50 protein-coding genes, 1 tRNA gene, 1 riboswitch and 2 other annotated features (1 of these 54 running past the window's edge) are annotated in these 57671 nt (G+C 45.1%); of the genes, 6 read left to right on the top strand and 45 right to left on the bottom strand.

Annotated features, from left to right (window positions below; all coding sequences use genetic code 11):
• The first annotated feature begins 89 nt into the window (after positions 1-89).
• The 3 genes from M4I42_RS04155 to M4I42_RS04165 are packed head-to-tail and all read left to right on the top strand — an operon-like array spanning position 90 to position 2882.
• Positions 90-698, top strand: coding sequence for a type IV pilus modification PilV family protein (locus M4I42_RS04155; RefSeq protein ID WP_268850985.1), 609 nt, complete (start codon positions 90-92; stop codon positions 696-698).
• Complete coding sequence (locus M4I42_RS04160) at positions 682-1254, top strand: PilW family protein (RefSeq protein ID WP_268850986.1); 573 nt, start codon at positions 682-684, stop codon at positions 1252-1254. Before M4I42_RS04155 ends, M4I42_RS04160 begins: the two co-directional genes overlap by 17 nt.
• A gap of 14 nt (positions 1255-1268) precedes the next feature.
• On the top strand, positions 1269-2882 hold the full coding sequence (locus M4I42_RS04165; RefSeq protein ID WP_268850987.1) for a hypothetical protein: 1614 nt from the start codon (positions 1269-1271) through the stop codon (positions 2880-2882).
• 30 nt (positions 2883-2912) lie between these two features.
• Here M4I42_RS04165 and M4I42_RS04170 read toward each other — a convergent pair whose 3' ends face one another.
• The 3 genes from M4I42_RS04170 to M4I42_RS04180 form a co-directional block, all read right to left on the bottom strand.
• Positions 2913-5627: a VWA domain-containing protein gene (locus tag M4I42_RS04170; protein WP_328284585.1), complete on the bottom strand. Its 2715-nt coding sequence runs from the start codon at positions 5625-5627 to the stop codon at positions 2913-2915.
• Between the two features lie 245 nt (positions 5628-5872).
• Positions 5873-7168, bottom strand: a complete 1296-nt coding sequence (locus M4I42_RS04175; RefSeq protein ID WP_268850988.1) for a bifunctional folylpolyglutamate synthase/dihydrofolate synthase — start codon at positions 7166-7168, stop codon at positions 5873-5875.
• A 61-nt stretch (positions 7169-7229) separates the two neighbouring features.
• Positions 7230-9866: a valine--tRNA ligase gene (locus tag M4I42_RS04180; RefSeq protein ID WP_268850989.1), complete on the bottom strand. Its 2637-nt coding sequence runs from the start codon at positions 9864-9866 to the stop codon at positions 7230-7232.
• 38 nt (positions 9867-9904) lie between these two features.
• Positions 9905-10136 (bottom strand) — a binding site (T-box leader).
• A 141-nt stretch (positions 10137-10277) separates the two neighbouring features.
• On the opposite strand from M4I42_RS04180, the gene M4I42_RS04185 reads away from it, so the two are divergent.
• Positions 10278-10466: a hypothetical protein gene (locus M4I42_RS04185; protein ID WP_268850990.1), complete on the top strand. Its 189-nt coding sequence runs from the start codon at positions 10278-10280 to the stop codon at positions 10464-10466.
• Here M4I42_RS04185 and ysxE read toward each other — a convergent pair.
• The 8 genes from ysxE to hemA form a co-directional block, all read right to left on the bottom strand.
• Positions 10416-11453 (bottom strand): spore coat protein YsxE, encoded by a 1038-nt coding sequence (gene ysxE, locus M4I42_RS04190; protein WP_268850991.1) that lies wholly within the window; start codon positions 11451-11453, stop codon positions 10416-10418. The two genes, M4I42_RS04185 and ysxE, sit on opposite strands and share 51 nt — an antisense overlap.
• A 45-nt stretch (positions 11454-11498) precedes the next feature.
• Entirely contained in the window at positions 11499-12515 is a 1017-nt protein-coding gene (gene spoVID / locus M4I42_RS04195) for a stage VI sporulation protein D (protein ID WP_268850992.1), read from the bottom strand.
• A gap of 122 nt (positions 12516-12637) precedes the next feature.
• Complete coding sequence (gene hemL, locus M4I42_RS04200; protein ID WP_268850993.1) at positions 12638-13924, bottom strand: glutamate-1-semialdehyde 2,1-aminomutase; 1287 nt, start codon at positions 13922-13924, stop codon at positions 12638-12640.
• A 10-nt stretch (positions 13925-13934) separates the two neighbouring features.
• Positions 13935-14912, bottom strand: coding sequence for a porphobilinogen synthase (gene hemB / locus M4I42_RS04205; RefSeq protein WP_268850994.1), 978 nt, complete (start codon positions 14910-14912; stop codon positions 13935-13937).
• Positions 14909-15685 carry a uroporphyrinogen-III synthase gene (locus M4I42_RS04210; protein WP_268850995.1) on the bottom strand — a complete coding sequence of 259 codons (777 nt, stop codon included), beginning with the start codon at positions 15683-15685 and terminating at the stop codon, positions 14909-14911. Before M4I42_RS04210 ends, hemB begins: the two co-directional genes overlap by 4 nt.
• Complete coding sequence (gene hemC, locus M4I42_RS04215) at positions 15685-16617, bottom strand: hydroxymethylbilane synthase (RefSeq protein WP_268850996.1); 933 nt, start codon at positions 16615-16617, stop codon at positions 15685-15687. The genes M4I42_RS04210 and hemC overlap by 1 nt, the downstream gene beginning before the upstream one ends.
• Before the next feature lie 14 nt (positions 16618-16631).
• Positions 16632-17465, bottom strand: coding sequence for a cytochrome C assembly family protein (locus M4I42_RS04220; protein WP_268850997.1), 834 nt, complete (start codon positions 17463-17465; stop codon positions 16632-16634).
• Between the two features lie 16 nt (positions 17466-17481).
• A complete protein-coding gene (gene hemA, locus M4I42_RS04225) occupies positions 17482-18813 on the bottom strand; it encodes a glutamyl-tRNA reductase (protein WP_268850998.1) in 1332 nt (443 codons plus the stop codon).
• A gap of 405 nt (positions 18814-19218) precedes the next feature.
• Here hemA and M4I42_RS04230 point away from each other — a divergent pair, with 405 nt between their 5' ends.
• Entirely contained in the window at positions 19219-19704 is a 486-nt protein-coding gene (locus M4I42_RS04230; protein ID WP_268850999.1) for a LiaI-LiaF-like domain-containing protein, read from the top strand.
• Positions 19705-19748: 44 nt separating this feature from the next.
• Here the strand turns inward: M4I42_RS04230 and yihA are convergent, their stop codons facing one another.
• From yihA to M4I42_RS04360, 26 genes are all read right to left on the bottom strand, one after another.
• Positions 19749-20330 (bottom strand): ribosome biogenesis GTP-binding protein YihA/YsxC, encoded by a 582-nt coding sequence (gene yihA / locus M4I42_RS04235; RefSeq protein ID WP_268851000.1) that lies wholly within the window; start codon positions 20328-20330, stop codon positions 19749-19751.
• Positions 20327-22651, bottom strand: coding sequence for an endopeptidase La (lon, locus tag M4I42_RS04240; protein ID WP_268851001.1), 2325 nt, complete (start codon positions 22649-22651; stop codon positions 20327-20329). The genes yihA and lon overlap by 4 nt, the downstream gene beginning before the upstream one ends.
• A gap of 169 nt (positions 22652-22820) precedes the next feature.
• Positions 22821-24482, bottom strand: coding sequence for an ATP-dependent protease LonB (gene lonB, locus M4I42_RS04245; protein ID WP_268851002.1), 1662 nt, complete (start codon positions 24480-24482; stop codon positions 22821-22823).
• Positions 24483-24857: 375 nt separating this feature from the next.
• Positions 24858-26123 carry an ATP-dependent protease ATP-binding subunit ClpX gene (clpX, locus tag M4I42_RS04250; RefSeq protein ID WP_268851003.1) on the bottom strand — a complete coding sequence of 422 codons (1266 nt, stop codon included), beginning with the start codon at positions 26121-26123 and terminating at the stop codon, positions 24858-24860.
• Positions 26124-26349: 226 nt separating this feature from the next.
• A complete protein-coding gene (gene tig, locus M4I42_RS04255; RefSeq protein WP_268851004.1) occupies positions 26350-27636 on the bottom strand; it encodes a trigger factor in 1287 nt (428 codons plus the stop codon).
• 151 nt (positions 27637-27787) lie between these two features.
• The gene (locus M4I42_RS04260) at positions 27788-28762 is read right to left on the bottom strand and encodes a tetratricopeptide repeat protein (RefSeq protein WP_268851005.1); all 975 of its coding nucleotides are present in this window, start codon (positions 28760-28762) and stop codon (positions 27788-27790) included.
• Positions 28763-28802: 40 nt separating this feature from the next.
• Positions 28803-29396, bottom strand: a complete 594-nt coding sequence (leuD, locus tag M4I42_RS04265; protein WP_268851006.1) for a 3-isopropylmalate dehydratase small subunit — start codon at positions 29394-29396, stop codon at positions 28803-28805.
• Positions 29397-29408: 12 nt separating this feature from the next.
• Entirely contained in the window at positions 29409-30824 is a 1416-nt protein-coding gene (gene leuC, locus M4I42_RS04270; protein ID WP_268851007.1) for a 3-isopropylmalate dehydratase large subunit, read from the bottom strand.
• A gap of 71 nt (positions 30825-30895) precedes the next feature.
• A complete protein-coding gene (leuB, locus tag M4I42_RS04275; protein ID WP_268851008.1) occupies positions 30896-32011 on the bottom strand; it encodes a 3-isopropylmalate dehydrogenase in 1116 nt (371 codons plus the stop codon).
• A 166-nt stretch (positions 32012-32177) separates the two neighbouring features.
• Positions 32178-33737 (bottom strand): 2-isopropylmalate synthase, encoded by a 1560-nt coding sequence (locus M4I42_RS04280; protein ID WP_268851009.1) that lies wholly within the window; start codon positions 33735-33737, stop codon positions 32178-32180.
• Entirely contained in the window at positions 33724-34749 is a 1026-nt protein-coding gene (gene ilvC, locus M4I42_RS04285) for a ketol-acid reductoisomerase (RefSeq protein WP_268851010.1), read from the bottom strand. The genes M4I42_RS04280 and ilvC overlap by 14 nt, the downstream gene beginning before the upstream one ends.
• A gap of 16 nt (positions 34750-34765) precedes the next feature.
• Positions 34766-35284: an acetolactate synthase small subunit gene (gene ilvN, locus M4I42_RS04290; protein ID WP_268851011.1), complete on the bottom strand. Its 519-nt coding sequence runs from the start codon at positions 35282-35284 to the stop codon at positions 34766-34768.
• Positions 35263-36996, bottom strand: coding sequence for an acetolactate synthase large subunit (gene ilvB / locus M4I42_RS04295; protein ID WP_268851012.1), 1734 nt, complete (start codon positions 36994-36996; stop codon positions 35263-35265). Before ilvB ends, ilvN begins: the two co-directional genes overlap by 22 nt.
• 74 nt (positions 36997-37070) lie before the next feature.
• Positions 37071-37326, bottom strand: a binding site (T-box leader).
• Positions 37327-37349: 23 nt separating this feature from the next.
• Positions 37350-38249 carry a branched-chain-amino-acid transaminase gene (gene ilvE / locus M4I42_RS04300; protein WP_268851013.1) on the bottom strand — a complete coding sequence of 300 codons (900 nt, stop codon included), beginning with the start codon at positions 38247-38249 and terminating at the stop codon, positions 37350-37352.
• 329 nt (positions 38250-38578) lie between these two features.
• Positions 38579-38652 (bottom strand) — tRNA-Arg (locus tag M4I42_RS04305).
• A gap of 103 nt (positions 38653-38755) precedes the next feature.
• Positions 38756-39268, bottom strand: a complete 513-nt coding sequence (locus tag M4I42_RS04310; RefSeq protein ID WP_268851014.1) for a metallophosphoesterase family protein — start codon at positions 39266-39268, stop codon at positions 38756-38758.
• 2 nt (positions 39269-39270) lie between these two features.
• Complete coding sequence (locus M4I42_RS04315; RefSeq protein WP_268851015.1) at positions 39271-39873, bottom strand: XTP/dITP diphosphatase; 603 nt, start codon at positions 39871-39873, stop codon at positions 39271-39273.
• A complete protein-coding gene (gene rph / locus M4I42_RS04320) occupies positions 39870-40637 on the bottom strand; it encodes a ribonuclease PH (protein WP_268851016.1) in 768 nt (255 codons plus the stop codon). The genes M4I42_RS04315 and rph overlap by 4 nt, the downstream gene beginning before the upstream one ends.
• Before the next feature lie 82 nt (positions 40638-40719).
• Positions 40720-41796: a GerMN domain-containing protein gene (locus M4I42_RS04325; protein WP_268851017.1), complete on the bottom strand. Its 1077-nt coding sequence runs from the start codon at positions 41794-41796 to the stop codon at positions 40720-40722.
• Positions 41797-41894: 98 nt separating this feature from the next.
• The gene (gene racE / locus M4I42_RS04330; RefSeq protein ID WP_268851018.1) at positions 41895-42689 is read right to left on the bottom strand and encodes a glutamate racemase; all 795 of its coding nucleotides are present in this window, start codon (positions 42687-42689) and stop codon (positions 41895-41897) included.
• A gap of 9 nt (positions 42690-42698) precedes the next feature.
• Positions 42699-43142 (bottom strand): MarR family winged helix-turn-helix transcriptional regulator, encoded by a 444-nt coding sequence (locus M4I42_RS04335; RefSeq protein WP_268851019.1) that lies wholly within the window; start codon positions 43140-43142, stop codon positions 42699-42701.
• Between the two features lie 230 nt (positions 43143-43372).
• Positions 43373-43597, bottom strand: a complete 225-nt coding sequence (gene gerE / locus M4I42_RS04340) for a spore germination transcription factor GerE (protein WP_183253495.1) — start codon at positions 43595-43597, stop codon at positions 43373-43375.
• A gap of 129 nt (positions 43598-43726) precedes the next feature.
• On the bottom strand, positions 43727-44194 hold the full coding sequence (locus M4I42_RS04345; protein WP_268851020.1) for an acyl-CoA thioesterase: 468 nt from the start codon (positions 44192-44194) through the stop codon (positions 43727-43729).
• Between the two features lie 56 nt (positions 44195-44250).
• Complete coding sequence (sdhB, locus tag M4I42_RS04350) at positions 44251-45012, bottom strand: succinate dehydrogenase iron-sulfur subunit (protein WP_268851021.1); 762 nt, start codon at positions 45010-45012, stop codon at positions 44251-44253.
• Complete coding sequence (gene sdhA / locus M4I42_RS04355) at positions 45009-46769, bottom strand: succinate dehydrogenase flavoprotein subunit (RefSeq protein WP_268851022.1); 1761 nt, start codon at positions 46767-46769, stop codon at positions 45009-45011. The genes sdhB and sdhA overlap by 4 nt, the downstream gene beginning before the upstream one ends.
• A gap of 35 nt (positions 46770-46804) precedes the next feature.
• The gene (locus M4I42_RS04360; protein WP_268851023.1) at positions 46805-47413 is read right to left on the bottom strand and encodes a succinate dehydrogenase cytochrome b558 subunit; all 609 of its coding nucleotides are present in this window, start codon (positions 47411-47413) and stop codon (positions 46805-46807) included.
• Positions 47414-47683: 270 nt separating this feature from the next.
• Between M4I42_RS04360 and M4I42_RS04365 the strand changes: the two genes are divergently transcribed.
• Positions 47684-48139: a YslB family protein gene (locus tag M4I42_RS04365; protein WP_268851024.1), complete on the top strand. Its 456-nt coding sequence runs from the start codon at positions 47684-47686 to the stop codon at positions 48137-48139.
• Positions 48140-48187: 48 nt separating this feature from the next.
• On the opposite strand, the gene M4I42_RS04370 is transcribed toward M4I42_RS04365, so the two are convergent.
• The 8 genes from M4I42_RS04370 to M4I42_RS04405 form a co-directional block, all read right to left on the bottom strand.
• Positions 48188-49408, bottom strand: a complete 1221-nt coding sequence (locus tag M4I42_RS04370; RefSeq protein ID WP_268851025.1) for an aspartate kinase — start codon at positions 49406-49408, stop codon at positions 48188-48190.
• 120 nt (positions 49409-49528) lie between these two features.
• A riboswitch (Lysine riboswitch) is annotated at positions 49529-49707 on the bottom strand.
• 109 nt (positions 49708-49816) lie between these two features.
• Complete coding sequence (uvrC, locus tag M4I42_RS04375; RefSeq protein WP_268851026.1) at positions 49817-51598, bottom strand: excinuclease ABC subunit UvrC; 1782 nt, start codon at positions 51596-51598, stop codon at positions 49817-49819.
• 17 nt (positions 51599-51615) lie between these two features.
• Positions 51616-53055, bottom strand: a complete 1440-nt coding sequence (locus tag M4I42_RS04380; protein ID WP_268851027.1) for a nucleoporin-interacting protein — start codon at positions 53053-53055, stop codon at positions 51616-51618.
• 50 nt (positions 53056-53105) lie between these two features.
• On the bottom strand, positions 53106-54038 hold the full coding sequence (locus M4I42_RS04385; protein ID WP_268851028.1) for an FTR1 family iron permease: 933 nt from the start codon (positions 54036-54038) through the stop codon (positions 53106-53108).
• Between the two features lie 23 nt (positions 54039-54061).
• On the bottom strand, positions 54062-54820 hold the full coding sequence (locus M4I42_RS04390; RefSeq protein WP_268851029.1) for a hypothetical protein: 759 nt from the start codon (positions 54818-54820) through the stop codon (positions 54062-54064).
• A gap of 89 nt (positions 54821-54909) precedes the next feature.
• Entirely contained in the window at positions 54910-55683 is a 774-nt protein-coding gene (locus tag M4I42_RS04395; protein ID WP_268851030.1) for a glycosyltransferase family 2 protein, read from the bottom strand.
• Complete coding sequence (locus tag M4I42_RS04400; protein ID WP_268851031.1) at positions 55643-57139, bottom strand: alkaline phosphatase family protein; 1497 nt, start codon at positions 57137-57139, stop codon at positions 55643-55645. The genes M4I42_RS04395 and M4I42_RS04400 overlap by 41 nt, the downstream gene beginning before the upstream one ends.
• 37 nt (positions 57140-57176) lie before the next feature.
• Positions 57177-57671, bottom strand: partial view of an NAD-dependent epimerase/dehydratase family protein gene (locus tag M4I42_RS04405; RefSeq protein WP_268851032.1) — the 3' portion only. It continues 450 nt past the right edge of the window; 495 of the gene's 945 nt are visible here — the last part of the coding sequence; its start codon lies beyond the right edge, outside the window — the gene reads right to left on this strand; its stop codon occupies positions 57177-57179.

The raw sequence follows: 57671 nt of genomic DNA on the forward strand, positions 1-57671 counted from the left end.
ATATAAGACAATTTTCGTAAAAATAAAACAATACTCGACTCTAACATATTGTATAATAAAGTTACATATTTTGAAAGAAGGTATGTAAAATGGAGAAAAAGAAATTTACTGTACTCCACCCTTCACGAGGCTTTACGCTAATTGAAGTGCTAGCGTCGATTGTTATTTTGTCGACCGTCGCGGCCGGAATTTTTCTTTTTTTTACAAATGCGATGAAATATACGACATATAACCAAGGGAAAACGGTGGCGGTCAATGTGGCGCGCGGAGTGTTGGCGTATATGGAACGGCTTGATTTTACAGCGCTACAACAATACGCCCAAACAGACATGGCAACGACAAACAAGCCATATACAGAAATTAATGCGTCCAACTGTCGCTCTTCGTTGTTTGAAAGCGAACAAGTATGCCAAGCGATTCTTCGTCCGACCATTAACAACGTCGTATACGACGAAACACGGCTTCATGTGTTTGTCGTTCCTTATAACGATGTCGTCCAATGGGACAACTTCATTCAATCGCCGCCAGCGGAACTCCCCGCGTCGCTAAAAAAGAAACTAACAGAGGAAACAATTGCAAATTCCGATGTAAACTTACAAAAATATTTACTGAAAGTATACGTCATCGTGCGCTGGGGAGACGACAACGACAAAGCAGCGTGGCTAGAAGGAGTGATCGCTAATGAAGCGATTCGTTAACAATGAAAAAGGATTGACCTTATTAGAGTTGCTTGCGACGGTGACGATTTCGTTTCTTATCATCGGGGTGATGTACAACGTGTTTATGAGCGGGATAAAAACGTATCAGCGCATCGGCATCGAAAATGAGCTGCGCAGTGAGGCGGACTATATGATGACGATTGTCTTCAACCGCTTATATGAGTTCGCACCAGATGGGATCGATACAACCACGAAGACCAATACGCAGCTCGTCTTTGTGAACAATAAACAAAAAACGATTGATACGAGGGTAGGGCTTGTCGAAGAGCAAGAAACAAAAACAAAAACAAAATCGTTTTCGCTCGCATTACAAAACGATCAGCTTCTAATTGATGGGCAACCGATTAGTTCGGATCGCCTGCGAATTATTTCGAATCAATCGAAACTCTCGTATACGTGCGTACGCCAAGAAGGGAACATATGCCGGAGCGGTGTGGTGACGATGGTGCTGGCTGTTGAAGACAGTACTCACGATTCGCCAAGTAGCCCGCTTTATATTCGACCGTTTACGTTAAAAACGGAATTTGGGTTTTAAAGGAAGTGCAAAAGATGAACGAAAAAGGGTATAGCCTTGTGTTAACATTGCTCATTATCACGATTTTTTTCATGCTTGGTTTGACGATTTTATCCGTCAGCCTCTATCAAGCAAAATTTACGCAAACACGTGTTGAAGACGTGACGTCGCTACACGAAGCGACGAAAGCAATTGAAGAAACGATTGCCGAAATGAAGGTAAAAGTAGAAAATTTAGAACTATCCACCCCGCTTCAGTTAGACACCGATCTCGGCAATAGTGAAACAGGGTTTATAAAGCAACTAATTGATCGGTATGGGGTAAATATTCAAGACGTCACATTAGACAACAATATTGACCGAACGAAGCTGTTTACGCGCGTCTATCTCCTTTCCAAACCGTACGGAACAAAAACTGTTTCGCGGAAAATTATTATTACAAACACGCCTAGTTTTTTGAAATATGCGGTTGGGTCAACGGAAGACGTCGTGTTAAACGGCGGAATGTATATTGATGGGAATATATATGCCGGGAAAAATTTTTATGTTACAAATGTTGCTAATTATATTGATAACTCACAAAAGTATACGGTACAGACATCTTTCCCGACAACAAGTGACAAAAGTGTGCTCTTTGTTAATGAAAACCGCTATTCTTGTGAGCAGAAAAATGGGGCTAACGCTTGTTATAATGTTGCTAATAGCCGGTTTGAACGTATTTTGCCTAATTATTCTAACGACGTACAATTCCAAACGAAAGGTCCTTCTGTTCAAAAAGAACAAAGCGAATTTATTGATGTTGATTTTGACTGGACATTTAAAGACAAGCTGTTGAACGCTGCCGGCATTGAAACGTTTAGTCAAGCGTATGAGAATAATATCAACCTAACTATCAATGAACTTCTTAACAGCCTTAAAGGACAGTTCGCTACGTTCGATCATGTCCCAACAGTCGACGAAACCACAGATATCGGTAACGAACCGATTTTACTCGATTCGGATAAAATTTCTTCTTTTTTTATTGATCACGGTGAACTCGATTTACAAAATAACTGGCTAATTGTTAACGGTGATTTATATTTAGGGAACAGTATTAATATTCCGGTAAAAATACGTGGAAATATTCTTGTCCTTGGTAATTTAATGATTAGTGGAAACGTGCAGCTTGATTCCACCATTTATGCGCTGCAGCGAACATTTATTTATAACGCCAACATTTCCGGTTGGAACGACAAAGAAGTCGTGCTATTGTCAAAAGGACCTTTAGAAATTGCAAGAATTAACGAATTCGATAACAATTTCCCGTTTGTTGATACCCCAAACCTTAAAGGCTATTTCTATACAGATAGCAATGCTGTCCTTTATGCGGTTGGCTCTTATATCAATATTAAAGGTGGTTTGTTTGCGCGCGGAAACGTCAACGAAGCAGTTCCAGATGGGGATACGTCAGGATTAGTCATTAACAGCTATCGGGGCCCCGCTAATAAACAAAATAATGCTATTTCGCTTTCCCCTCCACCGTCATTGGATGAGAAAGAGCAAGCTCGTTTTGTCATTCAGCATGATAAGTCAGTTTTTATTGACCGAGGATTGGGGCTGCCGTTTGTGAAAAAACTTGACCTTATTGTCGATGAACTTACGGTAAAATAAAACGGCATCGGGACAACCCCATGCCGTTTTTTACCATCGATTTTTCCCACCGCTATCGTTACTGTTTCCTCCCGGACCAGTTGATTTTTCTTGAACAATGACAACCATGGTGGCGGTGATGTCTTGACCGAGAGCATTTTTCTCATCAGCTACTGCGGTTATCGTTGCATATCCAGCATCTTTTGCTTGAAGGACCCACTTTCCTTGTTTAAAGATGACATCTACGTACTCTGGCGCGCTTGATTGAATCATGCGGATGTTTTTGTTTGTCGCATTGTTCGGGATGAATTCAATTTTTGGATCGAGCGTGATTTCATCGCCGGCTGTTACATATAAAACTTGCTGAGCAAACCGGATTGCTTCTAACGGAACAATTGGGTTAACAACAGTAATTCTCGCGGTCGCGGAAACGTTGCTGCCGTCCAACGCTTTTACGGTAATATCGACAACTCCCGAACCTTTCGCCGTCACTTTTCCTTGATCAACCGTCGCGATGGTTGGATCGCTTGAAATCCACTGCAACGATTTATTTGTGGCATCGCTCGGCGCAATCGTGACAGAAATTGTCTGCGTATCTCCGATATTCATTTTCGATTGGTATGCTAGGTCAATCGATGTAATTAGCTTGTTATACGTAACCAAAACGGTCGCCATGCCACTGCCTTTCGTAAAACCGCCTGACGCTTTCACCGAAACAACGGACGTTCCATCGACCGTAATCGGAATTTCGTACGGAGGGGTTAGCGTTTGCCAGTTGACGTTTTGTTTCGGATTAGTAATTTGATATTGATACGATACTCCTTCTCCCGCGACTAACCCGACAACGCGTACTTTTACCGGCTCTGTTACCGTTGCCCCATTCGCAATTTCCCGTCCATCGTTCGTAAAAATTTTTACCTGTGGCGTTAAATTCAACTCTACGGATTGACCGTCTTTATAAGTGACAACGATGATGAGATCATTGCTATTTGACTTAAACGTTAACGATTGAATCGGCAACATAAGTAAACCGTAATTGTTCGGATGCTTCGTTGTCGCAAGCAAATTCGTCGTTGCGGCAAGCGTCTGCCATTTCGAAACAAGTCCGCGGCTGTCTCCTTCATAATAGATGTCCGGGAACTCTAACAACCTTACTTTCATGTTGATCGACTGTGAGGCAACCGGCAATGTGGAAGTGCGCGCACCGTATTTGCTGTCTGTAAACGAAATGGTCGCTTGCGGCAGCTGCACCCCTTCCATCGCCCAATTTGCTTGCAGTTTCAAACTTGCTGTAAGCGTCGTGCTATTTAATTTCGTATAATCAATCGTTGTATTCGGAAAAGCAATTTCAACATAAGTGACGCCGTTATTGCTATAAACCGTAACGTTTGCGGAAGGGACAACTGTCACCCCGTCCGGAAGCGGCTGAATAAGTTTAATGTTGCTTAAATTGCCCGTCACACCGCTTCCGACATATCCAGTCGGAGTTAACGTGTATTGGGCATTGAATTGGTTCGAGTCACCGTTCGTATTGCCGTATTTAATTAAATCTCCAATATCACGAGAAACTCCTTGCAGTTTTACGCTTCCTGTAAACGACGGCGGCACTTCATCTTTCACCACTACCGTCACCGTTTTCGTCACCGTCGGCTGCAACACACCGTATACGTCGCGATAAGACATTTCTGCACTTAACGTATACGTTCCTTTCGCTTTAAACAAAACAGGAACGGAAATATTAACTGGCGATGGAGCAGATTGCCCGACTTTATAGCCAATGTTAAATGTGATGTAAGCATTGGCTTTCGCTTCGTCAAGCCAAACATTCTCAGTTTCTACAATCTGCACATTGCCACCAAACGATTGAAGCGGAATCCGAATCGTGCCGCTTAACATTGGATCGGTTGCGAGCTTCGAAAATTGTTGAAAAATTTCTGTTAAATTTTGCGTCGTTCCTTGCTTTGCAAATCCACCTGTCATTGACGACAGTTGGCTTAAGTAATTCATATCGACATCATCGTTGCTTCCGAAACCGACAGAGTAAAGGGTGATATTGTTCATGCCGAGATTTTTAGCAACGTTTAGCCCGTAATTTCGGATTTTTGTATCGACAGAGCTATAAGAAAAAGTAAGTCCACTTTTTCCTATATACCGACCATCTGCATAATCATTCCCACTCCCATATAAAAGCCGTTCATATCCTTGATTATCAATAAACCGCATCGCAGTTGTCGCGCCATCGCTATAAAGTTCATATCTGAGCGAAACATTCCCAGTAATAGTTTTCCCTGTATATCTATAATTTTTTACTTCTTTATACGTCATCTGCTCAACAACGTTCGCAAATGTCGGCACTCCGTCTGTTAAAAAGATAATATATTTTTTTCGCGTCGGATCGTTAAAAAGCGATTGCGCTGTTTGCAACGCTTGTGTATAGTTCGTTCCTCCACCAGCAACAAGGCTATTCGACGTTTGTAAAATTTTATCTAAATGCTGCGCAACGTCATATGTTCCGGTTGGAAACGGCACGACCTTATTGTATTGGACGTCGCTTGAAAAAGGAATAAGAGCAAAACGATCGCTCGGATTCGCATTCGCTTTAAAATAGCTAACTGCAGAACTCAGCGCTTGTTTGGCGCTTTGGAACTTCATCGGGTTCGTTCCTAGCTCATCCATCGACCCTGAAACGTCAAAAACGAATACGACATCAATCGGTGAACGAATGACACTATCAATTTTCCCTTGAGGAATTAACGTAACATCCAACCGCCCTTGAGCATCCCCATTTGTAGGTTTAGCATACTCAGTTTGTGAAGGTGTAACAGTAAAATCTAGAGAGGCATTACCCAAAGTCGCTGCGAAAACTGGATGTACATAAACAAAAAGGAAGCTAAAGAAAACAATCATAAAACTAAAGTATAGAGATTTGTGTTTTATTTGCGACACATTTCCTCCCCCCTTCCAATGTCCTATTTTCTTCTATTATATCAGCAATTCTCCTTATGGAGGTATTAATTTTTCAAAAATTTCCGCACATCTGAAATGAAGTAAAGCGAGCCGGTGATTAAGAAAAGGTCGCGATCGTTTTGGCTGTTTTTCGCGTCGGTCAGCCATTGCTTCCAGTCGTCACAGCACGCTTTTCTCGGATGTTCACATAGTTCTTCTAGCTGCTTGGCAGTCGCCGCGCGCGGGAAATCGAACGACGTAAACGTGATTGTTTTCGCGATACGAGCAAGCTGTGGAATCATTTTATCAAGTGGCTTATCGGCTAATGCCGCAACAAGCAAATGAACGTCGCGGTCCGGATAGTGCGTTTTGACCGTTTCGACTAAACTTTCGACGCCTGCTTCGTTATGCGCCCCGTCAATAATCATCGTCGGTTTGTTCGACAACGTTTCAAACCGTCCGAGCCATTGCGCCTTTGCAAGCCCATTTCTTAACGCCTCTTCTTCAATAATCAATGAGTAATATACCCGTAAATAATCGGCTGCCATCACCGCTAATGCCGCATTTTTTATTTGGTGCGCGCCGAGCATCGAAATCGTCAAGTCCGGATAGTTTGCAAACATTGTCTGAACAGAAAACTGTTCGCCATGTTCAAATGAAACGATGTCGCTCGCAACAAAATCGTTGCCTAATACGTACGTTTTGGCTTTCTGTTGCGCTGCTTTTTCTTGAATAACATAAAGCGCTTCTTCTTGCTCGATTCCAGTAATGACCGGAACGCCGGATTTAATAATTCCTGCCTTTTCAAACGCGATTTTTTCTATCGTTTCCCCTAATATATTCATATGATCGTAGCTGACGTTTGTAATCACCGATAAAAGCGGATAAATGACGTTCGTTGAGTCCAACCGTCCACCAAGCCCCGCTTCAATAATGACGATATCTTGCACGTTCATTTTTCCGAAATAGTAAAACATCATCGCCGTAATGACTTCAAATTCCGTCGGCGCTCCGAGCTCGGTTTGCTCCAATTCGTCAGCAAGCGGCTTAACCACTTGGACAAGCTGCACAATCTCCTCATCAGAAATCGGCACGCCGTTCACGCTAATGCGCTCATTAAATTGCTCCACATACGGTGAGGTGAATGTCCCAACGGAATATCCCGCCTCCTGTAAAATATGACGCAAAAAGCAAACAGTCGACCCTTTGCCGTTCGTTCCGGCGACGTGAACGGCCTTTACCCGACGCTCTGGATGCCCTAGTCGTTCAAGCATCCATTCCATTCGCTTTAAGCCTGGTTTGACCCCTAACTTTAACCGTCCATGAATCCAGTTGACCGCTTCTGTATATGTACTCACCATGAAAATTTCCTCCCTTCAAAAATGAAGACGAACCGAAAACCGATTCGTCTTCATCATAAAGCTATTGTTTTAATTGTGCAAGACGAGCGCGCACTGTTTCGCGTTTTTCCAAGTAGTCTTGTTCTTTTTTCCGTTCTTCTTCGATCACGTGCGCTGGGGCTTTCGCTAAAAAGCCTTCGTTGCTTAATTTCTTTTGGACGCGCTCGACTTCTTGGTCAAGCTTTTGCAATTCTTTTTCGAGGCGTTTCACTTCTTCTTCAATGTTGATGAGCCCTTCAAGCGGCAAACTTAGTTCCGCACCTGTGACAACCGCGGTCATCGCTTTTTCGACCGCCGGAATTGTCGTATCGATAATTAGTTCGCTCGGGTTGCAGAAGCGCTCAATATACGCTCGGTTCGTTGCTAACGTCGCTTTGACGCGTTCGTCTTTCGCTTTAATATAAAGCGTAATCGGCTTGCTTAGCGGCGTATTGACTTCCGCACGAACGTTGCGCACCGCGCGAATAATATCGACCAACAACCGCATCGCTTCTGCCGCTTCTTCATTCGAAAGCTCTGGACGAACTTCCGGCCATTTCGCAACCGTAATCGATTCGCCCTCATGCGGCAAGTGCTGCCAAATTTCTTCCGTTACAAATGGCATAAATGGATGAAGAAGGCGCATCGTTTGGTCGAGCACGTACGCCAGTACTGACCGCGTCGTCTTTTTCGCTTGCTCATCATCGCCATATAACGGCAGTTTCGCCATTTCAATGTACCAGTCGCATAAGTCGTCCCAAATAAAGTTATAAAGCGCACGGCCGACTTCACCAAACTCGTATTTTTCCGCCAATTTCGTGACCGTTTCAATCGTTTCGTTTAAGCGCGTCAAAATCCAATGGTTAGCAACTGATTTTTCTCCATTTAAATCGATGTCTTCGTACGTAAATCCTTCCATGTTCATGAGCGCAAACCGTGAAGCGTTCCAAATTTTATTGACAAAGTTCCACGTCGCTTCTACTTTTTCCGTGCTGAAACGTAAATCTTGCCCCGGCGAGCTGCCTGTTGCTAAAAAGTAGCGAAGCGAGTCGGCGCCGTACTGGTCAATGACATCCATCGGGTCCACGCCGTTGCCAAGCGATTTACTCATTTTCCGCCCTTGCGCATCACGCACTAAGCCGTGAATGAGTACATCTTTAAATGGACGTTTCCCCGTAAACTCGAGCGCTTGGAAAATCATGCGCGATACCCAGAAGAAAATAATATCATAGCCGGTCACAAGCACGTCTGTTGGGTAATAGCGCTTATAATCCGCTGAGTCTTCGTTCGGCCAGCCCATTGTCGAAAATGGCCAAAGTGCGGAGCTAAACCACGTATCTAAGACGTCCGGGTCTTGTTCCCAGTTTTCGATATCTGCTGGCGGCTCGTGAGCGACGTACACTTCGCCTGTTTCTTTATGATACCACGCTGGAATGCGATGCCCCCACCAAAGCTGACGGGAAATGCACCAGTCGCGGATGTTTTCCATCCAGTGTAAATATGTTTTTTCAAAACGTTCTGGAACAAAGTTCACTTTTCCTTCTGTTTTTTGCAGTTCAATCGCTGCTTCTGCTAATGGCTTCATTTTAACGAACCATTGCGTCGAAAGGTACGGTTCCACGACAGCGCCGCTTCGTTCGCTATGACCGACCGAATGCATATGCTCTTCAATTTTGAACAATACCCCTTGTTCTTGTAAATCTTTAACGATTTGCTTGCGGCATTCGAAGCGGTCAAGCCCCTTATACTGCATCGCATTGTCGTTCATTGTGCCGTCTTCGTTCATGACAAGAATGCGCGGCAAGTTATGGCGGTTGCCGATTTCAAAGTCGTTCGGGTCGTGCGCTGGCGTAATTTTTACTGCCCCTGAACCAAATTCCATATCGACGTATTCGTCACCGATAATCGGAATTTCCCGGCCAGTAATCGGTAAAATAACCGTTTTGCCGATGAGATGTTTATAGCGCTCATCTTCCGGATGCACCGCAACTGCAGTATCGCCAAGCATCGTTTCTGGACGGGTCGTCGCGACCTCAATGTAGCCAGAACCATCGGCAAGCGGATAGCGCATATGGTAAAGCGCTCCTTGTACATCTTTGTAAATGACTTCAATATCAGAAAGCGCTGTTTTGGTGACTGGATCCCAGTTAATAATGTACTCGCCGCGGTAAATGAGCCCTTTTTTGTAAAGGGAGACGAATACTTCGCGCACCGCTTTCGATAGCCCTTCATCCAACGTAAAGCGCTCGCGCGTATAATCGAGGCCAAGCCCTAATTTCGCCCATTGTGAGCGAATATGGCCGGCGTACTCTTCTTTCCATTTCCACGTTTCTTCGACAAATTTTTCGCGGCCTAAATCGTAGCGGGAAAGCCCTTGATGGCGCAATTTCTCTTCTACTTTTGCCTGCGTCGCAATGCCGGCATGGTCCATCCCTGGAAGCCATAAGACGTCATAGCCTTGCATCCGCTTCATACGTGTAATAATATCCTGCAGCGTCGTATCCCACGCATGACCTAAGTGCAATTTCCCCGTCACGTTTGGCGGCGGAATGACGATTGTAAACGGCTGCTTTCCTTCTTCGCCCGTCGCTTCAAAAAATTTGCCGTCAAGCCACCACTGATAGCGGTTCGTTTCAACAGCTTTGTGGTCGTATTTTGTCGACATCGTTAGCTTTTCCATGTTATCCCTCCTTACAAAATAAAAAACTCCTTTCATCCGAAAAGGACGAAAGGAGACTCTCTCGCGGTACCACCTTTTTTCTTAAGCAGGACATACTCCTGCCTAAGCACTTCATCGCATAACGGCTTTCGACCGGCTTCTTCTACTTTAGGTTCAAAGAAGCAGCTCAAGGGCGACCTTCCAACGCGTACAATCCTAGGAAATCTCGCAGCAAATGATTCCCCTCTCTGCAGGCGTTCGCGCTGTACTCTTCCCTGTCTTCGCTTTTTGCCTTATTCATTATACATACTACCGAAAAATGAAGGACATCGTCAATCATCTTTTCCAAGTTTTTAATGGTTTATGCACGTTTTTGCTTTTTGGTGACAAAAAAGATGTCGTTTCATACTGTATAAAAAGGAGGGATAATACGTGAAACGATTTAATCCATACTCATGGCCGCCATGGCTTCGTCAACTTCGCGCCATTTGTGCGCAAGTTATTATTCCCATTACTGTTTTTCAAGCGATTCGCACGATTTTGTTGCCGACGACGTTCGACGTTCTTTTATTAGCCATTCTCGTTGGATTGGCTGTCGCTTTCCACCTCGAGTGGATTTAATGTCGTCATCCGCATAAGGAGTTGTTCCGTTCGCTTCATTATCCAGTAAGCTCGCTGCAGCTCGGAAACAGCGCGGTATTCTGTCTGTTCTTTTTTCCGTTTCTCCGCATAATCAGAAACGACTCGGTATAAATACGTCGGAGAAGCAACGTGGCTAGAGAAAAAAGCAAGCTCTTCTTCACGAAGGGAAAGTTTTTTTTCATATTCTCGAAAGCCGTCGACCCACGTATCGTCTACCGACGGCGTTCGTACATATTCATCTAAAGCAGCCGCTACATCGACAAGCGGAAATGCCCATTTTGCCCGCTCCCAGCTAAAAAACTGCCCTCCTTGTTCGCGCGGGACGTAATGCGAAAAACGAGCGTTTCCATGTACGAACGCAACGCGCCATTTTTTCGTTTCTTTCATTTTTTCGTACCACGTTTCCAACTGCGTTTCTGCAAACCAATACGCTTGCATCGTTTCGTGGAAATACGTGCAAAATTGCAGTTGAAACGGGGACATATACCATTCATGTTCGCATTGTTCCGCATAAGATTGTAAAAAGGAGCGTTCTTCTTCCCAAGCCGCTTTTTTTGTTTCATAATAGTTTTTAAGCTCTGTTTCGTCCACGTTGATTTCTTGCAACGTTTTCTGATGCAGCGTGGCAAGATCGCGGAAAAAAGATATCATCGCTTCTGTTGCCCGCTGCCCTGACGGCAGTGAAATCCACGGCATGACATAATAATAGTAACCGCCTTCGGCTACAAACAACGTGCCGCGCTTCGACCAGTAAATCGGAATCATTTGCGGTCGATAAAAAAAAGCGGCTTGCTCAATGGCGTGGAGTTGCTGAACGTCACTAATTTTTTTTAAGGCAAACGTTCCTTCAGCTGTATGCACTTTTTTGACCTTGCCGTAGTCGTCGATGCGCAATACGCGTAAAGGGTAATGCGCCAATACCGCCATATTAAGGTCGTGCAAATAAATCCCCCCTTCGTTCGCCATTAAAAAAATCTCCCACTTTAGTTTCGGTAAAGTGGGAGAGGTTGCTTATGCACGGTGGCTAGCTGGGATAGGAATATATAATAGTTGCCCTTCTTGCAACTCGGCTTCGTGTTCGAGATGATTCGCCCGCAATAGTTGTTGGATCGAAATGTCGTACCGTTTTGCAATCTTGTCCATTGAATCGCCTTGCTGGACGATGCAAATTTTTACTCTTGAAAAATCTTCTCCTTGTTCTTTCGAAAACAACTTTGTTAAATAAAGCGCGTTTTCTTTGCGCGGCTTCGCATTTTCTTCCACCGGTTCGGCCTCTTGTTTTGGTGCTGTTCCGATCGATACTTTCGCTTCGTTTTCGTGCATTGCTTCTGGCTCTTTAGCGAGAAACGGTTCACTATTTTCGTTTCGCTCGTCGGTAGCTACTGCTGGCGCAACCGGCGCTTGCTCGTCATCTTCGCTTCGTTTCATCCATTCAGTCTCATTCAGAACAATATCTTGTTCCACAAGCCCCTCCTCGCTTTGCTCTGCCGTTGCTTGCACATGTTCGCTCGCTTCGGCTAACATTTCTTGTTCGTACCATTCTTTGCGAGCGACTGCTTCAAACGGCTCAAACCATGACGGCTCGCTCTCCGTTTCTGCTTCCCCTTCCTCCAAAATTCCGCTAATCGAAATATCGGCTACAAGGGAAAGCCGACCGTCGCTACCTAAATCGTAATCAAACGATTCGACCGTGACATACACCTCTTCTAAACTAAAAATCCGGCTTTTCGGAATCGTGATGTCGACAGGGAAGCGATGAAACAGCTCACTCACCCCATCTTCGCGCGTCGTAATCCGTTGGACGAATCGGCGTGTGCTAAAATCGTAAAGATCTGCCTCCTCCCCATCTTCATCCGCCATGCGATATTCCCCGCTTAATTCTAACGCCCCGCGAATCGTAATATAATGCTCGTATTCATCAACGGAAATGACCGGATCTAACGAAACCGAAAGAAACTCTCCCACTTCCTGTCCCCTTTTAAACCAAATCGACTCTTCGAGTGAAAAACGTAAATATGATTGCTCCAAACAAGCCTCCTCCTTCCGCCCTTTTCGGCCAAACTTTTCAATGGCATTATCAATGTATGAGCGGCGGAAACAGAATATGAATAAAAAATGACCATGCGCACATTGCACATGGCCATCATTCATTATCCCTTTAGTTTCGCAAACGCTTTTTCTGCTGCTTCGATCGTTTTTTCGATGTCTTCATCCGTATGCTCCGTTGATAAAAACATTCCTTCAAACTGGGATGGCGGCAAGAAGATGCCTTGTTCCGCCATTTCGCGGTAATAGGCCGCAAACATCTCTACATCAGATGTTTTCGCTTTTTCGTAGTTAATGACTGCTTCGTTTGTAAAGAAGAAGCCAATCATCGAACCCGCGCGGGTAACAGTATGCGGAATGCCGTATTTTTCCGCCGCTTGGCGCAATCCTTCTTCGAGCCGATCCGCTTTTTTCCGGAACTGTTCGTACGTTTCTGGCGTTAGTTGGATAAGCGTTTCATAGCCAGCTGTCATTGCTAGTGGGTTGCCTGATAATGTACCTGCTTGATAAATGGGACCGCTTGGCGCAATCCGTTCCATAATGTCCGCGCGACCGCCGTATGCACCAACCGGTAGACCGCCACCAATGACTTTGCCAAGACACGTTAAATCAGGCGTCACTCCGAAATAACCTTGGGCACAATGATAATCGACGCGGAAGCCAGTCATTACTTCATCAAAAATCAACAGCGCCCCGTATTCGTTCGTAATGTCCCGAAGTCCTTGCAAAAATCCTGGAAGCGGCGGAACAACCCCCATGTTTCCAGCGACCGGTTCGACAATGACCGCGGCAATATCTTCTCCAAACCGCTCAAACGCATATTTGACGCTTTCTAAATCGTTGTAAGGAACGGTAATCGTATTTTGCGCCACCGATTCTGGAACGCCTGGGCTATCCGGCAATCCAAGCGTTGCCACGCCAGAACCAGCTTTAATGAGCAGCGAATCGCCGTGGCCGTGATAACAGCCTTCAAATTTGATAATTTTATTGCGTCCCGTATAGCCGCGCGCCAAACGCAACGCACTCATCGTCGCTTCCGTGCCGGAATTGACCATCCGTACAATCTCAATCGATGGCACCCGTTCAATCACAAGCTTCGCCAATTCATTTTCGATTAACGTCGGCGCTCCGAAGCTTGTCCCGTTTTCCGCGACTTTTTTCAGCGCCGCGACGACACGGTCATTCGCATGTCCTAAAATAAGCGGACCCCAAGAAAGAACATAATCGATGTATTCGTTGCCATCAATGTCGTAAATTTTCGAGCCTTTACCGCGCGCCATAAAAATCGGATCCATTTTCACCGATTTAAACGCGCGAACTGGGCTGTTCACCCCGCCCGGCAATAGCCGAACTGCTTCTTCATACGCTTGTTTGGAACGTTCGTATCGCATCGAAATCCCCCTATTCTTGTAGCCAACGAGCGACGTCTTTGGCAAAATACGTTAAAATTAAATCCGCGCCTGCCCGTTTCATGCCGATTAACATTTCCATCACGATTTGCTTTTCGTTTACCCAACCATTTTGCGCCGCTGCTTTCACCATTGCATATTCTCCGCTTACATTGTAAGCGACAATCGGAAGATGGAAATGGTTTTTCATATCGCGAATAATGTCTAAATACGCAAGCGCTGGTTTTACCATAATAAAATCCGCGCCTTCGCGCACATCCGATTCCGCTTCGCGAAACGCCTCCAGCCGGTTTGCCGGGTCCATTTGGTACGTTTTTCGATCGCCAAACTGCGGAGCGCTATTGGCTGCATCGCGGAACGGTCCGTAAAACGCGGACGCGTATTTCACCGCATACGACATAATCGGCACGTGCGCGAATCCCGTTTCATCTAATCCTTGGCGGATCGCGGTCACAAAGCCGTCCATCATGTTGGAAGGAGCGATAATATCCGCGCCTGCTTTCGCTTGGCTTACCGCCGTTTTCACAAGCAGTTCAAGCGACGGATCGTTCAACACTTGTTCGTTTTCGACGACGCCGCAATGGCCGTGGCTCGTATATTCACATAAACACGTATCCGCAATCACGACAAGCTCTGGATACGTTTGTTTTATTTGCCGGATCGCTTGTTGGACGATGCCGTGCTCACAATACGCTCGTGAACCGACTTCATCTTTTTCCGCTGGAATACCGAAAACGATGACCGACTTAATGCCGAGGTCAACCGCTTCTGCAACTTCTTCATTCAACCGGTCAAGCGAAAACTGGTAAATGCCCGGCATGGACGGAATTTCCTGCTTGACATGTTCTCCTTCGATCACAAAAATCGGATAAATCAAATCTTCGACGTGAAGATGTGTTTCACGCACCATCGCACGTAAATTCGCGCTTTGCCGTAACCGGCGGTGGCGATCAAATTGCCATCTGCTCATTTATTTCCCTCCATCTGAAAAAATGTTTCCATCGCTTTTATCATATCATCAATCGTATATTGCTCAGGACAAATATGTACACGCAATCCGAATTGCTCCGCTGTTTGTTTCGTAATCGGACCGATGCAGGCAATGACGCAATGTGCTAACAACGGTCGCCATTCAATTCCATCCAACATGTTCATGAAACTTTCGACCGTTGACGAGCTTGTAAATGTCACTACATCGAGCGCCCGTTTTTTTAACAAATCAAGCAGTTGTTCTTTACCACTTTCGTTCATTTTTGTTTCATACACGACTAGGTCGGTCACGTCTGCGCCTAACTGAACAAGCGCTTCTTTCAATGTCGGACGCGCCAAATTTCCTTTCACTAACAAGACGCGGTCATTCGGCTTCACGAGCGATTTCATCGCTTCCGCCAATCCTTCCGCAACAAATTCGTCGGGAACAACGGCTGGCCTTATACCTCTTTTCTCTAAAGCAAGCGCCGTTTTTTTGCCGACGACAGCAACGTTCGGCAGCGGCATTATGTCGCTAACAAATGTAAAGAAAAAGCGAACCCCGTTGGCGCTCGTAAACACGAGCCAGTCATAGCGAGACAAGTCGCGAACACATTCCTCTATTTCCTTTGTTTCCGTCACCGCTGAAACAGAAATGAGCGGAATTTCCACAGGGCGAGCTCCGACCTGTTTCAGCTTATCGGAAAATACATGCGCCTGTTCTTTTCCTCTTGTAACAAGCACCGTTTTGCCGTACAACGGAAGCCGCTCCATTACGCACCAAGCTCCTTTTTAACCCGGTCGATCAACGCTTTTGCGCCAAGCTGAACGAGACGATCCGCTACTGTTTTGCCAATTTGTTCGGCATCTGTACCGATAGCGGTTTCTTTGTAGCATTCTTTTCCGTCCGGTGAAGCAACGAGCCCAGTAAAAACGACTTCATCTTTGTCGTTGACATAAGCATAACCAGCGATTGGCACTTGACAACCACCTTCCATTCTCTGTAAAAAGGCGCGTTCCGCCAACACCGCCCGCTCCGTTTCGCGGTCGTTTAATACTCGCAACCATTCTAACAATTCCGCATCGTTTTCGCGGCATTCAATCGCTAACGCCCCTTGTCCAACAGCTGGAAGACAAAGTTCCGTCGGCAAATATTCCGTAATTGTTTCATCCGCCCAGCCCATCCGCCGCAAACCGGCCGCCGCTAAAATGATCGCGTCATACCCTTCGTTTTCCAACTTCGCCAACCTTGTGTCAATATTGCCGCGAATCCATTTAATCTCTAAATCCGGACGTTGCGCCAGTAGCTGGGCAGAACGGCGCAAACTGCTCGTTCCAATGACCGCTCCGCTCGGAAGGTTGGCAAACGAAACGCGAGATTTACTAATGAGCACATCGCGATGGTCTTCGCGCTTTGGCACGCAGCCGATCATGAGCCCTTCCGGCAATACAGCCGGCATATCTTTCATACTATGAACGGCCATATCAATCTCTTCGTTAAGCATCGCCTGCTCAATTTCTTTGACGAACAATCCTTTTCCGCCAACTTTCGATAACGTGACGTTTAAAATTTGGTCGCCTTTTGTCACAATTTCTTTCACTTCAAACTCAAACGGCGCTCCAAGTTCTTTCAATTTCGCAATCACCCAGTTTGTTTGCGTCAAAGCTAGTTTGCTTCGCCGCGAACCGACGATAATTTTTCGCATCGTTTCTTCCTCCATTATGAATACCATAAATGAAACTTCGATAAGCTACCAAATAAGAAAAAGTTGACAAGCAAAAATAAAAACGAGCCGATGTTCCAAAGCGCGAGCGCTTTTCCGTACATTTCTTGGACAACTCGTTTATAAAAATACACGCTATAAACAAGTAAAACGGAAAACGACCCTAACACTTTCGCATCATACCAATGGAAATGCTCGATTTTTATATAAGCCCAAATCACGCCAAGAATGAGCCCTAATAACAACATAGGCAATCCGATTAAATTTAAAACGTACGACATTTTCTCTAATTTTGTTAAATCCGCCATTCGCCATAACCGTTTTCCCCATTTTTTTTGTTTCAACAAATGGTATTGGATCATATATAAAACAGAAAACACAAATGAAAGGGAAAACGCCCCATATGCTAAAATCGCCATCGTAATATGAATCATGAGCAGCTCGGAAATAAGTTTTTCCGCCGCCGCTTCCGACGGCTGACGAATCGGCGCAAACGTATGCAGCGCTAATATAAAAAATGCCAGCACATTCGTGAAAAACACAATAAAATCAACGCGCAACAACCGGTTAATCGCCAGCGACAATGTAATGAGCACCCATGCATAAAAATAAAGACCTTCCGACATTGTCAAAATCGGAAACCGCTTCGTTTCGACAATGCGAAACAAGAAAAAAGCCGTCTGAAAAACCCAGACAATAGAAAGTAACCAGAAGGCGATGCGGTTTGCCTTCCGGTTATGATGCAAAAAATCTATAAAATAGAGAGAAACAGACAATGCATATAACAGCACAGACAGCTCGTACAACCGTGTGAGATTCATCTCCAACATTCGCAAAATTCCTCTCTTATGACTGTAGAGATGGGACAACCGAGCGCTCACCATCATCTTTCGTCGGTTTCGACGTTTGCAAAGCCTCTTCAATGTTAAAAATTTTCGCAAACAACCGGAGCGCTTCTTCCGCATTCGGCTCTGCTGCTAATTCCTTCGCCCGTAAGATCGGATCGCGCAACAGTTGATTAATAATGCTTTTCGTATGTTTGCTTAATACTTTACGGTCACGTTCCGATAAATGTGGCAGTTTCCGTTCGATGCTTTGCATCGTTTCCGCTTGGATCGCCAACGCTTTTTCGCGAAGGGCGGCAATGACCGGAACGACGCCGAGCGTATGAAGCCATTGTTGGAATTCAACCAATTCGGCTTCAATCATGATTTCAATTTGTTCCGCTGCTTTTTTCCGCTCCGCCAAATTCGCTTGAACGATCCCTTCTAAATCGTCAATGTCATATAAAAAGACGCTTTCGAGCTCGGCGAGCGCTGGATCTAAGTCGCGTGGAACGGCGATATCGACCATAAACAACGGACGGCCTTTGCGCATTTTTTCGATGTGCACCATCATCTCTTTCGTGATAACATACTCTTTTGCGCCGGTAGAGCTAATTAAAATGTCCGCTTCGACAAGGGCGCATTGCAATTCGGAAAGCGATTTGGCGCTTCCAGAAAATTTCTCAGCCAAATGTTGCGCCTTCTCAAACGTCCGGTTGATGACCGTCACTTTTTTCACGCCGCTTCCGTAAAGGTTTTGGAGCGCCAATTCCCCCATTTTCCCTGCCCCGAGCACCAATACGTGTTTCGCTGATAAATCACCAAAAATCTTTTTCGCTAATTCTACTGCTGCATAGCTAACGGATACCGCGTTCGAGCCGATTTCTGTTTCCGAATGAGCGCGTTTTGCCAGCGTCACCGCTTGTTTAAATAGCTGTTTAAATACCGTGCCAATTGTGTTTTCATTTTGCGCCAAAAGATAGCTTGAGCGCACTTGCCCTAAAATTTGCGTTTCGCCTAAAATCATCGAGTCAAGACCACAGGCCACGCGGAATAAATGCTCTACCGCCGCTTCGTTCTCTAAAATTTTTAAATAAGGGGCGAGCGAGTCTTTCTCGATATGAAACCAATCTGCCAAAAATGTTTTTATATAATAACGCCCAGTGTGCACTTGGTCGACAACAGCATAAATTTCTGTACGGTTACATGTAGAAATAATGACGTTTTCTAAAATGCTCTTTTGCTGCTTCAACGTTTTCATCGCTTCGACCAGTTCCGATTCGCTAAAAGTCAACTTCTCACGAATTTCGACAGGGGCGGTTTTATAGTTCACGCCAACGACAAGAATATGCACTTTCCCTATACCCCCTCAACCAAAAGTACATAGTAATCTCACTATATTATAGCATGTATATGTGCGACATAAACAAAAAAATGTGAACACAATTTGAACCTATATGATAAACTTTTAAACAGAATCCTTTCTCAAAAAGATAAGAAAGTATAAAATTTCGGATTCATGTCTAGCTCCAAGCGCCATCGGCTCGAGTCGCTCCGCCCCTTCTTTCGGCGGCGACACGCTGAATTCACTTCTTTGAAATATCCCACGCAAGCCCAAGCTTTGCTTGGGCTGAGCCTCCTCGGTGGGGCTTGTGCGCTCTTCGCCGATAGGCGGGCGCTTTGCGCTTTTCTTATATGTACCATAGCAAAAAACACACCTTCCATCAAGCGAAGTTCATGTAGAAATGGGGAGAAACGAGTGAAAAAGAATGGGATTTTTTCCGGAGTTGTGTTGGTCGGTTTAGGATTGTACTTTTTAGAGAGCCAGCTTTCGCTTCCTTTTTTAAAAATTTTCCAAGGATGGCCGTCGTTATTTGTCATTTTCGGAGCGGCGCTGCTCGGACAAGCGTACTCCGCCCGTGAATACCAACATATTTTTTCTGGAATTGTGCTGTTTGGTTTTGGTATTCATTTCCTATTGATTCAATTATGGAAAAGCTGGCCGAACGAAACGGGTGTCTTATTTTTCATCGTCGCCCTCGCTTTTTTGCTCAGTTCACGGAAAATGAAGACCGGACTTATGCAAAGTTTACTGTTTTTCGCGTTGGCGTTTGTGATGCTATTCTCGGAACGCTTTGCCCACGTTTTTCATATCATTGAAACGAGCATTTCTTTCATTTGGAAATTTTGGCCACTTACTTTTATCCTTTTAGGCGTATACATATTATTTGCCAAAAAGAAATAATCCATACAAAAACACCAGTCTTGCCATCGACTGGTGTTTTTTCGTTACATCATCCGCTGCAACGCGCTCCAAGCCCCGTCTTTTCCTTGTCCTGTTTCGGCGGAAAAAAGAATGAGTTCGTCTTCCGTTGCCATGTTCAACGTTTCGCGAACGATGTTTTGGTGCTTTTGCCATTTTCCTTTCGGCACTTTATCCGCCTTTGTTGCTACGACAATCGTCGGAATGGCATGATGCTTTAAAAACTCATACATCATGCAGTCATCGTTCGTCGGCGGATGGCGCAAATCGACCACGAGTACCGCTGCTTTTAGCTGCTCCCTCGTCGTGAAATACGTTTCCATCATTTTTCCCCATGCTTGCCGCTCTTGTTTGGACACTTTGGCGAATCCATAGCCTGGGACATCGACAAAATAAAACGATTCATTAATGAGATAAAAATTTAATGTTTGTGTTTTTCCAGGTTTGGATGATGTACGTGCTAAGTTTTTCCGATTCACCATTTTATTAATGAACGATGATTTGCCGACGTTCGAGCGTCCGGCGAGCGCAAACTCTGGTCGATCACCTTCTGGATATTGTTCTGGTTTTACGGCACTGATCGTAATTTCTGCTGCAGTAATTTTCATTCTTTTTCCCCTACCAATGCATGTTGTAACACTTCGTCTAAATGCGAAACAAGAACGAATTGCAAATCTTTTTTCACAATCTCAGGAATATCATCTAAATCTTTTTCGTTTTCTTTTGGCAAAATGATTTTTTTCAATCCCGCCCGATGCGCGCTTAACGTTTTTTCTTTTACTCCGCCGATCGGCAACACGCGACCACGCAGCGTAATTTCCCCCGTCATGCCGACAAACCGGCTCACCGGTCGCCCAGTTAACGCTGAAATGAGGGCGGTCGCCATCGTAATCCCTGCCGAAGGACCGTCTTTCGGAATCGCTCCTTCTGGAACGTGAATATGAATATCATATTTTTCGTAAAAGTCCGCTTCTATTCCAAGTTCTTCTGCTCGGGAACGAACATAACTAAATGCTGCCTGCGCCGACTCTTTCATAACGTCCCCTAATTTTCCAGTAAGAACCAATTTTCCTTTCCCCAGCGATAACGACACCTCAATCGAGAGTGTATCGCCACCAAATGGGGTATATGCCAGTCCTGTCGCCACCCCTACTTGGTCTTGCAATTCCGCTTGCCCGTAGCGATATTTTCGTTTTCCTAAAAACTCTTCTAAATTTTTTTCCGTCACGACGACGCGTTTTTTCTCTTCTGACACGATCAAACGAGCCGCTTTGCGGCAAATGGACGCCAATTGCCGCTCTAATTCGCGCACCCCTGCTTCGCGCGTATAGTAACGAATAACGTGTAATATCGCCTCATCGCGCATTTGCAAACTCGCTTTTTTCAAGCCGTGTTCGTTCATTTGTTTTGGAAGCAAATGTTGCTTAGCGATATGCAATTTTTCGACTTCTGTATACCCAGAAATTGTGATAATCTCCATTCGGTCCAACAATGGGCGCGGAATCGTTGCTAAGTTGTTCGCAGTGGCGATAAACATCACTTTCGATAAATCGTACGGTTCTTCAATATAATGGTCGCTAAACGCATGATTTTGTTCCGGATCGAGCACTTCAAGAAGCGCGGCAGACGGATCGCCACGAAAATCGTTCGACATTTTATCAATCTCATCGAGCAAAAAGACTGGGTTAATCGTGCCAGCTTTTTTCATCCCTTGAATGATTCGCCCCGGCATCGCTCCGACATACGTTCGGCGATGACCACGAATTTCTGATTCGTCACGCACGCCTCCTAATGATACGCGGACAAAGTTGCGGTTCAGCGATTTGGCAATTGAGCGAGCGAGCGATGTTTTTCCTACTCCCGGAGGACCAGCAAGGCAAAGAATCGGGCCTTTTAGCGAGTTCGTTAACTGTTGGACCGCTAAATATTCGAGCACCCGTTCTTTCACTTTTTCTAATCCGTAATGCTCCTCGTGCAAAATCGCTTCCGCCCGTTTAATATCGTGAAGGTCTTCCGTCTGTTTCGTCCACGGAAGCGCCAACAGCCAGTCAAGGTAGTTGCGAATGACGGCACTTTCTGCGGAAGTTGTCGGCACTTTTTCGTAGCGTTCTAGTTCTTTTAGCGCGGTCGCTTTGACATGTTCTGGCATCCCGGCGGCTTCAATCTTTTCTTTCAATGTTTCAATTTCGCCGGTTTTTCCTTCTTTTTCGCCTAATTCCTTTTGAATCGCCTTCATTTGTTCGCGCAAATAATACTCTTTTTGCGTTCGCTCCATTGATTGTTTCACGCGCATACTAATTTTTTTCTCAAGCTGTAATACTTCTTTTTCGTTATGGAGAATTTGAATAATTTTATGCACGCGTTCTTTTATATCGACCGTTTCCAATATTTCTTGCTTTCCTTCCAACTTTAACGGCAAATGCGAGGCAATAATATCCGCCATGCGGCCCGGTTCATCGATATCAGCGATGGACGCAAAAATATCGTTCGATAATTTTTTCGATAAATGTATGTATTGCTCAAAATATTCCAGCATCGTCCGCTTTAGCGCTTCGTCTTCTAAATCTTTTGCGGCTCGGTCTGCGAATATCTCCGCCTTCACCATAAAACACGGGTCGTCGCCCACCGTTTCCACCATTTTCGCGCGCGCAACCCCTTCGACTAATACGCGAAACGTTCCGTTCGGGAGCTTTAGCAGTTGTTTGACACGCGCCAACGTCCCCATTTCGTATAAATCTGCGACATTCGGTTCATCGACGGAAACATCTTTTTGAGATGTAAGCAACACCGTATGATCCTCCACCATCGCTTTTTCCAACGCTTGAATCGACTTTTCCCGGCCAACATCTAAATGCAATACCATCGTTGGGAATACGAGCAAACCTCGTAGCGGGAGGAGAGGGACGATCATCTCTTTCTTTCTCGCCATCACGAGCACCTCCATACTTCGTCTTCTATTCGTCTATTGTATAGTACAGCGGCATGTTTGTAAAATTCTACGACATAAAATGCCCTATTCGGGGTGCATGTTTACGAAACATTTCTGTAAATGAAAAATCGACTTCGACATAACGATAGCCGAAGTCGTGGATGGGGCGCTACACGAGCTTTGTTTCCGATTGATCCACGGCAGCGGGAATTACATCGTTCCTGCTCTGTTCAAAAACAATGGCTAGCACGTCTTCTATCCGTTCGACAGGGATGACTTCGATTCCATCGATTTTCCGCAACATCGACTGCATGTTTTCCGCTGGAATGAGTACCTTTTTCGCCCCTGCTTGTTTCGCTGCTTTTACTTTCGGAAAAATGCCGCCGACTGGCTTGACATACCCATAGATGCTAATCTCTCCGGTCATGGCGATCGTTCGATCAATCGGCAGGCGGTAAATGGCAGAATAAATACCGGCCGCCATGGCGATGCCTGCAGATGGTCCGTCAACAGGCACTCCCCCCGGAAAATTCACATGAATATCGTACTCGTCAGCCGGCACTCCCATCGCCCGCAACGCGGTAATGACGTTTTCAATCGAGCCACGTGCCATACTTTTGCGGCGGATCGATTTTTCTCTGCTACCGATGCTTTCTTCTTCAACGATTCCGGTAATGTTGACTATTCCTTTTTCCTTCGCCGGCAATGCCGTCACTTCGATTTCGAGCAGCGCCCCTGTGTTCGGCCCGTACACAGCTAACCCGTTCACAAATCCGACGAGCGACGTGTGATTAATTTTCTTTTCATATCGCGGCGACAATTGGCTCGAGTGAATCACCCATTCGATGTCTTGATCGAGAATGATGTCGCGTTTTTCGGAAATGGCGAGTCCAGCGGCAATTTGCATTAAATTGACGGCTTCCCTACCGTTTCGCGCGTACGAAGCAAGCGTACGAATGCCGTTTTCGGACACGTTCAGCCTCACTTTTTCCGCGGCTTTGCGGGCAATGAGAGCGATTTCCTCTTGGTCAAGTTCACGGAAAAACACTTCTAAACAGCGAGAACGAATCGCCGGAGGAATTTCGTTCGGTGTTCTTGTCGTCGCCCCGACAAGCCGGAAATCTGCCGGAAGACCGTTTTGAAAAATATCGTGAATGTGTGTCGGGATTTGCGGATTTTCTTCGCTATAATAAGCGCTTTCGAAAAATACTTTTCGGTCTTCAAGCACTTTTAATAGCTTGTTCATTTGAATCGGATGCAGCTCCCCGATTTCATCAATAAATAAAATCCCTCCGTGTGCATGGGTCACTGCCCCTTGCTTCGGTTGCGGAATCCCGGCTTGTCCCATCGCTCCCGCTCCTTGATAAATTGGATCGTGAACAGAACCGATCAGCGGATCGGCAATGCCACGTTCGTCGAAGCGCGCTGTTGTCGCATCTAGTTCAACAAAAACAGCGTTCTTTTTAAATGGGGAAAGCGGGTTTTTTTTCGCTTCTTCTAATACAAGCCGAGCAGCAGCTGTTTTTCCCACTCCTGGAGGACCGTAAATGATCACATGTTGCGGGTTTGGACCGCACAATGCCGCTTTTAAAGCTTTAATGCCGTCTTCTTGTCCAACGATGTCGGCAAAATGTTTCGGTCTTACTTTTTCAGCGAGCGGCTCCGTTAACGAAATAGAGCGCAATTTGCGCAGCTGCTCCATTTCTTTGCGTGATTCCTTATCGATCGATATTTTTTGCACCCGCTGGCTTTTCAACAAGTTCCAAAAATAAAGGCCGATAATGACCCCAAAAAACAACTGTACTAATAAAGCAATGTTCGTCCAGTTCATCTACTTACATCCTCCTGCTTCAAAATAGGTAGTACGTATAGTATCTCCGCCTAGAAGCAGGAATAAACAAAAAGAGACTGCCTTCTTTTAAAGACAGTCTCTAACCAGTCGCCTCCGCTTTTCTTGTCTAGCTGCGAACTAACATCCTCCTCCGCGTCCGCTTTCTCCGTCGACGTGCACGCACGTCTCGTCGAAAGCTTGCGCTTCCGTCGGATGTTTCCTTGGCTTCGCCAAGGATCGTTCTCCGCTTTTCTTGTCTAGCTTCGGCTCCTAGCTCTCTTGGGCCAAACAACCTTCCTCCGTCGAAGCAAAAAGCGCTTCTCGTCGGAAGAACGTTTGGCTTCGAGAGCTAACCAGTCGCCTCCGCTTTTCTTGTTAAGCTGAGGTTTTTCTTTCTTGTTCGACGATCGTGCCATCGTGGCGGATCAGCTTAGGCGGTTGATTGCCGCGCACTGTTTCCGCTGTGATGACGCATTTTTGTACATCTTCGCGCGACGGAAGTTCGAACATGACATCGAGCATAATTCCTTCGATGATGGAACGAAGACCGCGTGCACCCGTCTTGCGTTCAATCGCTTTCTTTGCAATTTCTCGCAATGCGCCTTCTTCAAATTCCAACTCGACATCGTCTAATTCCAGCATTTTTTGGTATTGCTTCACAATTGCGTTTTTCGGCTTCGTTAAAATATCGATTAACGCCTGTTCATCAAGCGGCTCGAGCGTCGTAATGACCGGGAGACGACCGACAAACTCCGGAATTAATCCGAATTTCAATAAATCTTCTGGCAACACTTTCGATAATAAATTTTTTTCATCAACCTCTGTTTGTTGCGTTTCAGCGCCGAAGCCGATTACCTTTTTCCCTAAACGGCGTTTAATAATTGGCTCAATCCCATCAAACGCTCCACCGCAAATAAACAAAATGTTCGTTGTATCGATTTGAATAAATTCTTGGTGCGGATGTTTGCGACCGCCTTGAGGTGGAACGCTCGCAATTGTCCCTTCTAAAATTTTCAACAACGCTTGCTGAACGCCTTCGCCAGATACGTCGCGTGTAATCGATGGGTTTTCCGATTTGCGCGCGATTTTATCAATTTCATCGATGTAAATAATCCCTTTTTCCGCTCTTTCCACATCGTAGTCCGCAGCTTGGATTAACTTTAACAAAATATTTTCAACGTCTTCACCGACATACCCAGCTTCCGTTAACGACGTAGCATCGGCAATCGCAAACGGCACGTTTAAAATGCGCGCTAACGTTTGGGCAAGCAACGTTTTTCCGCTTCCTGTCGGCCCAATCATCAAAATGTTGCTTTTTGATAATTCCACATCATCGATTTTGCTGTTGGAATTAATCCGCTTGTAATGGTTGTAAACGGCAACCGCAAGCGATTTTTTCGCTTCGTCCTGTCCAATGACATACTCATCTAAAATTTCGCGAATTTCTTTCGGCTTCGGAACGTCTTTAAATTCAAACTCCTCTTCATTCCCTAACTCTTCTTCGACAATTTCCGTACACAACTCAATGCACTCATCGCATATGTATACGCCAGGACCTGCCACTAATTTGCGGACTTGGTCTTGGGTCTTGCCGCAGAAAGAACATTTTAATTGCCCTTTCTCATCATTAAATTTAAACATCGTTTCACCCCTTATAAAAAAATTCCCTCACCGTATGTACAACACTACATGTTCAAACTTATGTATTCGTCATTTTATCATAACTCGCGATACAAATGCTAATAAAAAAATCGTTGCATATTTGAAAAATTCGAAAATTCTCAACTATATTCTTTATTGTATGAAAGAACAAGGCACGAAAGACCTCGCGCCTTGTTCTTTATTGTTTCCAACAAATACAATATGATTATTGTGCCGCTTTGCTATGTTCAACAAGGAAGTCGACAACTTTGCGGAATTTCACATCTTCTTTCACAAGATCAAGGCTGCCGAGAAGTTCTTTAATTTTGTCGACCGTCAAGTTGTAAGCTTCCGCCATTTTTTCAAGTTCTTCGTTTACATCTTCGTCTGTTGCTTCAATGTTCTCTGCTTTCGCAATCGCTTCTAGCGTAAGCGAAATGCGTACACGTTTTTCCGCGTCTTCTTTCATTTGCTCACGCAATGCCGCTTCATCTTGGCCAGAGAATTGGTAGTAAAGGTTCAAATTGAGACCTTGCATTTGCAAGCGTTGGTCAAATTCGCGCAACATGCGGTCTGTTTCATTTTTAATCATCGCTTCAGGAATATCGATTTCCGCATTTTCTGCCGCTTTTTCCACGACCGCATCACGAAGGGCTGCTTCCGCTTCTTTGCTTCGCTCTTCTTGTAGTCTTGTGCGGATTTTTTCTTTTAATTGCTCAAGCGTTTCTACATCTTCTTCTACATCTTTGGCAAATTCATCATCAAGCGCTGGAAGTTGTTTTGTTTTTACTTCATGCACTTTAATTTTGAATACCGCTGGTTTTCCTGCTAACGCTTCTGCATGATATTCTTCTGGGAACGTCACTTCAATATCTTTTTCTGCTCCTGCTTCTAATCCAATTAGTTGCTCTTCAAAGCCAGGGATGAACGTGCCAGAACCGATTACAAGCGAATAGTTTTCTGCTTTTCCGCCTTCGAACGGCTCGCCGTCTACAAATCCCTCAAAGTCGATGACCGCTGTGTCGCCTTCTTCAATTTTGCCGTCTTCTTTCACGACAAGTTCTGCGTAGTTTTCTTGAAGGCGTTTTAATTCGTTTTCAACATCTTCTTCTGTCACGATAGCGTCTACTTTTTCTACTTCAAGCCCTTTATATTCGCCTAATTTCACTTCTGGTTTGACTGTCACTTTCGCGGTAAAAATTAAGCTTTTTCCTTTTTCTAGTTGCTCGACATCGATTTTCGGATAGTCAACCGGTTCAATGCCCGTTTCTTCTACTGCTTTTGCATACGCTTCTGGCAATAAAATATCCAACGCATCTTCATATAACACTTCTACGCCAAAACGCTTCTCAAATAAGGCGCGCGGAATTTTTCCTTTGCGGAATCCTGGAATGCTCACGTTTTTCACTACTTTTTTGAATGCAGCGTCCAAACCTTCACTTACTTTTTCTGCATCTACTTCAACGGTAAGAACGCCTTCGTTCCCTTCTAGCTTTTCCCATTTTGCTACCATACTTTTCCCTCCAACACAAAATCAATCTCGATCATGAGCGCTTGTCCAACGATCACGATCATCGTCGCTTATATGTAATCATGCAAAGATATACGTAATACAACCATTATATTATAACATACAATAGCGATGTTTCAATATAAACGACTAATTAAATGAAAGAAATTTTTTCTATTTCATAGAGTTTTTTGCAAAGCGGCGCGATTTCGCTCACCGTCACCCCGTATCGTTCTGCGATTTCTTCGTTTTGTTCCTCGATTCCTTGCAGTTCACACGCGCTTATGTGTAAGGCAGCAGCCCATCGTTCCACGCACGCTGGAAGCGGAGAGAACGGATATAAAGCGTATACGTAACGATACCAAAGGTGTGAAGCGATTTCATACAAGCTCGGATTATCATCCGTTAACGTACGGTCTAGCAGCTTCAAAACACTTGTAGCAAATTCCGTTTTCGCTGCTTCATCGAGATGTGCAGGAATGACCGTTATCGTCTGTCCGAATTTACAAATCGCCATCGGTTCGTTCACGCGTTGGACGGTCAACAGCCGCAACAACATCGTTTTCGCCATCGGATGATTGTCCTCCTTCAGCAAATACGATTGAATCATCGGCAAAAATGGTGCGATCGCTTCATGTTCGAGCTGGTGAATCGCTTGCAGCTGATCGTCCAAGCGCTTCGATTCCAACAGCCGGCGAATGTCTTTGTCATCGAAAGCAGGTTGCGAACGGTGCCGCATCTTTTCGATAAACTGAAGCAACTGCAGCAAATGATCGCGAGTTGCAGGCGCAAGAAGGCGATTGGAAACCGCTTGGCGGATCATCGTTTCCATTTCATCATATTGCTGCAATTGAATCAAAATCGATAAATACATTTGCAACAGTTGCATGTCGTCTTTTTTCTTTTCAAGCAACCGCCGGCATCGATCTTTCGCTTCTTCCCATTCGCCAAGTTCAAATAAGCAAACGACGATGCTCAATTCTACTCCCGGATCATTTTTTAATTCGTTCGCTTCCGAAAAAAAGTGGAGCGCTGTTTTGTACTGTTTTGCTTGTAACGCTTCCCACCCTTTTTCAAGCAGTCGCTCTCGTAAATTAGGAAATGGAACAATGTTATTCTTTTTTTTCATCTTATCATCACCGTCAGTGAAGTTGAAAAACCAACCTCATTCACACGAGGTTGGCTTGTTTCTTTTCATATTCGACAATATACGGTTCATACATAAATGTCAAATCAATTTCGTCCCAGCCTTTTAATAGTAGTTGCTTGCGGTATGGGTCAATCGCAAACGTCCGGTCAAACCCGGTTTCGTCATAGACGCGTTGCTCTTCAAGGGAAATCGTTAATTCGTAGTCCGAACGTTTGCTTTGCTGTAATAAATAATCGACGGCTTGCTTATCCAATCGAATCGGAAGCAGCCCGTTTTTTAAGCAGTTGTTGTAAAAAATGTCCGCAAACGATGGAGCAATGACCGCTTTAAACCCGTAATCTTGCAGCGCCCATGGAGCATGCTCGCGCGAAGAACCACAGCCGAAATTTTCATTTGCCACAAGAATGGTCGCACCTTCATTTTCCGGACGGTTCAATTCAAACGCAGGATTAGGCGTTCCGTCGGCAAGATAACGCCAGTCGTAAAATAAAAACTTCCCAAATCCAGTTCGTTCAATTCGTTTTAAAAATTGCTTCGGGATAATTTGATCGGTGTCAATATTGGCTCGGTCTAGCCCAGCAACTTTTCCTGTATGGATCGTAAATGGCTGCATGTTTCTTCCCCCTTAGCGAACGGCTTCTTTCTCTAGCTTTCTCACATCGACAAACCGGCCGTAAATCGCAGCGGCAGCGGCCATTTTCGGACTGACTAAATGCGTCCGCGCGCCTTTTCCTTGCCGCCCTTCAAAGTTGCGGTTAGACGTGGAAGCGCAATGTTCTCCTTCTGGCACTGTATCCGGGTTCATTCCAAGGCACATGCTACAGCCGGAATCGCGCCATTCAAAGCCGGCATCGATAAAAATTTGCGCCAGCCCTTCTTCTTCCGCTTTCTGTTTTACTTGTTGCGAACCGGGAACAACGAGCGCCCGTACGCCCGGTGCTACCTTTTTACCTTTTACAATTTCCGCTGCTGCCCGCAAATCGCTTATGCGCGAATTCGTACATGACCCGATAAACACGTGCTGCACCGAAATGTCCGTAATCGACATGCCTGGTGTCAACCCCATATATTGCAACGCAAGCTGCGCTGCTTTCCGCTCTGTTTCCGTCGCGAACTCTTCCGGATATGGCACCGTTCCATCAACTGGTGCACTCATTCCTGGCGTCGTCCCCCATGTCACCATCGGCGCGATCGTCGTAGCGTCGATTTCAATCGTTTTGTCATATTCCGCCCCTTCGTCGGTAGCAAGCGAACGCCAACGCTCTACCGCTTTTTCAAACTCTTCCCCTTTTGGCGCATATTTTCGGCCGCGCAAATATTCAAATGTTGTTTCGTCTGGGCTCACTAAACCAGCGCGCGCACCCGCCTCAATCGCCATGTTGCAAATCGTCATCCGCTCTTCCATCGACATGTTACGAATCGTATCACCCGTAAATTCAATGACATATCCCGTTCCGACATCTACCCCGTAGCGATGAATAATGGCTAAAATGACATCTTTCGCCGTTACCCCTTCACCCAAACGACCCGATACACGGATTTGTAACGTTTTTGGACGATGTTGCCATAGCGTTTGGGTGGCGAGCACGTGCTCGACTTCGCTCGTACCGATTCCGAACGCAAGCGCTCCGAACGCCCCGTGCGTGGACGTATGGCTATCGCCGCAGACGATCGTTTTGCCCGGTTGCGTCAATCCGAGTTCTGGCCCGATGACGTGAACGATTCCTTGCTCCGAGCTATATAAGTCGGCAAGCGGAATCGAAAATTCCCGACAGTTTTTCTCCAACGCAGTAATTTGGTTTTTGGCGACTTCATCCTCAATGACAAAGCGGTTGACCGTTGGAACATTATGGTCCATCGTCGCAAACGTTAAATCAGGACGGCGCACGTTCCGCCCTTTTTGCCGCAATCCCTCAAACGCTTGTGGAGAGGTGACTTCATGCACTAAATGCAAATCAATATATAATAAATCTGGTTTTCCTTCTTCGCGGTAAACGACATGGTTTTCCCAAATTTTTTCGATAATTGTTTTCGGTTTCACACGTTCCACCTCTCTTTGAACAATTGTTTGTACATTTTTTCACAACTTTTATTTAGAATCACATCTCCGCCTTACGAGTAGACGGCCATAATATGCAAAATCGCTCCGTCGTCAAGGATCGCCGCCTTAATTTCATCAACCATTTCTTTCGTTGAAACAATGCGTTGTCCTTTTTGAGCGACATCCGCTGTCCGATAGCCGGATGTTAATACTTGCTGCACCGCTTTTTCGATCGCATCCGCTTCTTCATGAAGACCAAATGACAGGCGAAGCATCATCGCACTCGATAAAATCGTAGCAATCGGATTCGCTTTGTTTAGCCCGGCAATGTCTGGAGCCGATCCGTGAATCGGTTCGTATAAACTCGGGCCGGATGTCGATAAGCTCGCCGACGGTAACATCCCAAGCGATCCTGTTAACATCGAGGCTTCATCGCTTAAAATATCGCCAAACATGTTTTCCGTCACGATGACATCAAATTGTTTCGGATTGCGAATCAATTGCATCGCTGCATTGTCAACAAGCATATGCTCTAATTGGACGTCTGGAAAATCGCGCGCCACTTCTTCGGCAATTTCGCGCCACATCCGGCTCGATTCAAGGACGTTCGCTTTATCAACGGATGTGACTTTTTTCTTTCTTTTTCTCGCTAATTCGAACGCAGTGATAATAATTCGTTTGATCTCTTCCCGTTTATAAAGAAGCGTATCGACAACCGTTTCTTCCCCGTTTTCGACTCGTCGGCCACTCGGTTTTCCGAAATATAATCCGCCTGTCAACTCTCTGACGATCAACAAATCGACATCTTGAATAATATCGGCTTTTAACGGAGATGAATCGACTAAACTCGCATAAAATTTAACTGGTCGCAAATTAGCAAATAAATTCATCTCTTTGCGAATCGCTAACAATCCTTTTTCTGGACGCAAATGCGGAGGATTTTGATCCCATTTTGGACCACCGACTGCTCCGAGAAGAACGGCGTCGCTTTGCCGGCACATGTCAAGCGTTTCAGCCGGCAGCGGTGTTCCTGTTTGATCGATCGCTTCTCCACCAATTAATCCATAGACAAACTCAAACTGATGGTCAAACCGTGCAGCGACTGCCTGTAAAACTTCGACAGCTCCCTTTGTTACTTCTTTTCCGATTCCATCTCCCGGCAATACGGCAATCCGATATGTTCCCATGTTGCCTCCCCCTCCGTTATTTAAGAAAATATAAATTTCTGAACTGTTATCTAGCTCCAAGCGCCATCGGCTCGAGTCGCTTCGCCCCGTCTTTTGGCGGCGACACATTGCGTTCACTTCTTTGAAATAGCCCACGCAAGCCCAAGCTTTGCTTGGGCTTGCGCGCTCATCTCAAGGCTGGGCGCTTTTCGCTTTTCTTATTTTCCTCTCGCATTTTTTCGATCATAAACACGCGGTTGACGGCGTTAATATACGCTTTTGCCGATGCTTCCAGCACGTCTTGTGCTGTCCCACGACCGCTCGTTTCAATTTCGTTCGCCCTCACTTTGACGAATACTTGCGCTAACGCATCTCTTCCGCCGCTAACCGATTCAATTCGATAGTCTAATAGCGTAACATCGGTTTGGAAGCACCGTTCTAACGTGTTATACAACGCTTCAACGCTTCCCGATCCTGTTGCCGCCTCCTGAATCTCGTTTCCTTGTCCGTCCGTCAATACAACAACCGCTGTCGGAATTTGATTTGTTCCATATTGGACTTGAATCGAAAAAAGTTGGTAAAACTCTTTGAAATGATCGAACTTCTCTTCAAAAATCAAGGCGACTAAGTCATCATCGGTAATATCTTTTTTCTTATCCGCCAACTCTTTAAACCGAACAAATAGTTTATTAATTTCTTCTTCCGATAACGTATAACCTAGCTCTTCGACCCGATTGCGCAATGCGTGGCGGCCGGAATGTTTTCCTAATACCATCGAATTGGATTGCACCCCGACAAGTTCCGGCGAGATGATTTCGTACGTTGTTTTTTCTTTTAACACCCCATCTTGGTGAATGCCCGATTCGTGGGCAAAAGCATTTTTTCCAACGACCGCTTTATTAGCCGGAATAACCATGCCAGTTAGTTTGCTAACTAAGTTGCTCGTTCGCTTAATTTCTTGCAAATTCAAACGGGTTGTTGCATTGTAATAATCTTTGCGAATATAGAGCGCCACAGCGATTTCTTCGAGCGCTGCGTTTCCGGCCCGTTCGCCAATTCCGTTAATCGTTCCTTCGATTTGCGTCGCGCCGTGCTCAATCGCAGCGAGCGAATTCGCAACTGCCATTCCTAAATCATCATGACAATGGGCAGATAACGATACTTTTTCAATATTCTGAACATTATTTCTTAAGAAGGTGAAAATTTCCCCATATTCTTTCGGTGTAATGTAACCGACGGTATCTGGAATGTTAATGACGCTTGCTCCTGCTTCAATCACTTTCGTTACGATTTCCGCCAAAAATGGCAATTCACTTCGGCAAGCATCTTCTGCCGACCATTGTACGATCGGGAAGTAACGTTTCGCATATTTCACGGCGGAAACGGCAGCTTCCACTACTTGTTCCGGCGTCATCCGCAATTTATGCGCCATATGAATGGGAGAAGTGGCGATAAATAAGTGCAGACGCGGTTCGGCTCCGCCTTTTAACGCTTCCCAAGCGGCATCGATATCGCTCTGGACCGAGCGGGAAAGCCCGGTCACAGAACAACCTTTAATTGTTTCAGCAATTTGTTTGACTGCTTGAAAATCACCTTTTGAAGCGGCGGGAAAGCCCGCTTCGATAATGTCGACACCAAGCCGCTCCAACTGGCGGGCAATTTCTAGTTTTTCATGCAAGTTCAAATTCACACCTGCCGACTGCTCGCCATCGCGCAACGTCGTATCAAAAATGTTAATTTTTCGCACCAGAGACCACCACATCTTTCTGTTTGGCTTTCACAAACGGCATCATGCTCCGCAATTCGCGACCGACAACTTCGATTAAATGTTCGTTTTCGCGGCGGTTGATCGCATTAAATTCTGGACGGTTCGCTTGGTTTTCTAAAATCCAACCTTTCGCAAACTTGCCGGTTTGAATATCTTCTAGCACTTTTTTCATTTCCGCTTTTACGGAATCGTTAATGACGCGCGGACCAGAGATAAAGTCGCCCCATTGCGCCGTATCGGAAATGGAATAGCGCATCCACGAAAGACCGCCTTCGTATAAAAGATCAACGATGAGTTTCAGTTCGTGCAAACATTCAAAATACGCTACTTCCGGCTGATAGCCAGCCTCAACAAGCGTTTCGAAGCCTGCTTTAACGAGCGATGTTAAACCGCCGCAAAGGACAGCCTGCTCACCAAACAAATCGGTTTCTGTTTCTTCTTTGAACGTTGTTTCCAATACGCCCGCTCTCGCAGAGCCGATCGCTTTCGCATACGCCAATGCCGTTTCTTTCGCTGTACCTGTTACATCTTGGTAAACGGCGATCAATGCCGGCACGCCTGCGCCTTCTACATATGTGCGGCGCACTAAATGTCCTGGTCCTTTTGGGGCGACAAGGAAAACATCGACATCCGCTGGCGGAACAATTTGGTTGAAATGAATGTTAAAGCCGTGCGCAAATACTAACGCATTGCCTGGCTGCAATTCCGGTTCAATTTCGTTTTTATAAACAACTGGTTGTTTTTCGTCTGGAAGCAAAATCATTACAATATCTGCTTCTCTCGCTGCTTCGCGAACGGTGCGAACTTGGAACCCATCTTTTTCAGCTTGTTCCCATGATTTTCCTTGGCGAAGTCCGACGATGACGTTCACTCCGCTGTCACGAAGGTTTTGCGCATGGGCGTGACCTTGAGAACCATATCCAATAATTGCTACTGTTTTTGCTTGTAAATATTGTTCGTTTGCATCTCCGTTATAATAAACTTTTGCCATGATGAATCTCTCCTTTTTAAATAATGAATGGTGTTTTATATGAGGCGGCTGTTTTTTGTGAGCCGCGTGTAAATGCTGTTGTACCTGTTCGGGCTACTTCTTTAATTCCGTAAGGCTTCAACAAATCGATGAGCGCTTCTACTTTTTCTGGTTCTCCCGTTACTTGAACGACGAGGCTGTCGCGGCTTACATCAACAATGGAAGCACGGAACGGCTCAATGAGCGTATAAATTTCTTGACGGACCGTTGGGTTGACTGCCACTTTAATTAACGCCAGTTCTCTAGCAACGATCGCTTGATCCGTAATGTCATTGACTTTGAGCACATCAATTTGTTTGTTTAATTGTTTCGTAATTTGTTCGGCAGTCCGTTCATCTTCGACGTTGACGACGAATGTCATCCGGGAAATGCCCTCTATTTCTGTATGACCGACGGTAATACTTTCAATATTGTAATGGCGTTTTGTAAACAGGCCGGTAATGCGGTTCAGTACGCCAGGCCGGTTATTTACGGTCATTGTAATGATTCTTCGCACGATTTCACCCCCACCATTTCATGCAATCCTTTTCCAGGTGCTACCATTGGATAGACGTTTTCATCCGCTTTTACGTGGAAATCTAACAATACCGGTTCCGAAAGCGAAAACGCCTGCTTTAATACGTGTCTGGCCTCCTCTTCCGTTTTTGCGCGAAACGCCTTTATGTTGTATGCTTCGGCAAGTTTGACAAAATCAGGCTGGTTTGGAACGAGCGAGTGAGAATACCGTTTTTCATAAAAGATTTCTTGCCATTGCCGAACCATTCCAAGCGACTGGTTGTTGACGATGACGACTTTGATCGGCAAGTTTAGTTCTTGAATGACGGACAGCTCTTGCAACGTCATTTGAAATCCTGCGTCGCCAACGATCGAAACAACCGTCGCGTTTTTGTCTGCTAGCTGTGCCCCGATCGCTGCTGGAAGTCCGAATCCCATCGTACCAAGACCTCCGGATGTCACCCAGCGGTGCGGTTTATTAAATTTGTAGTATTGCGCTGCCCACATTTGGTGTTGCCCAACGTCGGTCGTCACAACCGCTTCACCGTTTGTTAGCTCGTAAATCATTTCGATTAATTTTTGTGGTTTGACCGTTTGCGCATCATTTTGATAAGCGAGCGGGAATTTCGTTTTCCACTCTGCTAATTGCGCTAACCATGCAGTGGTGTCTGGTCGCTTGCCGTCTTGATGGATCAACTCTTTTAGCGCTTCTTTCGCATCGCTGACAATCGGGATTTTCGTCGGCACGTTTTTGCCGATTTCGGCTGGATCGATGTCGATATGCGCCACTGTCGCATTTGGTGCGAAATATTTTAAGTTTCCGGTAACGCGGTCATCGAAACGCGCCCCAATATTGATCAATAAGTCACATTCATATAAAGCCATGTTCGCCGTATACGTGCCGTGCATCCCCGCCATGCCAAGGAACAGCGGGTGATCAGCCGGAAATCCACCGAGCCCAAGCAACGTATGAATGACCGGAATGTGTTGTTGCTCGGCATATTGCTGCAATTCTTTCGAAGCGTCGGCATGAAGAACGCCAGCGCCGGCTAAAATAACAGGTTTTTTCGCTTGACTGACCGCTTCGACAAGTTTGCGAATTTGCAAGTGGTTCGGATGAATGGTCGGCTGATATCCCGGAAGGTGAACGTCTTGCTCGTAGTCAAATTCTCCTTCCGCTGTGGTCATATCTTTCGGAATGTCGATTAATACAGGACCCGGCCGTCCTGTCGTTGCAATGTGAAACGCTTCTTTAATGATTTTCGGTAACTCTTGAATGTCGCGAACTTGGTAGCTATGTTTTGTAATTGGCATCGTAATGCCAAGCACGTCTGCTTCTTGGAAGGCATCTGAGCCGATCACGTTGGACGCTACCTGACCTGTAAAAACGACGAGCGGAATCGAGTCCATCATTGCATCGGTTAGCCCTGTCACAATATTCGTCGCCCCCGGACCAGATGTAGCAATGACTACTCCTGGTTTTCCCGAAATACGCGCATATCCTTCAGCCGCATGAATCGCACCTTGTTCATGACGTGTTAAGACGTGAAAGAGACCTGAATCATACAGTTTGTCGTAAATTGGCAAAACTGCTCCACCCGGATATCCGAAAATCACTTCGACGTTCTCCGCTTTTAACGCTTCAATGAGCATTAAAGCCCCGCTCATTTTCGTTCTTTGTTGCCGCTTTTCCTCTACCTTCATATTCGCCATTCGTCATCCTTCCTCCTTATATTTTTGAAACAATGAAAAAAACCTTTTCACCCACCATGGCCTCATTGTTCGGCCAAAGGGGCGAAAAGGCTTCCTTTCCGCGGTACCACCCTTCTTCATGGTCATACGACCACCTCATGAGCAACTGATCGCCAGCCGCTCTTTTTAGTAACGAGTGGATTGCTCCACCCGGCCAACTCTACTAGCTTATGCGTTCAAGTTGGCGCTCAGAGGTGAGTTCATCAAGCGGCGGAACCACCGGTTTCCAGCTCCCCCGGCTCTCTGTAGATTCCTTTCCCACTGATTACTTATCCTCTTCAACGCTTTCACTTTATGTTTTTTGTCATTGTGCGTTAGCCGACGTTGACGTTCGTTTGGTATACTTTCACACCTTCGGAAACGACGCGCTGTCTGAACGCTTCAAGTAGCCGCTTCGTGTGAACACCAGGCACACCATCGCCGATCGTGCGTCCGTCTACTTTCACAACCGCGATGACTTCTGCTGCTGTTCCTGTTAAAAATACTTCGTCTGCCGTATATACATCGTGACGAGTAAACGGTTCTTCTTTTACGACATAGCCAAGTTCTTTCGCAATGTCGATAATCGCATCACGCGTAATTCCTTCAAGCGCTCCGACATAGCCTGGCGGTGTATAAAGCACGCCATTTTTGACGATAAAGACATTATCGGCAGAGCCTTCTGCAACATAGCCTTGGTCGTTAAGCATTAACGCTTCGCTAACGTTCGCTAGATGCGCTTCGATTCTGACAAGAACGTTATTTAAATAGTTCAGCGATTTCACTTTCGGACTTAAAACGTCCGGGCGATTTCGTCTCGTCGCGACTGTCACCACTTCGATTCCTGTTTCATATAAATGTTTCGGGAAGATCGCTAGCGGCTCAACAATAATAACCACTTGCGGTTTCGGACACTTATACGGATCTAATCCTAAATCGCCGACACCACGAGAAACGACGACGCGAATGTAGGCATCTTGAAATTTATTTTTTTGTACAGCTTGCACAATCAAATCGGTCATTTCTTCCTTTGTGTAAGGAATGTTCAGTAAAATAGACTTGGCTGAGTTATACAGGCGGTCAATATGTTCTTTCAGACGAAAGACGTTGCCGCTATAGACACGGATGCCTTCGAACACCCCATCCCCATACAGAAAACCGTGATCATAAACAGAAATTTTGGCGTTTTCTTTCGTCACAAACTCATCGTTTAAAAAGATCCATTGCTCACTCAATGTTTTTCCCCTCTTCCCTTGCTATGTGCGCCCTCTTCGTATGTCTCTTTTGATTCGTTTGATTTATTTGAAAACTATAATAAGCCCAAAATAAGGAAGAGTCAATACTATTTTTTGAATATTTCGATTCATCGGAATATTTGAATGCGCTTACAATCCGATAATATCAAGGGATGAGCGGTGAAAAAAATTTTTTTATAATCGTTTTACATGTATCGTTCTCGCAAATGTAGTTTAGTAATTTTTTCTATAAATAGGCGCCGTTGATTTAAGTTGTTATAAACAAAAAAGCCCTCTTTCCTTTTATTTGGAAAGAAGGACTTTTCTAACGTCCCAGGAGAGATTCGAACTCCCGACCGACGGCTTAGAAGGCCGTTGCTCTATCCAGCTGAGCTACTGGGACATAGAGACATAGTATTTAATACTAGAATATTGCCATCAAAGACAGTTTTTATTATACGGAAGCAAGGGGATAAAGTCAATAAGAGCGGGAGTTGTATTCCCGCTCAAAACGTAAATGTTTTCCTTAAGTCCAGCAGTTCTTGTCCGTCGATGAGGTCATAAAAACGAACGATCGCTTGTCCACTTTCGATTTGCAACGACGCATACGTTCTTTCTTTTCGCATGCGCGGTAAAAGAATGCTACCGGGGTTAATGAATAAAATACCGTTGATCATCTCTGCTCCAGCGATATGTGAGTGGCCGAAGCAAACGACTTTTGCGCCTACCTCTTGGGCACGGTAGTAAAGGTTCATCAACGTCATTTTTACGTTATAAAGATGGCCGTGCGTAATGAAAAAGCGAATTCCTTGAATTTCTTCTGTTCGTTCTTTGGCAAAGTTCCTATCAAAATCACAGTTGCCGCCGACGTAGATAAATGGTTCTAATTCGGCACAGCCGCTAGATAGTTCCGAGTCACCGCAATGAATGAACGCAGCTGCTTCATAGGCGTGGCGCTGTTTAATCTCGATCAGTTCTTTTGTTAAACCGTGGCTATCGCTTACAATGAATACTTTCATTTTTATTCCCCATTCACTATTTGATCCCACTGTTTCTCCAATTTCGCCAATGCAACGGCGCGGTGGCTAATTTTGTTTTTCTCTTCTTGCGTCAATTCCGCCATTGTTTTTCCTTTTTGCGGAACGTAAAAAATCGGATCATAACCGAACCCGTTTTCTCCTTTTGGCGCTTCCGTTATATATCCCTCACACGTTCCTTCGACAATGGTCGTCGGGCCATTCGGAACGGCGACAGCCAACGCGCAATGGAAGCGAGCGGTCCGTTTCTCGAAAAGAATCCCTCCCATTTCCTTCAGCACTTTAGCGATATTCGCTTGATCGTCTTTTTCCTCTCCCGCATAACGCGCTGAATACACTCCTGGCTTTCCGCCTAACGCATCGACCGAAAGGCCAGAGTCGTCAGCAATGACTATCGTCTGAAAATAACGAGCGATCGTTTCTGCTTTTAATCGAGCATTTTCCGCAAACGTGCTGCCTGTTTCCTCAACATCAGGACTATTCGGAAAATCAAGCAACGTTTTAACCGTTACTCCTTTTTTCTCTAACAACGCTTGAAACTCTCTGGCTTTTCCAGCGTTTTTCGTTGCAATAATGACTTCTTTCATGACTTTTTCACACTTTCTGTTGAACGATTTTGAATGGAATGAGCTAACGGTCCTAGCACTTCTTTCTGGATGTCAATCAGCTGGCGAATTCCTAATTCAGCTGTTTCAAGTAGTTCTTGCAGCTCACTTCGAGAAAAAGTGGCTTCTTCTCCGGTTCCTTGAATCTCGACAAAATGGCCGGAACCTGTCATAACGACATTCATATCGACTTTTGCTTGCGAGTCTTCCACGTAGTTTAAATCAAGGATCACACCATGCTGCGGATCAATACCTACAGACGTCGCAGCGAGAAAATCCGTCACCGGAAGCTCTGATATTTTGTTTTGTTCCATCAACTTGGAAAAGGCCAGTACCATCGCAACAAATGCTCCTGTAATCGATGCGGTGCGCGTACCACCGTCCGCTTGAATGACATCACAATCAATCCAAATCGTTTTCTCGCCAAGCTTTTCTAGATCCACGACCGAACGAAGCGCTCTGCCAATAAGCCGCTGGATTTCCATTGTTCTTCCCGACAACTTTCCTTTGCTCGATTCACGCACGTTTCGTTGCTCGGTTGCGCGCGGCAACATCGCATATTCAGCCGTAATCCATCCTTTTCCGCCACCGCGTATAAACGGTGGAACTTTATCATCGATGCTAGCCGTACAAATCACTTTTGTATCACCGACTGTAATTAACACTGCCCCTTCCGCATGTTTAATAAAATTCGTTTCAATATGTACTGGCCGCAATTGCCTACTTTCTCTTCCGTCCACTCGCATAAAAAGCCTCCCTTAATCAAATCGACAAAATAAATAACAAAGAGGTAGAGCAGTCTACCTCTTTTTATAGCATATTATAGCATTAAAAACTACCTGTATTCACATTTTCTGGTCTCGTTACCGGTTCCGAAAGTGTTTTCCCGTCTTCTCGGACAAGATCAGCTTTTCCGTTCACCGTAATGGCCACGCTTTCCACCCCTTTTTGTTCCGTAAGCGACAAAACGAGAGCGTTTAGCACATGATCTGAAATGACGTGCTTTTTATTGCTGCCGTAAATCGCGTCATTAAAATTCAACGTAACTTTCCCATTTTCGTAAGACGGCTGGCTAATAAGTTGCACATCTGGTTGAAAATCGCTGACAAGACCGCTCCCATAAGTCGGTCCTTTCACTAATTCATTAACAGCGGCTACAATATCGTCTTTCTGTTGGTTCGGAATGCGGCGGGTCACCGGTACATAATACATTTGCTCTCCTTGCTGGGCAACAAAATAGACGACAACCGGATGCGTATTCGTAATATCGACGACACCGCTCGTATCGATGTTAATTCCATCTTCTCGGCTCACCCCGTCTTGAATTGGAGTGCCGTTCACTGGCATGACCGATTGATCGTGGCCATTAATCCGGATTTTTACTTTTTTGACGTTATCGAATTGCGTCAGCGTCCACGTAATCGCTTCTAAAATTTTCCGTTCATCCTCCGGTTTGTAGCGGGCAAACTCTGGGGAGAAATCCGCAATAATTGATCCATCTTGTTCAAGTTTCACCCCTAAAACGCGAGTGTCAACAGGAAGAACGGCCCGGAACCCGTTTGGCAGCATATCTGTTACCGGTCCTCCCTCGACTAAATATTCTAACGCTTGCTTAGCAACCGCATCGGTTTTTGGCAAAGAAAGCGTTTGTGGCACAACGAAACCGTTTTTATCAATTAAGTAAAGCTCCCGCTTCACCGTTTCGGTTGCCTTTGCATCTTTCTGCTCCGCTGTGTTGGTGTCTTTTGTTTGTTGTAGTGACTGACTATCTTTTAAGTAACTGACATCTTGCGGTGGATCGATTTCTTTAATCGACTGATCCTTTCCAAATAGTCCACAACCGCTAAGCAATATGACTGAAACGATAATTGAGGTGACTAGCTTAGATGTTCGTCGCTTCACCATCCAATTCCCTCCTAACCATAGTTTGTACTACTATGTATACGAGCCGTTTTCAAAAATAGAATAAAAAAAATCCTCCAGCCGACTGGCTGAAGGATTTTTTACAATTCAATCGTATGGACGTTCTCAACGGGCTTTCCGAACCATTGTGAAGCAATTTTTTGAAACAGTTCTTTCGGCCCAGTAGTTAAAAACAAATGGTCGTCACGTCGCTCTCCTGTATTCAACAAGCCGCTATGATGCAAAATGGCGCTCACTTCGCGGGCTGTTTCGTCCCCTGAACAAATGAGCTTCACTTTTTTCCCCATGTATTCGTGAATGAGCGGGCTTAGCAACGGGTAATGCGTACAACCTAAAATCAGCACATCAATATCGCTCGATTTCAACGGCTCAAGCGACTCTACCACTATTTGTTTCGCTTCCGCTCCATCAAAAATTCCGCTTTCTACAAGCGGAACAAATTTTGGACACGCTAAGCTTTCCACCTGAACTTGACTATTGATCGATTTCAACGCCTTCTCATACGCGCCGCTTTTAACCGTCCCAACAGTGCCGATGACACCGATATGTTCGTTCTTCGTCACTTTTAGCGCCGCCCGCGCACCGGGATGCACAACACCGATGACAGGGATTGGAAGTTTTGCACGAATTTCTTCTAACACTACCGCTGTCGCTGTGTTGCACGCGATAACAAGCATTTTAATATCATACTGCAACAAATAATTGGTCATTTCCCAAGTAAATTGGCGAATTTCTTCTTCTGGACGCGGGCCGTATGGGCAACGCGCCGTATCTCCGAGATAAATAATTCGCTCTTTTGGCAACTGTCGCATCATTTCTTTCGCAACAGTAAGCCCCCCAACTCCTGAATCGATAACACCAATTGGTCTTTCCAAGTGATCGCCTCATTCTTTTTTCATTTCTTGATGTAGTTTTTTTAAGCTTTTTTCTAAAAAAACAATTTCTTCTTCTGAGAAGCTTTTGAGAACTTGCGCTAAATCGTGCTGACGTTTTTTAATCACTTCTTCAATAATTCGCTCTCCTTCTTTAAGGAGATGAATGCGCACAACGCGTCGGTCGTGCTGGTCTCTCACTCTGGCAACAAGACCGTTTTTCTCCATCCGATCAACTAAATCCGTTGTCGTGCTACACGCTAAATACATTTTATTGGATAGCTCGCCAATCGTCATATCTCCTTCTTCTAAAAGCCATTGTAAAGCGACAAATTGTGGCGGAGTAATCGGATAGTTCGTTAAAATTTCTCGGCCTTTTTGTTTTAAAATCGCCGCGATATAGCGTAACGATTTTTCAAGTTCAATGACGGCTTTTTCATCGATCTCAAGCGGCATATAATCTCCCCTATAGAGTACGCACTTTTTCATAGCCACGCAAGCAACACGCGAACCATTTTCATTTTACTACACTTCATCATATAATCAATAAAAAAATCCTAAGCGTATGGATGATTGCGATATTTTGTTTTTCCGTCACCTCATCGTGTAGCTGGCCTCAAACAGTTGAAAAGATATTTTGACAATAATAAACCGGCTACCTTATGACTAAGGATAGCCGGTATGGCTTATAGTTCAAGCTCCCCCATTCGAAGCAATTCAATGACCGCTTGAGAACGCCCCTTTACCCCAAGCTTTTGCATTGCATTCGAGATGTGGTTACGGACCGTTTTTTCGCTAATAAACAGTTCGCTGGCGATTTCTTTTGTCGTTTTATCTTGAACTAATAATTCAAACACTTCTCTTTCTCTTTTGGTGAGTAGTGGCTTTGATTGAAACGATTTGTCCTTCAAGTACGATAACCCTCCTTGCTTTCACCAGACCTGAACTATCGGATGGGTATTTATTCACCATATAGTATGTGAAACGGAGGGTTACGGTGACTGAATTTCAAAATCCTCCTAGAAAAATAGGTATTTTTTCTATACGAATAAAACCGATTGCGAATGTTGCAGTTTTTGTCGCATGACGTCGTTCCATGGAACGCTTTTTCCTGTACGCTTGTTAATTTGCACAAGGGTACCGCGTCCCACTAAAACAACTTCCTTATCGTCTTTTTTGACCATATAGTGCAAATCGACAGATGAACGACCGATTTCATGCACCTTGACGTATACATATAGTTCATCGTCAAAAAACACTTGTTTTAAAAAATCACACTTTAAATCTGCAACAACCGGAATTTCCTCAGACTCCTCACGCGTCCATTGATCCATAAAGCCGAGCGCTTTCAAAAATTCCGTCCGCACTTCTTCAAAATAAATAAACGGGACCGTATTATTTAAATGGCCAAACATGTCTGTTTCGCAAAAACGAACTTTCACGCGACGAAAAAAGTGGAACGATCGTTGCCATTGTTCGAAATGATCGATATAGCTAATGTTTTTCATCCTTCTCTCCCCCTTAATAAAAATCCTCTTCATGGGAGGCCATGAAGAGGGTTTTTTTATACTTCGTCGCTTCCGAAGAAATTGCGGAACATTTGAATCGTTGCTTCACGGTTCAACGCCGCAATCGATGTCGTTAATGGGATCCCTTTCGGACAAGATTGCACGCAGTTTTGCGAGTTTCCGCAGTTTGCTAGACCGCCGTCTCCCATGATCGCTTCAAGTCTTTCTGCCTTATGCATCGCACCTGTTGGATGAGCGTTAAACAAGCGAACTTGCGAAAGCGGTGCAGGACCGATAAAGTTTGATTTGCTGTTCACATTCGGGCATGCTTCCAAACAAACCCCGCACGTCATACATTTCGAAAGCTCGTACGCCCATTGGCGTTTTCGCTCTGGCATGCGCGGGCCAGGACCTAAATCGTACGTTCCATCAATCGGAATCCATGCTTTTACTTTTTTCAACGAATCAAACATGCGGCTACGGTCCACTTGCAAGTCGCGCACCACTGGGAACGTGCGCATCGGCTCTAGCCGGATCGGCTGCTCTAACTTATCGATAAGAGCTGTACAGGATTGGCGCGGTTTTCCGTTAATCACCATCGAGCAAGCACCGCACACTTCTTCTAAACAGTTCATATCCCACGTAACCGGCGTCGTTTTTTCCCCTTTCGCGTTCACCGGATTACGGCGAATTTCCATAAGCGCGGAAATGACGTTCATATTCGGACGATACGGAATTTCAAATTCCTCTTCGTACGGCGCAGAATCTGGACGATCTTGTCGCGTGACAATGAGGCGAATCGTTTTTTTCTCGCTCATGATTTCACTTCCTCTTTCTTTTTCGAATAGTCGCGTTTGCGCGGTTTAATTAACGACGTATCGACATCTTCGTAATGGAACGCTGGGCCGTCTGGAGTGAAGCGGGCCATCGTCGTTTTGAGCCATTCTTCGTCATTGCGCTCTGGGAATTCCGGCTTATAGTGAGCGCCGCGGCTTTCGTTCCGGTTATAAGCACCGAGCGTAATGACGCGCGCCAATTGAAGCATGTTGTACAACTGACGAGTGAACGATGCTCCTTGGTTGCTCCATTTGGCTGTATCGGTGATGTTAATGTTTTTATAGCGCTCCATCAATTCTTGGATTTTTTCGTCTGTTTTCAACAATTTATCGTTATAACGGACAATCGTCACGTTATCAGTCATCCATTCGCCAAGCTCTTTATGGAGGACATAGGCGTTTTCCGTTCCGTCCATCGACAAGATGTTATCCCAACGCTCTTCTTCTTGCTTTTTATAGCGGTCATATAAAGAAGAAGGCATCGCATCTGCTGATTTTTCCAATCCTCTAATATATTCCACTGCTTTCGGACCTGCGACCATGCCGCCGTAAATCGCCGACAGAAGCGAGTTCGCACCTAAACGGTTCGCACCGTGCATCGAATAATCGCATTCCCCTGCAGCAAATAACCCTTTAATATTTGTCATTTGATCGTAATCGACCCATAAGCCGCCCATCGAGTAGTGGACTGCTGGGAAGATTTTCATCGGCACTTTGCGCGGATCTTCACCCATGAATTTTTCATAAATTTCAATAATCCCGCCAAGTTTAACATCTAATTCTTTTGGATCTTTATGTGAAAGATCGAGATATACCATGTTCTCGCCGTTAATACCAAGCTTTAAGTCCACGCAAACATGGAAAATTTCCCGAGTGGCGATATCGCGTGGCACAAGGTTTCCGTAAGCCGGATATTTTTCTTCTAAGAAATACCAAGGTTTTCCGTCTTTGTACGTCCAGACGCGTCCACCTTCCCCACGTGCCGATTCGCTCATGAGGCGCAATTTATCGTCCCCTGGAATCGCCGTCGGGTGAATTTGAATAAACTCGCCGTTCGCGTAGTACGCGCCTTGTTGGTATACAATCGATGCAGCTGAACCTGTATTAATGATCGAGTTCGTTGATTTCCCGAAAATGATCCCTGGACCGCCTGTCGCCATGATGACTGCATCTGCCGGGAACGACTTAATTTCCATCGTCGTCAAGTTTTGCGCTACAATTCCGCGGCAAATTTGCTCATCGTCTAATACGGCACCCAAAAACTCCCATCCTTCATATTTTGTCACTAAACCAGCTACTTCGTGACGGCGAACTTGCTCGTCCAACGCATAAAGAAGCTGCTGTCCTGTTGTCGCGCCAGCAAAAGCTGTGCGGTGATGTTGCGTTCCCCCGAAACGTCGGAAATCTAGTAACCCTTCAGGCGTACGGTTGAACATGACGCCCATGCGATCTAGCAAGTAAATAATTCCAGGTGCTGCTTCACACATCGCCTTTACTGGCGGTTGGTTCGCTAAAAAGTCGCCACCGTATACTGTATCGTCAAAGTGCTCCCACGGAGAATCGCCTTCCCCTTTCGTATTCACCGCACCGTTAATCCCACCTTGAGCGCAAACAGAGTGAGACCGCTTTACTGGCACAAGCGAAAACAACTCGACTGGCACACCTGCTTCTGCGATTTTAATGGTTGCCATTAGTCCGGCGAGACCGCCGCCAACTACTATGATTTTTCCTTTTTTCATCGTTACTCACTCCCTAAAAGATTGCTAGTCGTGGATTAAGCGAATGCTAAAATGGCACGGATGCCAACGATCGAAAGCGCGACGAAAATTGCCATTGTCACATATGTAAAAATTTGTTGTGAACGTGGCGTAACCGTAAGTCCCCAGCTCACACAGAAAGACCATAAGCCGTTTGCAAAATGGAAGACAGTTGAAACAATTCCGACGATGTAAAAGCCAAGCATGAACGGGTTGTCCACAATGTTAGCCATCATGTCGTAGTTTACTTCCACTCCAAGCGCTGCTCGCACGCGTGTTTCCCAAACGTGCCACGTCACGAAAATAAGCGTAATCACACCTGTCAAGCGCTGCAACATGAACATCCAGTTGCGGAAATAACCGTATCTGCTCACATTATTTTGTGCTGTGAAAGCGATATAAAGTCCGTAAATAGCGTGAAACAGTAACGGAAGGAAGATGATGAAAATTTCCAAAAAATAACGGAAAGGTAAATTAACCATGAATGATGCCGCACGGTTAAACGCTTCTGGACCTCTTGTTGCAAAATAGTTGACGACTAAATGTTGCGTCAAGAAAATACCGACTGGAATAACTCCTAGCAATGAATGGAGCCGACGATAAAAAAATTCGCGATTTCCTGCCATATAATGAACCCCCTTTTTAAATATAGTGACAACGAAGAAAGCGCACTCCCCATCCACACTCCTTGATTAACGGAACTGTAAATGCTTCCATTTCCATTAATCATACGTCACATCCATTGTACTCCCATCTAGTAGTAGCGTCAAGAAAACGAGTTCATAAAATGTTCAATCATTCGAAAATTGCAACAATAACCGGGGAAAAATCGAAAGAAAATTACTGATTTCTCCGGTTTGTTCGGCTATAATGATGGATAGAAAGAGGGGAAGTATGTGAAAAACGTATCATTTCAAAAGCAATATGAAACGCTCGAACTGATTACAGTGCCCAGCTTCGGCTATGAGCTCCTTCGCGAAGTGTTGCTTCCGGATTTGCTCGGAAAAGAAACGGCTAGCATTTTATATTGGGCCGGAAAGCGGTTAGCGCGCCGCTATCCGCTCGACACGTTCGACGAGATCATCGCCTTTTTTGAAAAAGCTGGCTGGGGAACGCTCACCGCCACTAAGGAGCGCAACGATGAACTAGAAGTAGAATTAACAGGGGCCATCGTGACCGCCCGCATGTCCATCAACGATAATTGCTCGTTTCAGCTAGAAGCCGGATTTCTCGCCCAACAAATCGAACAGCAAAAACGTTGTGTCGCCGAAGCATACGAACAACAAAAAAAGCGAGCTAAAAAAGTCATTTTTACGATTAAGTGGGATCGCAAAGACGAAGTCACTGAGTAAAAGTGTTTCGACTGTCGGGTTTCCGACAGTCGAAGCACGATGCTTTGCTTAAGAGCTGACGACCGCTTTTTCATCGAGTTGAAACGCTTCATGCAGCGCTTCTACCGCTGCGACCATTTTTTCTTGGGCAATGATAGTAGAAATTTTAATTTCTGATGTGCTAACCATTTTCACTTCAACGCCACAGTCCGCTAACACTTGAAACATTTGCGCAGCGACGCCTGGGTTGGAAATCATGCCAGACCCGACGATCGACACTTTTGCTAACTGGCTTTCGTACTCCACTTTCACTCCTTGCCATGACTGCAATACTTCCAACGTTTCCTGCAAATCTTCCGTGCGAATGGAAAATGATACAGACGTTGTGTCGTTGTTTGTCATACTTTGAATGATAATATCGACGTTAATGCCACGGTTTGCCAATGCCGTAAAAATCGTCGGCAACGTCCATAACCCTTTCGACAGCCCTTGAACCGTCACTTTTGTCACTTGGTCTTCAAACGCGATACCTCTTACAATTAAATGCTGCTCCATTGAAACGTCCTCCTTTACGATCGTGCCTCGCTCTTGTTCCACGCTTGAACGGACTTCGAGCGGCACTTGATAGTTTTTCGCAAATTCCACCGCGCGCGGATGCAAGACGCCCGCTCCTAAGTTCGCCAATTCAAGCATCTCATCGTATGAAATCTCTTGTAATTTTCGCGCTTGTTTGACATAGCGCGGATCAGTTGTAAATACCCCTGTTACATCGGTATAAATATCGCATTTATCTGCTTGCAATGCCGCTGCCAACGCCACTGCCGTCGTATCGGAACCACCGCGGCCGAGCGTCGTGATTTCTCCATTTTCCGTGATCCCTTGAAATCCGGCGACGATCACGATCTTTCCTTCTTGCAAATATTGACGAATCCGCGACGTATCGATCTCCATAATCCGGGCGTTGCCATGAACCGCTTCCGTTTGAATCCCTGCCTGCCAGCCTGTTAAAGAAACCGCTTGATATCCTTTTTCTTGCAGCGCCAGCGCTAAAAGCGCAATGCTTACTTGCTCGCCGGTAGAAAGAAGCATATCCATTTCTCGCTTGCTCGGCTGGCTCGATATTTGCTTAGCAAGTTGCACCAGTTCATCCGTCGTCTTGCCCATCGCGGAAACAACGACGACGACGTAATTTCCATTTTCTACCTCTTCGATTACTCGATTAGCTACGTTTTGAATTCGTTCAATGGAACCAACAGACGTTCCGCCAAATTTTTGAACAATAGTTGCCATTCTCCTCATCCTTTGTTCTAAGATGTGTATTCTATACCGGTATAGAAAATAAAAAACAGCAATGAGAGGCCTCTCATTGCTGTGCATCACGAAACGAAAAAAAAGCAAACTCGCTTCACACAGTGAGATAGCGCTCCAAGATGAAACATCTTGACAGTCCTACATTTCTTAAACGCAGGACCAGCAGGAAAAGCAATGAGACTTTCCCCACTTCGGCGACGCTCCCCTTTCAACATTCTTCTTCGGAACTCATTTTCCTCCGAATGCCTACTTTTGAAGTTCGCACCTCTATCTTCACTTTCGTGTTTGAAAGTGTATAAATATTCATTTAGGTGAATTATATCAACTTTTGTTCCGTTTGACAATACGTTTTTTGTCATAGTAGCTGCCGCTGTTTCCTTTCGCGCTCTATCTTCCATTTTCCCGCAGTTTTTCGTACACTTTTTCCGCCACATGCCGCGGAACGCCTGCATTTTGCAGTTCTTCGATGCTCGCTTCTTTCATCTGTTTCACGGAACCAAAGTGTTGCAAAAGCGCTTTTTTTCGTTTCTCACCGATGCCTGGAATGTCGTCCAATATCGATTGAAACAGCGATTTTCCGCGCGTTTGCCGATGAAACGTAATGGCAAATCGGTGCACTTCATCTTGAATGCGCTGCAATAAATAAAATTCTTGGCTATTGTGCGCTAGCGGAACGGTTTGCGGCGGATCTCCCGTGATTAATTCCGACGTGCGATGCCGGTCGTCTTTTACAAGGCCGGCAAGCGGAATCTCAAGCCCCAGTTCGTTTTCTAATACATCCCGAACGGCGGCTAAATGTCCTCTTCCACCATCAATGAAAATGAGGTCTGGAAGTGGTAACCGCTCTTTTAGCGCACGAGTGTAGCGGCGGCGTACAACTTCGCGCATTGATTCATAATCGTCGGGACCTTCGACCGTTTTAATTTTATATTTACGGTATTCTTTTTTCTCCGGTTTTCCGTCGATAAAAACGACCATCGCTGAAACAGGGTCAGCGCCGTGAATGTTGGAATTATCAAACGCTTCAATTCGATGCGGCGTAGCAATTCCTAACACTTTCCCTAAATTTTCAACCGCCTTAATCGTTCGTTCTTCATCGCGCTCAATTAAATAAAATTTTTCTTTTAACGCAAGCGCGGCATTTTTGCAAGCTAAATCGACTAATTCTTTTTTCTTTCCCGTTTTCGGCTGCGTCACTTTGACTTCGAGAAGCTGCTCCGCCAACTCGCCATCTACTTCTTGCGGTAAAACGACCTCCTTCGGTTTCAAGTGGTTGGCTCTTTCATAAAACTGTCCTAAAAACGTCAACAGTTCTTCGTCAGGATCTTGGTACAACGGAAATATGGAAACGTCACGCTCAATAAGCTTACCTTGGCGGATAAAAAACACTTGCACGCACATCCACCCTTTATCGTAAGCGTATCCGAACACATCCCGATCGACAAAGTCGTTCATCGTCATTTTTTGCTTTTCCATCAACGCATCAATATAGGCGATTTGGTCACGATATTCTTTCGCCCGTTCAAATTCTAACGCTTCCGCTGCCTTCCTCATTTTTTCCGTCAACTCTTTTTTGACTTCTTGGTGTCCTCCGTTTAAAAAACGAACAATTTGGTCGACAATTTCTTTGTTTTGTTCGTCGGAAATCGGGTAGATGCACGGCGCTAAGCATTGACCCATATGATGATACAGGCATACCCGATTCGGGATGGATTCGCATTTGCGCAGCGGATAAATACGGTCTAACAGTTTTTTCGTTTCCTTCGCTGCTTGGACGTTCGGATACGGTCCGAAATATTTGCCGCGGTCTTTTTGCACTTTTCTTGTGATAATCAAGCGTGGATGTTGTTCCGCGGTAATTTTAATAAACGGATAGCTTTTGTCATCTTTTAACATGACATTATATTTCGGATCGTATTTTTTAATTAAATTCATTTCTAAAATAAGCGCTTCGATGTTGGAGGAAGTCACAATGTATTCAAAATCGGCAATTTCGTTGACAAGGCGCAACGTTTTCCCATCGTGCGTTCCGGTAAAATACGAACGCACTCGGTTTTTTAATACTTTTGCCTTCCCTACATAAATGACCGTTCCGTTTTTATCTTTCATCAAATAACAGCCAGGCTGTTCCGGCAAAACAGCCAGCTTTTCTTTTAAGTGATCATGCATCATAACCACTCCACTGTTTAGTCTATCCACTCGTACAACGTAATGTTACCATACACAGGGTCGGCCAGCGTACTAGAATAATACGTTTTTATTTTTCGCAAATGGCCAGCAAGCGGCACTCCTTGCGCGCGAAATCCTTGAACAACATGATCAGTCAAGTAAATTTTCGCGTGTTGATAGTTAGCGCGGTGCTGTAAAAAAAATGAAAAATTCAATGCTTCTTGGTACGGAAACGCGACGCCAAGATAGTCGAGCACCCTCGCTTCTTCCCATGTGTATAAAACAAACGATTCGTCTTTCTTTTGTAAATCATATGCTAATTGATACGTCGCTGGCAACTGTAACGCCTGTTCACGAATATGGGCGATGCCGACTACCAACTGTACAATGACAACCCCGCTAATGAATAGTCGTCTATATGGAGATTCGTTTCGCGCCAAATAGTGAAACGAGACATAAAACAACGCAAAATGCACGAGTGGAATGATATGACGCGGCTTATCAATATTTTGCGCAAACAGCGCCCAAAGCGCATAAGCACACGCAGCAGCTAGAAACAAGCGCGGGAACCGATTGATAGAGCGAACAGATGAAATGAACATCCATCCATATAAAACGAGCAACACGACCGAGCGGTTGGCAATTCCGACCCAAATCACATTATAAAACAAAAAACGAATCATTCGTTGCCAAAGCGATCCATCGTCGCTCGATACCGTTCCGCCCCACTCTTGAAAATGTCCGTTTGTAAAAGATAGCGCCAATTTCAAAAAACCCGATATACTCCCTTCCGTCAACGCCACTCCCATCACCCAAACGAGCTGAAATGCCGTTGCGACCAGCACGAAGCCAAACAAGCGATGAAGGCTGCGATGCTCCTTCCAATCTTCGTACCATAAAAAGAAAAGGGCAACGACAAACGGGACATATGAAAGCCGGATCCCGAGCAAAAGACCGAAAAAGAAAAGCGCGAGCAGATGAGAACGCCACGTTTTGTGTTCCCGTGCCCGTTCCACCGCCCACACATACCACCATAAAACGGATAATGCCGTCCCTTCTGACATCGGTTGACTGCTGATCAACACGACGTAACTCGCTGATTGAATGAGAACGGTAATGAGCCATGCCACCTCTTTTGCCCCATACTTTTTGGCTAGTAAAAACATCGGGATCGACGCCGACCATAGCATGAACACATTAAAAATGGACAATGCTTTAGCCGGATTTTCCACAAACGCATGAACGAGCATCCCGCCCAAAATAAAATAAGGGTATCCTGGAAAATGGGGTTGCATCGCCAATAAATCGTACCGATCTAACGCAAGGGCAAAATCGACTTGATCCCATGACGCAGCATACGGACTTGCATATTTAATTTCTGCGAAAAACAACAAAAAAAGCACTCCTAATCCAAAATACGACATATATCGATGATTTCCCAGAAAATATTTACGCATCATTCCCACCCTTATAAGCGAAAAAGTACAAGACAGCCCTTGCCTTGTACTTAAATGACGTGTTTTGTTTTCGGTTTAGGCGCTTGAGCATTTGCGTTTTCCTGCTCTGTTTTTTTGGTGTTTTTGGCATGACGACTGTTAATGAGCAAATAAATGACGACAAAATAGCCAATATACGCAATCACTTCTTCCAGCGACGGCATGGACGAATAGCCGAACAACGCTTTCAAAAAGACACCCACATCTCCGGATAACAATGGTGCGACTCCTTGATCGCGCAAATAATGGTCATAATCAATCGGGTGTTCCGGCAACAGCCATGTTAAATCGTACACACGCGGCATCACGCTTCCAATGATGTTTAAATCTTGCAACATAGAAATCCCTTGAACTAATAGACCAGCAGCAATCAAAATAATAAACGCGCCAGTCACTTTAAAAAACGTTTTTAACGGTACACGCATCGTTCCTTTGAAAAAGACGTAACTTACTAATGCCGCAATCACTACACCGGTAATGGCGCCCCAGCCCTGCATCGCTGCGCCGATGTTTCCACCGGTAATCGCCGCAAAGAAAAAGACCGTTTCGACTCCTTCACGAAGCACGACTAAAAACGAGTGAATGACCATGCCAATGACGTTTCCGGTCGTAATAAAGCGATCCATTTTTCCTTCGACGTTTTTTTTCATATCCCGACTATGTTCCGCCATCCAAAACACCATTTGCGTCAGCAAAATCGTTGAAATGAACATAATTGAAATTTTTAAATACATCTCGCTTCCCATCGCTGCAAAACCAGTAAACACGACTTGGAAAAGAAGCGCCACTCCGACGCTTGCTACAACCGCCAATCCGGCGCCAAGCCATACGTATTTCGTATATTTCGTATGGTTGACCCGCTTTAAATAAGACGTAATAATCCCGACGATAAGCAAAGCTTCTAACACTTCTCGAAACGTAATTAACAGCGCCTGAACTTCCATCGTACGCTCCCCTTTCTAAACGGTTAATGGCGTTTTCTTCGCAACGAATAGACAGCAACCCCCGCAATTGCTACGACTAAAACCGCAATCGGAATCCAGTTTTTCCATTTTGACAAATCGGTCCATTCTTTTTTCTGCACGGCTTCCGGTTTTTCGGTTACACTTTCGGAAAAATGTCCGACCTTCAAGCTTTTTAAGCCAAACTGTTTTTGTAGCGATGTTAAAATTGCCTCTTTACTTTTCTTAAATTGTTCGATGTTAGATTGTTTTTTACCGACGCCAAACAACCCCGGATTTCCTAACGACTGCAACGCGTTGTCAAATTCGTTTTTCATCTGTTTGTCAAGTTCGGCATCTTTCGCCTGAACAGAAGGGGAGAGAGCTTCGTATGTAGCAAAAGCTTTCGCTAATAAACGTTTGCTCGTGTCGTATTGATCAAAATTATTCTCAATGTTTTCAAGCCGCCGGGAAATATTTAACACTAAAATTTTTTTCATATCTTCCAATACGGCCTTTTTATCTTTTGCGTCAATGGCCTTCAACACAGCTTCAGCCGGCTCTTTTCCCATATGCATATCAAGTTCTTCTTTCACCGTTTCAAAAATGGTTTTCGCCTCGGCAAAGTTTGGCGGATTTTGATTCAGCTTTTCGACCATTTGTTTATATACTTCTGCCACTTTTTCTTCATTCGGATCACCGTACGAATAAGCAAAAGCGGTCATTGGTATATAAGTGATAATGAGTATCAATGATAAAGAAAAAAATAAACGTAATCGTTTCATAGTAACGTCCCCTCCTACATATTCAATGATAATGATTATCATCTTTTTTGTCAATAGAGAAACAATAAGGATAGAAGTTCTCTCTATCCTTAAGTTGCTCTTAAAAACGTTTCTTTTTCGTCCACATTAGGCAGCACATGGGCATGGCGGTCAACTTCTACCCTTTGAATCGGCCGTTTCATTTCTTGCCAAATGGCTGGGAGCACCGCGGTCATATACGCCCCAAACTTAATAAACGATTGACCCGTTGTCCGCACTTTGTAACGAATCGGCACTTCCTTCATCCGAAACCCTTTTCGCACTAAATTTAACGTCAACACTTGCGCATAATTGTAGTCATGAATAATGTCTGCATGTTCCATCGCCTGGCGAGAAAACGCACGCATTCCCGACTGGCCGTCGTAAATCCACATCCGCAATAAAAGCGATTGCAACAACGTAAAACAATAATTGCCGAGACGACGATGCCATTTCATGCCGCGAATTTCTCCAAGAAACCGCGATCCCATCGTATAGTCCGCTTCTCCTTTGAAAATGGGCACAAGCAAATCCGGAATTTGCTCCGCGGGATATTCGTTATCCGCATCGATCATTACGCCGATGTCGGCGCCAAGGCGAAGGCATTCCCTCAACCCTTGTCTTACGGCAGCACCAAGCCCGCTGTTTTTCTCCATTCGATACACATAATCCGCCCCTGCGTTTCGCGCTACTTCCACCGTCCGATCGGTAGAACCATCATCAATCACTAACACCTTTACTTCTACGTATGGATGGAAATGGCGCGGAATGTTTCGAATGACCTCTCCGATGGATTGTTCTTCGTTATACGCTGGTAAAAAGACGATCACTTTCTGCTTCTTCATCGTTTCCCTTCTTTCGTATCGCTTCCGTTAATACAGGGCCGCGGCTATGGCTCGGATACGGCGCCCCTAATAAATAGGCAATCGTCGGGGCGAGCGACACAAGACTTTTTTTCTCGTCAACCCGCTTTCCGCGTTCTATGGCAGGACCGTACATAAAAAATGGCACATAGCGCTCACCTTCATCTAAATGGCCATGCCCGCCAATTCCGTCTGACTGGCCGTGATCCGCGCAGACGATTAGCGTCGCATGGTGCAATTTCCCTTGTGCTTCAAGCCATTCGACGTATTCTTTAATTAAGGCGTCTGCCTCTTCAATTTTTTGCACATATTCGTCGTATAATACGCCGCGGCTATGACCGGTTTGATCGGTCGCAATCAACTGAACGATCAATAAATCGGGATCTTGTTCCTTCATGATGAGCTTTGCTCGTTCGATAATATTTCGATCGGCGACATCGTTATGCATAACAGCCGTTACCGTTTCGACGTCCTCGCCGAACGAATCGACAAGATGGGCGATACCAAGTAATCGCCCGGTTTTCCCCACTTTCCGTAACGAGTCAAAAATGCTTTCTACTTTAATTCCAAGCTTCCACACCATATTGGAGCGAATGCCGTGTTCAAATGGATACGTGCCGGTGAACATCGACGTAAAGCAAACGACGGTACGGGCTGGATACACCGTTTCCATTTGTGTAAATTCCGTTCCGTTTTGCCGCAACGATTTTAAAAACGGCGCCTTCGCTTGTTCAAAGCGATCTTTGCGCATTCCGTCAATGACGATCACAATGACTTTTTCGTTGATCGCCTTTTTTGGGACAGCAACATTATTCGTATAAGTTGAAATCACTTTCGGCTTCCAATCAAATAAATGTTTGTGGAGAATCCATGAGAATAAAAAAACAGACGCATAGTAGATCACTAGCTGATCAATCGGGATTGACTGTCGCCCATGTTCTATCTGCCCATAGTTATATTGCCATAACGACAATAAAAGCAAAAATTTAGGCACCTGCTCCTGCGCATTTCCGCTTGTCGAATCGCTATTTTTTAACACCAGCTTCCAAAAGCGGGTAAAATTCCACCACGTCGTGCCAATACGTAAATGATAATAAAGCGTCCCCCAAAAAAAGACGGTGAAGAAAAAATACAACCCTACCGCTAATAAAAACAACTTCATATCAACAAATGACCAAATGATTAAAAAGGCAATGTACGGGATCCATAAATAATTTCGTAAAAATAGTGGATAATCATATATATAATAGATCATAAAAAGCGGCAAAACGAATAAAAAACTAAAAACAATCGATTTCACATGATCTGGCTGCCCCAAGTCAGGCAAATGATACAATAGCATCGTCCCCACGACAAAAATTGGCGTAAACGGCTTCCCTTCATTGAGCAAATTCCAGCAGCGAGCGGCCACTTTTTCAAACGTTGATGCTTTTTTCATCGTTTCTCACTCCTTTCCATTTTCGCCAGATCCATCATCATTTTTCGTGCCTTTTTGCCCACTCGATCGTTCTCTCTAGTCCTTCTTCAAACGTTACTGTTGGTTTGTATCCAAATGCTTGTTGCGCCTTTGTAATGTCCGCCCACGTCGCCTGCACATCTCCAGCCCGTTCGGAGGCGTAATGTACTTTCATTCCTGGAAAATGTATTTGCAACCGCTCTAATAGCTTTTCCATCGTAATCGGGCGACCCGCCCCTAAATTAAAGACATCATTGCTTCCGTTTCGCTGTAATGCAGAAATCATTCCATTGACAATATCGTCTACATACGTATAATCACGTGCGGTGTTTGTTCCGTATACCGTAATTGCTTCTTTACGCAACAATCGACGAATAAATTGGCTGATCGCCATATCCGGGCGCCCCCACGGACCATAAACGGTAAAATAGCGGAAAATCGTTAATTGATAGCCAAACAAATGGGCATACGCATAGCAAAACGACTCCGCACCGTATTTCGCGGCTGCATACGG

Origin of the sequence: Anoxybacillus sp. J5B_2022, from assembly GCF_026847645.1 — a bacterium.
Taxonomy (GTDB): Bacteria; Bacillota; Bacilli; order Bacillales; family Anoxybacillaceae; genus Anoxybacteroides.

Bases quoted from the DNA above. Each gene is read 5' to 3' on its own strand.
- M4I42_RS04155 (WP_268850985.1), top strand. From the start codon at position 90: ATGGAGAAAAAGAAATTTACTGTACTCCACCCTTCACGAGGCTTTACG.
- M4I42_RS04160 (WP_268850986.1), top strand. From the start codon at position 682: ATGAAGCGATTCGTTAACAATGAAAAAGGATTGACCTTATTAGAGTTG.
- M4I42_RS04165 (WP_268850987.1), top strand. From the start codon at position 1,269: ATGAACGAAAAAGGGTATAGCCTTGTGTTAACATTGCTCATTATCACG.
- M4I42_RS04175 (WP_268850988.1), bottom strand. From the start codon at position 7,168: ATGGTGAGTACATATACAGAAGCGGTCAACTGGATTCATGGACGGTTA.
- M4I42_RS04180 (WP_268850989.1), bottom strand. From the start codon at position 9,866: ATGGAAAAGCTAACGATGTCGACAAAATACGACCACAAAGCTGTTGAA.
- ysxE (WP_268850991.1), bottom strand. From the start codon at position 11,453: ATGGCGAACGAAGGGGGGATTTATTTGCACGACCTTAATATGGCGGTA.
- hemL (WP_268850993.1), bottom strand. From the start codon at position 13,924: ATGCGATACGAACGTTCCAAACAAGCGTATGAAGAAGCAGTTCGGCTA.
- hemB (WP_268850994.1), bottom strand. From the start codon at position 14,912: ATGAGCAGATGGCAATTTGATCGCCACCGCCGGTTACGGCAAAGCGCG.
- M4I42_RS04210 (WP_268850995.1), bottom strand. From the start codon at position 15,685: ATGGAGCGGCTTCCGTTGTACGGCAAAACGGTGCTTGTTACAAGAGGA.
- hemC (WP_268850996.1), bottom strand. From the start codon at position 16,617: ATGCGAAAAATTATCGTCGGTTCGCGGCGAAGCAAACTAGCTTTGACG.
- M4I42_RS04220 (WP_268850997.1), bottom strand. From the start codon at position 17,465: ATGTTGGAGATGAATCTCACACGGTTGTACGAGCTGTCTGTGCTGTTA.
- yihA (WP_268851000.1), bottom strand. From the start codon at position 20,330: ATGAAAATTACTGCAGCAGAAATTACGATCAGTGCCGTAAAACCAGAA.
- lon (WP_268851001.1), bottom strand. From the start codon at position 22,651: ATGGCGAGAAAGAAAGAGATGATCGTCCCTCTCCTCCCGCTACGAGGT.
- lonB (WP_268851002.1), bottom strand. From the start codon at position 24,482: ATGAACTGGACGAACATTGCTTTATTAGTACAGTTGTTTTTTGGGGTC.
- clpX (WP_268851003.1), bottom strand. From the start codon at position 26,123: ATGTTTAAATTTAATGATGAGAAAGGGCAATTAAAATGTTCTTTCTGC.
- tig (WP_268851004.1), bottom strand. From the start codon at position 27,636: ATGGTAGCAAAATGGGAAAAGCTAGAAGGGAACGAAGGCGTTCTTACC.
- M4I42_RS04260 (WP_268851005.1), bottom strand. From the start codon at position 28,762: ATGAAAAAAAAGAATAACATTGTTCCATTTCCTAATTTACGAGAGCGA.
- leuD (WP_268851006.1), bottom strand. From the start codon at position 29,396: ATGCAGCCATTTACGATCCATACAGGAAAAGTTGCTGGGCTAGACCGA.
- leuB (WP_268851008.1), bottom strand. From the start codon at position 32,011: ATGGGAACATATCGGATTGCCGTATTGCCGGGAGATGGAATCGGAAAA.
- ilvC (WP_268851010.1), bottom strand. From the start codon at position 34,749: ATGGCAAAAGTTTATTATAACGGAGATGCAAACGAACAATATTTACAA.
- ilvB (WP_268851012.1), bottom strand. From the start codon at position 36,996: ATGGCGAATATGAAGGTAGAGGAAAAGCGGCAACAAAGAACGAAAATG.
- M4I42_RS04310 (WP_268851014.1), bottom strand. From the start codon at position 39,268: ATGAAAGTATTCATTGTAAGCGATAGCCACGGTTTAACAAAAGAACTG.
- M4I42_RS04315 (WP_268851015.1), bottom strand. From the start codon at position 39,873: ATGAAAGAAGTCATTATTGCAACGAAAAACGCTGGAAAAGCCAGAGAG.
- rph (WP_268851016.1), bottom strand. From the start codon at position 40,637: ATGCGAGTGGACGGAAGAGAAAGTAGGCAATTGCGGCCAGTACATATT.
- M4I42_RS04325 (WP_268851017.1), bottom strand. From the start codon at position 41,796: ATGGTGAAGCGACGAACATCTAAGCTAGTCACCTCAATTATCGTTTCA.
- M4I42_RS04335 (WP_268851019.1), bottom strand. From the start codon at position 43,142: ATGCCGCTTGAGATCGATGAAAAAGCCGTCATTGAACTTGAAAAATCG.
- M4I42_RS04345 (WP_268851020.1), bottom strand. From the start codon at position 44,194: ATGAAAAACATTAGCTATATCGATCATTTCGAACAATGGCAACGATCG.
- sdhB (WP_268851021.1), bottom strand. From the start codon at position 45,012: ATGAGCGAGAAAAAAACGATTCGCCTCATTGTCACGCGACAAGATCGT.
- sdhA (WP_268851022.1), bottom strand. From the start codon at position 46,769: ATGAAAAAAGGAAAAATCATAGTAGTTGGCGGCGGTCTCGCCGGACTA.
- M4I42_RS04360 (WP_268851023.1), bottom strand. From the start codon at position 47,413: ATGGCAGGAAATCGCGAATTTTTTTATCGTCGGCTCCATTCATTGCTA.
- M4I42_RS04370 (WP_268851025.1), bottom strand. From the start codon at position 49,408: ATGGCAACTATTGTTCAAAAATTTGGCGGAACGTCTGTTGGTTCCATT.
- uvrC (WP_268851026.1), bottom strand. From the start codon at position 51,598: ATGCATGATCACTTAAAAGAAAAGCTGGCTGTTTTGCCGGAACAGCCT.
- M4I42_RS04380 (WP_268851027.1), bottom strand. From the start codon at position 53,055: ATGCGTAAATATTTTCTGGGAAATCATCGATATATGTCGTATTTTGGA.
- M4I42_RS04385 (WP_268851028.1), bottom strand. From the start codon at position 54,038: ATGGAAGTTCAGGCGCTGTTAATTACGTTTCGAGAAGTGTTAGAAGCT.
- M4I42_RS04390 (WP_268851029.1), bottom strand. From the start codon at position 54,820: ATGAAACGATTACGTTTATTTTTTTCTTTATCATTGATACTCATTATC.
- M4I42_RS04395 (WP_268851030.1), bottom strand. From the start codon at position 55,683: ATGAAGAAGCAGAAAGTGATCGTCTTTTTACCAGCGTATAACGAAGAA.
- M4I42_RS04400 (WP_268851031.1), bottom strand. From the start codon at position 57,139: ATGAAAAAAGCATCAACGTTTGAAAAAGTGGCCGCTCGCTGCTGGAAT.